Below are 57,671 nucleotides of genomic sequence, written 5' to 3' on the forward strand. Positions count from 1 at the left end.
GCTGGTGCTCGACTTTCACGTCGGGGTAGTCGGCGGCGATGCGCTGCACCGTGCTGCGCCACAGCCGCGAGGTTTCCAGCACGTTCGCCTTGTCGACCGAGGTGACATGGCGGCGGCGGTCGCGCGCCTGATCGAACGCACGGCGCACCACGCGCTCGATCTCGGCCACGGTGTACCTGCACTCGTCGGTGGCGGCGTCGGCGCTGCGCGTCTTCGCGCCGAAATAGGCGCCGCCGGTGAGCTCGCGCACGAACAGCACGTCGACGTGCTTCAGCTTGTCGTTCTTCAGCGGCGACAGGTTGGCCAGCGCCGGATGCACCTGCAGCGGGCGCAGGTTCGCGTACACGCCGAGCGCGGCGCGCAGCGCCAGCAGGCCCTGTTCGGGCCGCACCGGTGCGTTCGGATCGGACCACTGCGGACCGCCGACGGCACCCAGCAGCACCGCATCGGCGGACTGGCACGCCGCCAGCGCGGCGGCCGGCAGCGGTTCGCCAGTGGCGTCGATCGCGATGCCGCCGATCAGCTGCTGCTCGAACGCGAACACGTGCTCATAGCGCGCGGCCACGGTTTTCAACACGGCCACCGCGGCGGCGGTGACCTCGGGGCCGACGCCATCGCCGGGCAGGGTAACGATGCGAGCTTTCATGCGTTTACTCCGTTTGATCGAAGCCGGTCTTGTTGAAGAGTGCGGCCATGGATGGCCGCTTCTTGACGTTCGCGTTCACGGACGAACGCATCAATTTGATCGCTGTGCTGCAGCAGGTAGCCGAGCTGGTCGACGCCGTGCAGCAGGCAGTGCCGCGCGAACGGTTCCAGCCGGAACGGGATGCGGCCGCCGTCGGGCAGTTCGATGAACTGGCCGCGCACGTCGATCGCCAGCTCGATGCCGGGGTGCCTGAGCAGCCAGCGGTGCTCCCGCTCGTCGATGACGATGGCGAGCAGGCCGTTCTTCAGCGCGTTGCCGCGGAAGATGTCCGCGATCTCGCTGCACAGCACCGCCTGGATGCCGTAATCCAGCAAGGCCCACGGCGCGTGCTCGCGCGAGGAGCCGCAGCCGAAGTTGTTTCCGGCGACGAGGATCGCGCAGCCGCGCGCTTCCGGCCGGTTCAGCGGGAAGACGGGGTTGTCGCTGCCGTCGGGCTGGTAGCGCCAGTCGTGGAAACACAGCCTGCCCAGCCCGTCGCGGGTGGTGGTGGTGAGGAATCGCGCCGGGATGATGCGGTCGGTGTCGATGTTCTCGTCGGCCAGCACGGCGGTGCGCGAGTGGAGGCGGGTGATGGGGTGCATCAATGAAATTCCTCGCTTCTTGCGTTGGCCTCCTCTCCCCTGTGGGGAGAGGATTGATGTGAGGGGCGGGTGCCCGCAGGGAAGTGCAACGAAGCGCCTTGCTCCTCCCCCTGCGTGCAGGGGGAGGTCGGGAGGGGGTAAAGCTCTGGAGCTGGAGGCAAGAGCGACCCCACCCCGGCCCTCCCCTGCCAGCAGGGGAGGGAGGCCAGCGAATCGGTCGGCGTTCATGCCGCCACCTCCGCCAGGTACTCGCGTGGATCGGCGATGCGCCCGGCGATCGCCGACGCGGCGGCGGTCGCCGGGCTGGCCAGCACGGTGCGCGCGCCCTTGCCCTGGCGGCCCTCGAAGTTGCGGTTGGAGGTGGAGACGACGAGCTGGCCCGGCTGCGCCAGGTCGCCGTTCATTGCGATGCACATCGAGCAGCCGGGCACGCGCCACTCGGCGCCGGCGGCAAGGAACACCCGGTGCAGGCCTTCGCGCTCGGCGTCGCGGCGCACCGCCTCGGAGCCGGGCACCACCAGCATGCGCACGCCGTCGGCGACGCGTCGGCCGCGCAGCACGCGCGCCACTTCGCGCAGGTCGGACAGGCGCGAGTTGGTGCAGCTGCCGATGAACACCACGTCGACCGGTGTGCCCTGCATCGGCTGGCCGGGGCGGCTCTGCATGTAGTCGAGCGCGCGGCGTTCCTGCGCGTTCGTCGCCGCTGGCACCGGCGCGTCCATGGCGATCGCCATGCCCGGATGGGTACCGTAGGTGACGGTAGGTTTCACCGCGGCGGCGTCGATGCGTACCTCGCGGTCGTAGCGCGCGCCGTCGTCGCTCTTCAGCGTGCGCCAGTTCGCCACCGCCGCGTCCCACGCCGTGCCCTGCGGTGCGCGCATGCGGCCTTCCAGCCAGGCGAACGTGGTCTCGTCCGGCGCGATCATGCCGGCGCGCGCGCCGGCCTCGATCGACATGTTGCAGACGGTCATGCGCTGGTCCATCGACAACGCCTCGATCGCCGCGCCGCGGTACTCCAGCACGTGGCCGGTACCGCCATCGACGCCGATCGTGCCGATGATGTGCAGGATCAGGTCCTTCGCGCCCACGCCCGGCGGCAGCTGGCCGTCCACGTGGATCGCCATGGTCCTCGGCTTGCGCTGCAGCAGGCATTGCGTGGCCATCACGTGGCCGACCTCGGTGGTGCCGATGCCGAACGCCAGGGCGCCGAACGCGCCGTGGGTGGAGGTGTGGCTGTCGCCGCAGACGATGGTCATGCCCGGCTGCGTCGCGCCCAGCTCCGGGCCGATCACGTGCACGATGCCGCGCTCGGCGCTGTTCCAGCCGTGCAGCTCGACGCCGAACTCGCGGCAGTTGCTTTCCAGCTGCGCCACCTGCGCCTGCGCCTCGGCGTTCGCGTACGGACGGCTGCCGTCGGCGTTGGCCGGCAGGGTCGGGGTGGAATGATCCAGCGTGGCCAGCATGCGGTCGGGCCGGCGCAGGCTCAGTCCACGCTCGCGCAGTTCGCTGAACGCCTGCGGCGAGGTGACTTCGTGCACCAGGTGCAGGTCGACGTAGAGCACCGCGGGCGTGTCGATGGTTTCGGCGACGACGACGTGGGCGTCCCAGATTTTCTCGAACAGGGTCCGCGCACTCATGCGGATGCCTCCATGGGGGCAGGCTGTTGATGAGGAGTCCGGCCATGGATGGCCGGTTCTTGATCTTCGCGGTCAGGGACGACCGCATTGACAACACTCAGCCAGCCGTGGCGATCCTCGGTACGGCCATCGAACAATCCGAAGAACGCCTGCCGCAGCTGCTGCGTGACCGGGCCGGGCGCGCCCTTGCCGACCGCCTTGCGGTCGACCGAACGCACCGGGGTGATCTCGGCGGCGGTGCCGGTCATGAACACTTCGTCGGCCGAGTACAGCGCCTCGCGCGGCAGCTCGCGCTCCTCCACCGCGATGCCGAGGCCGGCGGCCAGCGCGAGCACGCTGTCGCGGGTGATCCCGGCCAGGATGCCGGCGCTGGACGGCGGCGTGAGCAGCCGGCCGTTCTTCACCAGGAACAGGTTCTCGCCGGCGCCTTCGCTGAGCAGGCCGCCGTGGCCCAGCGCGATGCCCTCGTCGTAGCCGTTGCGGCGCGCCTCCAGCCCGATCAGCTGGCTGGACAGATAGTTGCCGCCGGCCTTGGCCCAGCTCGGGATGGTGTTCGGCGCGGGACGGTGCCACGACGACACGCAGATGTCGGCGCCGCGCTCGGCCGCCTCGCCCAGGTACGCGCCCCAGGCCATCGCCATGATCGCCACCTCGACCGGCGCCCCGTCCTTCGCCAGCACGCCCAGGCCGCCGGCACCGCGGAACACGATCGGCCGCACATAGGCCGACGGCATCGCGTTGGCGCGGATCAGCTCCAGGCAGGCGGCGTTGATCTCGTCCTCGCTGTAGCCGACCTCGATCTCGTACACGCGCGCCGACTCGAACAGGCGGCGGGTGTGGTCGGCGAGGCGGAAGTAGGCCGGGCCGCGCGGCGTGGCGTACACGCGCTCGCCCTCGAACACGGACGAGCCGTAATGCAGCGCGTGCGTGCTGACGTGGACGCTGGCCTCGGCCCACGGCTTGATGCGGCCGTTGTGCCACAGGAATGGGGTGTTCATGCGGTGATCTCCTTGTGCGGGCGTCCCTGCGCGCGAGGATCGGCAAGCGGCCTTCCCTGACCGCGCTCTTCAATGGACGGGGCTTGCTCGTGCGGCGGGTGCTGCGCGATCCGGTTGACGATGACCAGCGCGGCCAGCGCGGCGGCCTCGACGATGTCGGTGCTGCTGCCGTGGCCGCGCCAGTCGCGCGCGGCGTGGCGCGCGCTCAGCTGGGCGTGGCCCAGGGCGTCGGCGCCTTCGCCGAGCGCATCGATCTGGAAGCGGGTGAGCGCCAGCGGCGTGCCGGTGGCGCGCTCGATCGCGCGCAGCACCGCGTCGACCGGGCCGTCGCCGATCGCCGCCTCGCCGACCTCGCGACCGTCGTCGTGGGCCAGCCTCACCGAGGCCGAGGCGCTGCCGCCCAGATGCGAGCTGGCGTGCAACTGCAGCAGTTGCCACGGGCCGCTGGCGTGCGGGTCGCGGCCCAGCGCCAGCGCTTCCAGGTCCTCGTCGTGTAACTCGCGGCCGTGGTCGGCCAGCGTCTTGAAGCGGGCGAAGATCTCGTCCAGCGCGGCGTCGTCCGGCGCGTGGCCCAGCGCCTGCAGGCGCTGGCGCAGCGCGGCGCGGCCGGAGTGCTTGCCCATCACCAGGCGGGTTTCGGCGATGCCGACGTCCTGCGGCCGCATGATCTCGTAGGTGCCGCGGTGTTTCAGCATGCCGTGCTGGTGGATGCCCGACTCGTGGGCGAACGCGTTGGCGCCCACGATCGCCTTGTTGCGCGGTACCGCCTGGCCGGACAGCTCGGTCAGCAGGCGCGAGGTGGGGTACAGCTGGCGGGTGTCGATGCGGGTGTCCACGCCGAAGTGCGGCGCGCGCACCTTCAGCGCCATCACCACCTCCTCCAGCGCGGCGTTGCCGGCGCGCTCGCCGATGCCGTTGATGGTGCATTCCACCTGGCGCGCGCCGGCGCTGACCGCGGCCAGGCTGTTCGCCACCGCCATGCCGAGGTCGTCGTGGCAGTGGCTGGAGAAGATCACCCGCTCCGCGCCCACGACGTGGCGGCGCAGGTATTCGAACAGTTCGGCGATCTCGGTCGGCGTGGTGTAGCCCACCGTGTCCGGCGCGTTGAGCGTGCTGGCACCGGCGGCGACCGCGGCGCTGAACACTTCGGCGAGGAATTCGGGCTCGGTACGCAAGGCATCCTCGGCGGAGAACTCCACCTCGTGGCACAGCCCGCGGGCGCGTTCGATCGCGCGCACCGCGGTGTCCAGCACCTGCGCCCTGCTCATGCCCAGCTTGTGCTCGCGATGCAGCGGGCTGGTCGACAGGAACAGGTGGATGCGCGAATGGCGGGCCGTCGCTAGCGCGCGGGCGGCGCTGTCGATGTCGCCGTCCTGGCAGCGTGCCAGCGCGCACACCGTGGTGCTTTTCAGCGCCCCGGCGATTTCCGCGACTGCAGCAAAATCGTCCGGCGAGGCCTGCGGGAAGCCCGCTTCGAGCACGTCCACGCCGAGCGCCTCGAGCTGCTGCGCCATGCGCAGCTTGGCGTGCCGGTCCATCGAGAAGCCGGGCGCCTGCTCGCCGTCGCGCAGGCTGGTGTCGAAGATGCGCACGCGCCCGGCGACTACGTCGTCGTCGCTGGCGGGGGTGTCGTGCTGGCCGGGGTTTTTCATCATGGCTCCGCTGTGGGCGGCGCCGAAGGCACAAAAAAACCCCGCATCCGTTACCGGGTGCGGGGTTCTTCGGGTGTTTTCAGGTTTTCTTATCTACCTGGACACATGCCCTCAGCCCGCACCTCCGTTGGTAATAAGGAGTACGAGTACGAGGGTAATAAGGAGCGTGCCGCCGAGCTGCAGCAGGCCGTCGACCGTCGCGAGACGGTTCATTTCGGCGATGCGGCAATGGTTGCTGCGCTGCGACATGTGACCGACCTTAGGGCACTTCGTGCGGCGGCGTCAACAGTTTCGTTTGAAATCGTCGATCGGCCTGCTTTGGACGTCCAGATGTCCAGACGTTCTTGCCGGGCGAGACGCGGAATATTTCACGAGAGCAGCAGCCGGCTCCGCAGGGCGATCTCGCTGGCCGCCAGCGGTTCGGCGCTGGCGCCGCGTGCCAGCATCGCGGCCAGCGCGGGGGGCACGGCGAGCGGGTGGTCGAGCAGTGGCGCCACCACGTTCTCGAACTTGGCCGGATGCGCGGTGGCGACCACCGCCCATGGCGCCGTGTCGCCCTCCGCGCGCAGGCGGTCGAGCAGGTGCATTGCGGTGGCGGTGTGCGGACAGAACAGCTCGCCGTGCTCGCGGGCGTGAGCGGCGATGGTGTGGCGGATGGTGGCGTCGTCCACGCTGTGCGCTTGCAGCAGCTGGCGCAACGCGGATTCATTCGGGAAGGTCCAGCGCAGCCGCTCGAAGTTGCTGGGCGCGCCGACGTCCATTGCGTTGGCGAGAGTGGCGATGGCTTCGCGCGGGCGATAGTCGGCGCCGGCGAAGAACTCGGGCAGGGTGGCGTTCGCGTTGCAGGCCAGCCGCACCTCGCCGACCGGCAGGCCCAGTTCGCGCACCCACAGGCAGGCCAGCGCGTTGCCGAGATTGCCGGTGGGCACGATGAAGTTGAGCGGCGTGCCGTGTGCGCGCCACCAGCCCAGCGCGGCGTGCGCGTAGTAGCTCATCTGCGGCAGCAGGCGGCCGAGGCTGATGCTGTTGGCCGAGGACAGCGGCACATCCGCCTGCAGTGCCGCGTCGTTGAGCGCGGCCTTGACCATGCGCTGGCAGTCGTCGAAGCGGCCGGCCACGCACAGCGCGGTCACGTTGTCGCCGAAGCAGCCGAGCTGGTGTGCCTGGCGCGGCGAGACCAGTCCGTCCGGATACAGGATCACCACGCGCACGTTCGGCTGGCGGTGGAACGCGGCGGCCACCGCGGCGCCGGTGTCGCCGGAGGTGGCGACCAGGATGGTCAGCGGCCGCGCATCGCGGCGCGGCAGCCGGCGCAGGCAGGCGGCGAGGAAGCGCGCGCCGATGTCCTTGAAGGCCGAGGTGGGACCGTGGAACAGCTCCAGCATCGCCGCGTGCGGATGCGCCGGCAGGGCGCGCAGCGGCGTGTCGAAGCTGAGCGCCTCGGCGCAGATCGCGGGCAGTGCGTCGGCCAGCACGTCGCCGGCGAAGAACGGCGCCAGCAAGGTGGCCGCAGTGTCGGCCAGCCTGCCGCGCGGATCGAACGCGGCCGGGTCGAGTCGCGGCAGGGCTTCGGGCACGTACAGGCCGCCGTCCGGCGCCAGCCCGGCGGCGATCGCCTGGCCGAGCGGCACGGTTTCCGTGCTGCTGCGCGTGCTGTGATAACGCAGTGGTTCACGCATGGTCGCCACCTCTGCGGGAGCGCACCCTGTGCGCGAGCTCTGCCTGGCGTGCGGCAAAGGCATCGCGCACGACCGATGGAAGGCCCTTGTGGACAGGGTGCGCTCCTGCAGGGCGTGCGTTCATGGCAAGGCCTCGTCGAGCGAGGCGATCAAGGCGGCGGCGGGTCCGTCGATCGGCGACACCCAGGCGTCGCTGTCCAGCCCGCCCTCGGCGAACGCGGCGCGCATCGCCATGCTGGCCGCCTCGGCGTCGGCGCGGTGGTCGTACCAGCCGAACACGCTGGGGCCGGCGCCGGAGATGCTGGCGCCGAGCGCGCGGTGGTCGAGCGCGGCCTGCTTCACGCGGGCAAAGTTCGGGATCAGTGGCGCGCGGCGCGGTTCCACCAGCACGTCCTTCAGGCCTTCGCGCACCAGCGAAGCATCGCCGCGCCAGCAGCCGGCCAGCACCAGGGCGAGGTTCGCGCTCTGCGCCACGAACTCGCCCAGCGCGTAGTGGCCGGCCAGCGCCGCGCGCGCCGTGCGTGTCTCCAGCACCACGTGCGGATGCACCAGCGCGCAGTGCCACGCCTCCGGCACCTCGATGCGCAGCAGGCGTTCGTGGGTGGCCAGCACCAGGCCGCCGAGCAGCATCGAGCCGAGGTTGTCGCCGTGGCGGCTGCCACTGGCCACCGCTTCGCCGTCCAGCGCGAAGCCGTACAGCGCCTCGCGCGGCAGCGGCCTGGGCAGCAGTGCGTTGGCGGCGATCAGCGCGGCCACGCACGAGGCCGCCGAACCGCCCATGCCCGAGCCCAGCGCGATGCCCTTGTGCAGGGTCAGCTCGAACCCGTGGCGCAAGCCGAGCGCCTTGCGCAGCGAAAGCAGCGCGGTGCCGGCGGTGTTCGCGCGCGGGTCGGTGGGCAGGTCGGTGACGCAGCCGCGGATGGCGGCAATGCGCACCACCGGCTCGTCGATGCGGCGCACTTCGGCGCGGTCGCCGGCGCCGGCCACGCTGTGGCCGAGCAGGTCGAAGCCGACGCCGACGTTGCCGACGCTGGCCGGCGCGAACGCGCAGGCGACTTGTGGATGTTTGGCAGTGCGCGGTGCGGCCATGACGGGTTCCAGCAGGGAGGAGTTCATGCGCGCGCCTCCAGCGATTCGGCGATGCGCAGCAGGTCGGTGAACACGCCGGCGGCGGTCACCTCCGGGCCGGCGCCGGGGCCTTGCACGATCAGCGGATTATCGCAGTAGCGGCGGGTGCTGAACTGCACGATGTTGTCGGTGAGGCGGGTGTGCGCGAACGCGTGGGACGCGGGCAGCACCAGCAGCCGTACGCTGGCGCGGCCGTGCCGGTCCAGCTGCGCCACGTGGCGCAGCACGCCGCCTTCGGCACGCGCCTCGGCCAGTTTCGCCGCCATCGGCGCATCGAGTTCGTCGAGCCGCCGCATGCAGTCGTCCAGCGGCAACGCGGCCAGTGCGGGCGGCACCAGGCTTTGCAGGTCGACGTCTTCCAGCGACAGGGCCTGGCCGGCCTCGCGCGCCAGGATCACCAGCTTGCGCGCCACGTCGAGCCCGGACAGGTCGTCGCGCGGGTCGGGCTCGGTATAGCCCAGCGCATGCGCCTCGCGCACCAGCGCGGAGAACGGCTGGCGGCCGTCGTGGCGGTTGCACAGCCAGGCCAGCGTGCCGGAGAACATGCCGTCGACCGCGAGCAGATCGTCGCCGGTGTCGAGCAGGTCGCGCAGCGTCTGCACCACCGGCAGGCCGGCGCACACGGTGGCCTCGTAGCGGAAGCGCGCGCCGCCGGCGCAGGCGGTGCGGATCGCCTGCCAGCGCGACAGCGGGCCGCTGCCGGCCAGCTTGTTCGGGGTCACCACGTGCAGGCCGGCGGCCAGCCAGCGCGGGTAGCGTGCGGCCACCTCGTCGTTCGCGCTGCAGTCGATCAGCAGCGCATGCCGGCCATCGCTGCCGCGCACGTGCCCGGCGAACGTGTCCAGGTCGTTCGGCCGCCAGATCTGCGCGCCGCCGTGGCGACTGTTGAGTTCGGCGTCGTCGCAGTCCAGCCACATGCGCTTGCTGGCCACCACGCCGCAGAGCTTCAGTTCCAGCGCGCTGTCGCGCAGCAGCCGCGGCTGCGCGGCACGCAGCTGTTCGAGCAAGGCACTGCCGACCCGGCCGGGGCCGATCACGCCGACGGCCAGCACGCGCTGCCGCCGCCTGCCCGCCGCGGCGAAACCGGATGCGGGCGGCAGCTCGGCAAGTGGGGACGCACAGATGTTCACGATGACCTCCTGGTGAGGCCCGTGCTCGCTGGCGGATCGGCGTGTGCTTGGGGAGTGCACCGGCCCGCCTCGGTCGAGGGCGGGGCCGTTGCGTGGTGAAGAACCTAGTCGCGCACGGACACCCACCCCGACCGAGTGGTAATGGTGGTCGTGGTGGTGGTGGCGGGGCGGTTGACGCCGCCGGCCGGCAACGGCACACGCCCGGCGAAGACCGGGACGAGGTGCGTGCGTGCTGGCATGGAAAGCGGCGACATGGGCTCGACCTTAAGGCGGATGTTGCACCGCGGTCAACAGATGCATCTGCAACTTTCAAGCGGCGGGCGCAGGTCGCCGCACCTGCGGCAGGTTGTCGCGGCACGCCGGTTGGCGCCGGCCGGTGCCGGTCGACCGGCCTACAATCCGCCGGATGAACAGGTTCGTTTCACTGCGCCGGCGGCTGTGCAGACAGGCGCCGCGTGCGGCTTTTGCGTTGCTTGCGCTCGGCATGGGCCATGCGCCGATGGCCGCCACGCCGCCGCAGGCCGGCGCCGCCCCGGCGATACCCGACACCATGCAGCAACGCGTGGCCGCATGCACCAGCTGCCACGGTGCGCATGGCGAGGGTTCGCCGGACAGCGTGGCGATCCCGCGCCTGGCGGGCAAGCCGGTCGGCTACCTGCTCCAGCAGCTCGAATACTTCCAGACCGGCCAGCGCCGGCACGCGCCGATGGAATACGTGGTGCGCCAGCTGAGCCCGGCGTACCTGCGCGACATCGCCGGCTACTTCGCGAAGCAGGACGTGCCGTACCGGAAACTGCCGGTGCCGGCGGTGTCCACGGACACCCTGCGGCGCGGCGAGCAACTGGTGCTGCGCGGCGACTCCACCCGCGGCGTACCGTCGTGCGTCAGCTGCCACGGCGCCAGACTCACCGGCGTGGAGCCGATGATGCCAGGCCTGATGGGCTTGTCGTACGACTATCTCGACACCCAGCTGGTGTCGTGGCGCACGCGCCAGCGTGCGGCCGAAGGGCCGTACTGCATGGGCGTAGTCGCCAATCGCATGCGCGAATCGGACATCACCGCCGTGTCGGCGTGGCTGGCCAGCCACGAGCCGCCGGCCGACATGCATCCGGCACCGGCCAGCGCGCAGACCGAACCGTTGCCGGGCTGGTGCGTGATGGGCAAGAGCGGAGCGGATCGATGACATGGCGGCGACATGGCTGGTGGGTGCCGGCATTGCTGGTGGTGGCGGTGCTGGGCTGGTGGTACCTCGGCCATGGCCAGCCGGTCGCCTCGCCCGCGCAGCGCGAGGCGGATGCCGCCGCGCTGCGCGACCCGGCGCTGATCACGCGCGGCGAATACCTGGCCACGGCCGGCGATTGCGCTGCCTGCCACACCGCGCGCGACGGCCAGCGCTACGCCGGCGGCCGCTCGCTGGGCACGCCGTTCGGCGACGTGCCGGCGCCGAACATCACGCCCGATCCGGACACCGGCATCGGCCAGTGGAGCTTCGACGATTTCTGGCGCGCGCTGCACGAAGGCAAGGGCCGCCGGGGCGAACTGCTGTACCCGGTGTTCTCCTACACCTCGTTCACCAAGGTGAGCCGCGACGATGCGCTGGCGATCTTCGCCTACCTGAAGTCGCTGCCGCCGGTGCAGCGGCCCGACACGGCGCTGGGGCTGGAGTTTCCCTACAACGTGCGCAGCAGCCTGATCGCGTGGCGCGCGCTGTACTTCAAGCCGGGCGAGTACCGGCCCGACCCGGCAAAGTCCGAACAGTGGAACCGCGGCGCCTACCTGGTGCAGGGCCTGGGCCACTGCAACGAATGCCACAGCACGCGCGACTCGCTGGGCGGCATCGAGCAGGATCGCCACCTCACCGGCGGCCAGATCCCGCAGCTGGACTGGTACGCGCCGGACCTCAGCACGCAGGCCGGCGGCGGCCTCGACGGCTGGCGCGCGCAGGACATCGTCGACCTGCTGAAGACCGGCCAGTCGGCCAAGGGCACCGCGTTCGGGCCAATGGCCGACGTGGTGCGCCTGAGCACCCAGCACCTGCGCGACGCCGACCTGCAGGCGGTGGCCGTCTATCTGCAATCGCTGCCGCCGCGCGCGCCGGCGGCAGCGATTCCGTTCGTGCAGGCGGCCAGCCACGCGCAGGGCGGCAAGCTCTACGCGCAGCACTGCGCCGACTGCCACGGCAAGGACGGCCGTGGCGTGGCTGGCATCTACCCGCCGCTGGACGGCAATACCTCGGTGACCGAACCGACCGGCATCAACGCGACCCGCAGCGTGCTGCTCGGCGGCTTCGCCCCGACCACCGCCGGCAACCCGAAGCCGTACTCGATGCCGCCGTTCGCGCAGCAGCTGAACGACGCCGACGTCGCCGCGTTGGTCGGCTACATCCGCCAGTCGTGGTCGAACCAGGCCGCTGCGGTGCAACCGGCCGACGTCGGCACCTACCGCAACACGCCGGTCGACTGAGCAGCCGGCGTTTCGGCGTCGTCGGCGTTACTCCCTCCCTGCTCGCAGGGGAGGGCCGGGGCGGGGTCCGCTCTTGCGCTTTCTTCCGCCCCGGCGGGACGCCGTGGCCCTGCCGTGACCGGTGCGAGCGCGCCGGCAGCGCGCTCTTGCCGCCGGCTGCGGCGCACTGCGGCATCCGTACGCAGGCGCCGGCGGGCGCGATTTGACGTGGGTCATGGCAAGCGTGGCGCCGCGCCCGCACGCTGCGGGGGATATCCATCCACCGCTTGCTCACCACGGCTTCCGGGTATGATCCAGCTCAGCTACAGCACCTTCGGCCTCACCAATCTGCCGTTTCTGGAGGCGATCGACGCGGTGGCCCGGGCCGGCTACGCCGGGGTCGAGCTGTCCTTCCACCGCGACCAGTTCAATCCCTTCAACCTCGGCGAGGCCGACCTCGACGCCGTGCGCGCGCGGCTGGACGCGGCACGCATCGTGCCGGCCTGCGTGGCCACCGCCTCGCACTTCTTCACCCCGTCGCGGCCGCACGAACCGTCGCTGCTGACGCTGGACGCGGCCGGGCGCAAGCGCCGCATCGACCTGGTCAAGCGCGGCATCCGCGTGGCGCGCCGGCTGGGCGTGAAGCTGGTCACCTTCGGCAGCGGTTTCCTGCGCGAGGAGCACGTGCGCCAGCCGGCGGTCGATCCGGGCGAGCTGCTGGCCGACAGCATCCGCGAATGCCTGCGCGAGATCCGCGACGACGAGGACATCACGCTGCTGATCGAGCCCGAGCCGGGCATGTACATCGAGACCCTGGCGCAGGGGCTGGCACTGATCCGCGCGGTCGGCTCGCCACGCTTCGCGCTGCACATCGACATCTGCCACGCCTACTGCTCGGAACCGGACTACATCGGCGCGCTGGCGCAGGCGGCGCCGTTCGCCCGCTACCTGCACATCTCCGATGCGCGCGAGGGCCGCAACCTCAGGATCGTGCGGGACGATGCGGTGGCGGGCTTCGACCTGGATGCCGCCAGCACGCTGGTTTATTTTCCCGACACAGCGGACTACCTGCTGCTGGATCGCCGCCATCCGCTGTACTTCGGCGAGCATACGCCCGACCCGGCGCGGCGCCGGCGCATCGACGCCCTGCTGGCGCAGGCCGGCATCGACCGGCCGGCGGGCACGGTCGACTACGGCAGCCTGTACGCCGGCGCCTCGCCGCTGGACGACGAGATCTTCACCTACCTGATCTCGGTGCCGGGGCTGAGCTTCGACGTGCTCGAACGGGCCTGGCCAATCGTCGCCCATCTGCGCGGCGTTCGCGGCCCGGCGCTGTTCGAGCGGATGGTCGCCAACACGCGCACCGGCATCGTGCATTTCCACGAGATTCCCGGCGAAGGCACGCTGGACCTGGCGGCCAGTTTCCGTGCGCTGAACGCGCACGGCTTCGACGGCTTCGGCTCGGTCGAGCTCTACCACCACGTCGAGGGCTGGCAGCAGGCCCTCGACGACAGCTACCGCCACCTGGCCGCGATCGCGCAGCCGGCATGAGCGCACCCGGCCGTTCCACCGAGCAATCACCATGATCGACTTCGAGGCACTGGGCTGGTCGAGCGATACCGTCGGCGAACTGGACCACCGCCGGCTGAAGGCGCCCAGCGTCAAGCTGCGCGGCGTCCATGCGGGAGCTGCGGGCGACATCGTCTACACCGTCGACCTGCGCCTGCGCCGGCCGAACGCCGACGCCTGCCTGTCGAGCACCGAACTGCATTCGATCGAGCATTTCCTGCTCGAAGGCTACGGGCGCCTGTTGCCGCGGCATTTCGTCGGCATCGGCGTGATGGGTTGCCAGACCGGCTTCTATCTCACCCTGCTCGGCGAAGGCCGGCGTGCCGTCATCGAGGACGCGCTCGAAACCATCCTGAAAGGCGTGCTCGCGGCCGACGCCGTGCCGTATGCGCGCGTCGACCAGTGCGGCCACTGGCGCCACCACGACCTGGCCCGCGCCCAGGCCGTCGCGCGCGAGGTGCTGGCGCAGCGCTCGGCGTGGCGGGACGTGGCATGAGCACCGCGCCGGGCACGCACTGGCAGGTCAGCGCCACGCGCCGGATCGAGTACGACCTGCTCAACGTGGCCGACGTGTTCGACCCGCGCAGCGACGCGCTGCTGTCGATGGGGCGCGTGCAGGACGGGCGCCGTTTCGTGGTGGTCGACGCCTGCGTGCACGCGCATCACGGCGCACGCATCTGCGCCTACTTCGCGCAGCACCGGGTCGATGCCCGCATCATCACTCTGCCGGGCGGCGAGGGCGGCAAGACGCTGGAGGCCTGGCTCTCGGTGCTGCGCGAGCTGGACGGCTTTCCGATCCATCGCCGCGACGAGCCGGTCATCGCCATCGGCGGCGGCGTGCTGACCGACGTGGTCGGCTACGCGGCGGCCAGCTACCGCCGCAGCGTGCCTCACATCAAGGTGCCGACCACGCTGATGGGTTACGTCGACGCCGCGGTGGGAATCAAGACCGGGATCAATTTCAACGGCCACAAGAACCGCCTGGGCAACTTCGAGCCGCCGCGCCGGGTGCTGCTGGATCGCAGCCTGCTGCGCACCTTGCCGCCGCGCCACCTGCGCAACGGCCTGTGCGAGATCGTCAAGCTGGCCGTGATCAGGGACGCCGCGCTGTTCCGCCTGCTGGAGCAACACGGCGCGGCCTCGCTGGCGACGGCGTTCCAGGACGCGCGCGGCGGCGACATCCTCGACCGCGCGATCGGCGGCATGCTCGAAGAGCTGGCGCCGAACCTGCACGAGGAAGAGCTGGCGCGCAAGGTCGACTTCGGCCACACCTTCAGCTACGGCCTGGAAACCCGCCACGGGGACGACCTGCTGCACGGCGAGGCGGTGCTGCTGGACATCCTGGTGTCGACCGCGATCGCGCGGCGGCGAGGCCTGCTCGGCGCGGCCGCGGCCGAACGGATCTTCGCCGTGGTCGACCATCTCGGCCTCGCCCCCGACCTCGCCCTGCTCGACGCCGAACTCATGTGGCAATCGCTGCTCGATCGCGTCGAACACCGCAACGGTCTGCAGCGCGTGCCACTGCCCGCGGCGGTCGGCGAATGCACGTTCGTCAACGACATCGCGCGCGCGGAAATCGAAGCTTCCATCCAGACGTTGCATGACCGGACCACGACAGACCATGACCGAATCGCCGAACGTTGATGCCGCGGAAATCGCCCACTTCAACCGCATCGCGCAGCTGTGGTGGGACCCGCACGGCAAGATGGGCCAGCTGCACGCGATCAACGAGCTGCGCCTGCGCTTCATCACCGACCGCATCGGCGTGAGCGCGCCGCGCGTCGTCGACGTGGGCTGCGGCGGCGGCATCCTGGCCGAGGCGCTGGCCCGGAGCGGCGCACAGGTGACCGGCATCGACCTGTCGCGATTGTCGCTGGACATCGCCCGCCAGCATGCCGAGCGCGGCGGGCTGGCCATCGATTACCGCGAGCTCGATGCGGAAACGCTCGCGCGCGAGGAAGCCGGCCGCTTCGACGCGGTCACCTGCATGGAGATGCTCGAGCACGTGCCGCAGCCGGCGCAGGTTATCGCCGCCTGCGCCGCCCTGCTCAAGCCGGGCGGCGTGGCGTTCTTCTCCACCATCAACCGCACGTTCAAGGCGTTCGCCTTCGCCATCGTGGCCGGCGAGTACATCCTCGGCCTGCTGCCACGCGGCACCCACCACTACCGCAAGCTGATCCGGCCGGCGGAGATGCGCGCGTGGGCCGGCGCGGCGGGGCTCGAGTTCAAGGCGGTGGACAGCCTGATGTACAACCCGCTGACGCGCCGCTTCCGCGTTGCGCCGGACCGCGCCGACATCAACTACATGGCCTGCTTCGCCAGGAAGGGCTGACTTCCATGCGACGTTTCCTCGCCTTGTCGCGTTCCGTCCACGGCGTGCTCGACATCGCCATGCCCGGCTTCGTCGCGCTGCTGTGGCTGGGGCATTTCCCGTCGTGGCGGGTACTGGCGCTGTGCCTGGCGACCGCGCTGGCCGGCTATACGGCCATCTACGCGCTGAACGACCTGATCGGGGTGAAGGACGATCAGGAAAAGGTCGCTGGCGGGATCACCCCCGGCTACGCGGTGGAGGCGTCCGCCATGCGCTACCCGCTGGCGCAGAACCTGATCAGCATGAAGGGCGCGCTGGCGTGGTTCGGCTGCTGGTTCGCGCTGGCCGTGCTCGGCACCTGGCTGCTGAACCCGAAGATCCTGCTGATCGTGTTCGCCGCGGCGGCGCTGGAGGTGCTCTACGTCAAGCTGCTGAAGGTCACCTGGTGGCGCACCGTGGTCAGCGGCCTGGTCAAGTCGGCCGGCCCGGTCGCCGCCGTGTTCGCGGTGATCCCCGCGCCGCCGTGGTCGGGGCTGCTGGGGATGCTGGTCTGGCTGATGCTGTGGGAAATCGGCGGGCAGAACATCCCGGCCGACTGGAACGACATCGAGGAAGACCGCCGTATCGGCGCGCGCACCATTCCGCTGGTATTCGGCCTGCGCACCGCCAGCGTGCTGGTGGCGATCAGCCTGGGCCTGACCGTGCTGGCCAGCGCGCTGCTGCCGCGCCTGTCGCCGCTGGCGGGCGGCTGGCCGTTCCAGCTCGCCATCCTCGCCGCCGGCGCCGGCTTGCTGCTGCCGCCGGCGATCGGGCTCGCGCGCACGCTGGACGGCCGCCAGGCCGCGCGCCTGTTCGACCGCGCCAGCCTGTATCCGCTGGCGCTGCTGACGATCGTCACGGTGTTCGTGCTGATCCGTTGAGGCGCCGCTGGCGCTGCGGCGGGTTCAGGGCGAGGGCTGTGGTCGAGCAAGGAGCTATTTGGATACTTTTTGAATGAAACTGTCCGTTTCGTGGGCGCATTTGCTCCTGCGTCGTATGAGTTGATTTCCGGCGCCAACAGGCAGCAGGTGCCACGAACATTGTCCTCGAACGCGAAAGAGGATGCGGATAGCGAGGTCAAGCTCCCCCTGATCAGATCAAGAATCTATCCATCCAGACCGATGGTGAGGTAGGGACTGTCTCCTGGGACTATTACGCAGAGATTGGTCATGGCCGAATTATCTGGTCGACTGTACTTACCAATGACGGATGGAAGATCGCATCCGTGACTTACTCGATAAACGTGCCCGCCGAAGCCAAAAAAGCGGCCAGCAGATGAACTGAAAGAACTCGTGCGTGATCCGCTTTGGGTCGAAAGCGGAGACACAAAATCATCTGGAAGTGTATGCGTGAAGGCTGAGGTTGCTAAAGCATGCTCACAGCTTCATGCGCCGACCGATGAGCATCCCAATCAACGCGCCGGCCGCGCAAAAGGCAAATGCAAAGTCACCCAGGCCCCACGCAGGTGCTACCTTCAGCGAGAACTGGGAAGTGAGCAACCAAGGCAGAAAAAATACCAGCGCTCCGGAGACCAGTAGGCCGACGTATGCACCCGCCCTAAGCACTCGCGGTCTCAGAGTCGACGCCCTTCCTGGTGTAGCTTCGTAAGCCATAAGCCCCCCGCGAGCGGTTGGAAACCATAAGGGCGGATCTTACGCCCGTCGTGCGAGACTGGTTACCCCAAGTCCGCTCCCGGCCAGAAGCGGACATACACAGCTTGCCTGGAGGCTAGTGACCGATAAAGGCCATGACAATGCCCGCAACTACAAGCAGGGCTGCCGCTCTAGAATAGAAATGGCTGCGACGATCATAACCAGTCGACTTCGTCGCGGCCGGAATGTCCTCGACCTTATTGAGAAACAAATGAGTGTTTAGGAGTAGAGATACTCCTGCGAGAAGTCCACCAGAAGATATAAGCGATCCCGATGCCGAACGATGAACCATCGCAATCATGAGCCCCATTCCAGTCGCAAGCATCACAGTCAAAATCAGCATCCGTTTGGCTCTAATGCTCATGTGCCACCCCGTCGAATGTGACTGAAGACCCTGCCGCCGGATCGATCATAACCAAGTCCGCCTTCGGCCAAAAGCAGACATTGACCTACAAAACTTGGATCGGAGTGCGCTTTCTAAACCGCTGCGCACACAAAAAAGCGCACTCTGAACCCAGTTCCGATCCTTGACCGACGATGCGTACCTAAATTAGTTCCACACCGCGCCATATGCCTCTGGATCCAGAAGAGGGTCTGAAGGGTCGAAGGACGCCCAAGGGATAGGATGTGTCGCCAGCTGACGTTCAATCGCTTTTACGTGTTTACAGTCTTGGCGAAATTCAATTCGAACTTTGCGCGTCAAAAAGTTGATTGAGTAGCTGTTACCGTCGCCAATGGATCCATCGGAGCATCTGGATAGTGTTCTGTGATCATGACCCGACAGCAACCATTGCCCGTCAATTAGCTTAAATCTGTACACATCCGAGTCCGGCATCGATGCGCTTCCGGAGGTCGTCTGCCAATGGAAGGAATCGCTTGAATCTGCTTCGAAATCTTCCACACCCCATCCATATCGCATGGCGCCTGCATCGACATGGAATGGCCGGGACTCCTTCACGGAGAGCGTCTCGCCATGTTTCTCAGCAATAAAAAGAAAGCCGGACTCGGATAGAGCAGACGACGTGTAGAACATTCCAAATGTCCGGCCCATGTCTACGACTCTGGACAAGCTTGATCCCCTGCAGCCCTTCACACCGTGATTGCCCGGGGAGATTGCACAGATGTATCCCTCTGGCAGTCTGCTCAGCGTTTTTCCCATATATGCCGACAAAGTTGGGTAAACGCCCGCTGGAAGAGCTGGATCGGCGTTCGCGCCGGGCTCCACCGATACCAGAGCGCAAACTAACAGTAGTGCGATCTTCTTGCTCATTGAGCGCCGACTTTCCCTAACCCTCGGGAAAAAATGGAAAGAGCGATGTCCGCTTCGGGTCGAAAGCGGGCGTTGCCATTCCTCACTTATGTCACCTCTCAGCGCGACAGGTCGATCGCGTAGGTCGCCGTGCCGTCGCCGTGGTCTTTCAGTTGGCGGATGTTGTCGAGACCGGCCTCGCGCGCCACGGCCTGCTTGCCGCTGGCGCCGGTGAACACCACCGGGCCGCGGGTCTTCAGCGGGGCGAACTGCCATGACGTCGGTTCGAGGTCCTTCGCGCCGATCCGCTGGTGGCTTTCCAGCCACTTCGCCAGGATCTCCCGGGTGCCATCGGGGGCGGCCAGCACGATGTTGCCGCCGTCGAGGCCGGGGAAGTGGCCGCCGCCGCTGGCGCGGTAGTTGTTGGTGACCACGATGAACGGCTGGCCCGGCTCGACCGGTTTGCCCTGGAAGGTCAGCGTGGTGATGCGCTGGCCGGCCGGCTTCGAGACGTCGATGACGTAGTGGATGCCACCCTGGATCTGGTCGAAGTTGTAGCCGGTGTAGCGGCTGTTGATCAGCGCCTGTTCGCCGGCCTTCGCCGGGTCGATCCGGTTGAAGCGTTCGGCGGATTTTTCCAGCCAGGCCTTCAGGCCGGCGCCGTCGGTTTTCACTGCGGCCAGCGTGTTCGGGTAGAAGTACAGGTCGGCGGCGCTGCGCAGGGTGAGCGGGCCGGGCGCGACGTCGGTGTAGTCGTCGGGGCCGCCGAAGCCGGTGCGGAACGCGGCGGCGGCGGACAGCACCGGCACGCCGGCCAGTTCGGGGTGCGAGCGCGGCAGTTCGCTGCGCACGTAGTCGGCCTGGGCCGCGTTGACCGGCGCCAGCGCGGTCATGTTGCCCTCGTCGGCGAAGTGGCTGCTCAGGCGCAGCGTGCTTTCGCCGATCGGCGTGTTGACGTGGGCGATCGCCGCCTCGTGCGCCAGCTGCACCAATGGCGCGATAGCCGGGTCGGCCGGCACGCAGTCGTTCTTCTGCTTGCAAATGCGCCGCACCTCGCTGTGGCTTTCCGCGTGGTCAACCACCCAGCGACCGTCCTTGCGGTCCAGTACCAGCCGGATCACGCCCAGGTCCTTGCCGAAGAAGTCCGCCATCACCGCGGGCACGCCGCGCACCAGGCCGCGCTGGGCGTCGACCTCCTTCAGGCCGGCGTAGCGCGGGCCGGGGAACTCGGCGTGCGAGTGGCCGAGCAGCAGCGCGTCGATGCCGGGCACGCCGGCCAGGTACCAGCCGGCGTTCTCCATGTCCGGGGTGTACGGCGCGGTATTCAGGCCGCCGTGCAGGATCGCCACGATCAGGTCGGGATGCTGCGCCTCGAGTTCCGGCAGGTACTTCTGCGCGGCCTCGACCACGCCGCTGACGGTGACCTTGCCTTCCAGGTTCTGCTTGTCCCAGGCCATGATCGGCGGCGGGGTGAAGCCGATGATGCCGACCTTCAGCGGCACGCTGAGCTTGCTGCCGTCGGCCGTGTACGCCTCGATCCGCCTGGTCACCACCGTCCACGGCTGGAAGATCGGCTTGCCGTCGCGCGCGCTGTAGACGTTCGCCAGCACCAGCGGGAAGTGCGGGCCGGCGCAGCGCTCGCTGTGGCCGCCGTCCACGTTCATCGGGGTGCCGGTGACCTGCGACAGGAAGCGCAGGCCGTAGTTGAACTCGTGGTTGCCGGCGGTGCCGCCGTCGTAGCCCATCGCGTCCATCGCCTGGTAGACGGCCAGCTCCTGCGCGCAGGTCACCGGTTTCACCAGTGCCTGGTAGTCGGCCAGCACGCTGCCCTGGATGGTGTCGCCGCTGTCGAACAGGAAGGTGTTGGGGAACTCGGCGCGGGCGCGGCGGATCAGCGTGGCGGTGCGCTCGTAGCCGAGCGAGGGGTCCGGCTTCAGCTTGTAGTAGTCGTAGCTGAGCACGTTCGCGTGCACGTCGGTGGTTTCCAGGATCGCCACGCTCGCGCGCGCGCCGTCGGGCGTCTTGCCGGCGGCCCAGGGCAGGCTGGAGCAGGCGGCGAGCAGGGCGGCGCCGAGGGCGAGCAGCAGCGGGGCGGCGAACGGGGTCAGGCGAAGCGACATGGCGGTTCCGTGGGACGTGCGGGTTGGGGGCTTGAGAAGGAAACCACTTCCTGTGGCTGTCTTCTGTCGCGAGTCCGGTACCGCCCGGACTCGCTCACATGAACCAGTCACTGGCGTGACTGCTTCATGTCCGGCCATTCGTGGCCGGTCTGAGAGGTTGAAAAAGCCACAACCTCTCAGATCGCGAAAGCTAGCAGATCGGGGTGACCGGATGCTTGCTCGTCGCCGCCGGGGGCGGCCTTCGCCCCATCCGCCACGCCAAGCCCAACGCCAGTGGAACGGCCTGCCCGCGGCGCCGTTTCGTTGCCGCGGCAAGACCGTAAGATGGCATTCCGGTGACACCGGTCCTACGGGGGGACTTTCCAGCCATGCGTCGAATGTCGTTGCGCCCCACGCGGGCAGGTACGGTGGTGCTGTGCGCGCTGGCTTTCTTCGCCGGTTGTGTCGCGCTCACCGCCTGGCAGGAACCACAGCCGCTGCAGCGCGGCTTCATCGCCGGGCTGATGCTGTGCACGTCCGGCATGCTGCTGTTCGCGTTCGGCCGGTTCGCCACGGCGCTGCTGGTCGGCGGCGGGCTGTTCCTGCTGCTGAAGTCGGTGGCGGTGCTGAAGCTGCGCTACCTCGACTCGCAGCTGATGCCGTCGGACTTCATCTACTACGTGCGCAGCAGCCTGCTCGATACGCTGCGCCATTATCCGCACCTGTACACGGTGGGGATCGGCCTGGGCGTGCTGCTGCCGCCGCTGCTGTATCTGGTGTGGTGCTGGGACTGGCGCGTGCTGGAGCGGCCGCGGTCGCGGCGCGTCGCCGGCGTTCGCCTCGGCGGCGTCGCGTCGTGCGCGCTGGCGCTGTGGCTGTGCATGCTGCCCAGCGGGCCGTTCGCGCGGGTGCACTCGCGCAACGCGTGGCAGAAGATGTCCGACGACGCGCAGCTGACCAACTTCTTCGTCAACCTGCACGACGCCGACGTGGAACTGCCGGCGATGGCCGACGATGCGGTGGCCGAGCAGGACTGGGGCGCCACCGCGCAGGGTGCGCCCGGCAGCATGTCGCCGTATCCGGACATCGTCCAGGTGCTGGAGGAAAGCACCTTCGACCCGTCGATCTACGACGCCTGCAACGTGCCGGCGTGCCGGGTCGCGATGTTCCGCCCCGACGCGCGCACCCGCGCGCACGGCATGCTGCGCGTGCATACCTTCGGCGGCGGGACCTGGGTCAGCGAGTTCGCCGCGCTGACCGGCATGCCGCAGGACATCTTCGGTCCCGGCGGCATGTACGCGCCGTACGTGCTGGCGCCGAACGTGCGCGACGCGCTGGCGCTGCAGCTGCGCCGGCTCGGCTACCTCACCATCGGCGTCTACCCGACCAGCGCCGACTTCATCAACGGCCGCAACGCCTACCAGGCCTACGGCTTCGACCACCTGTACGGCGCCGACGAGCTGGGCCTGGAGGAATGGGAAGAGAGCGATGCGCAGATGTTCGCGGCGGCCGGGCGCCTCTACGACAAGCTGAAGAAACCGGGGCAGCCGGTGTTCCTGATGATCCTGACGCTGAACCAGCACGGCCCGCACGACCACCAGCCGATGGCGACGCTGCCGCGTCCGTACCGCAACCTGCTGCGCGGGCTGCCGGCGAATGCAGCGCTGAACTTCGATACCTACCTCGCACGCCTGCACGCCTCCGACCTGGCCATGCGCGCGCTGGAGCGCGCCTTCCTCGACCGCCCGCAGCCGACCGTGCTGCTGCACTTCGGCGACCACCAGCCTTCCTTCAACGGCCTGATCCGCAACCTGCCGCGGCGGCTGCCGGTCGACCTGCAGCCGTACCGCGACTACCTCACCTATTACATGCTGAAGAGCAACTTCGCCGGGCCGCCGCTGCCGCAGTACCCGCTGCTCGACATCGCGTTCCTGCCCAGCATGGTGCTCGAGGCCGCCGGCGTGCCGACCGACGCGTACTTCGCCGCGTCGACCGAGCTGCGCGAGCGCTGCGACGGCCGCTACGACGACTGCGCGGTGCCCGGCCTGCTGGCGTCCTACCACGCCTGGACGATCGGCCGGCTGCACGTCTACCAGTGAAGGGGCGGCGACGCGCCCCTGTCACGGGCGACCGGCAGCGGCAGTTTGCGTCGCGGTCGGGCAGCGGGGCAGGCCGTCGCGGCGGCCATGGACTGCGTGCCGCGGGCGTCGGACAACGCTGGCAGGCGTCTTGCTTGCGATCCGGCATGAGCAAGCGCAAGCCAAAATCCGGTGAAACGTCCGACCCGGTCCTGGAACGGCGGATGGCCGAGAGCAGCCTGTCGGACGGCACCCGGAGCTTCCTGCGCCAGCTCCACGCGGCCGAGCGGCAGATCAACGAGGTGTTCGAGCAGGCGCACCGGGACGGTGGGGCGCAGGCGCAACTGGGCGAGGCGTATCGCAGGATGTACGGCGCCGCTGGCGCGTCGGCCCCGGTTATGCCGGTGCCACGGAAAGTTCGCATGCCATGATTAGGATCGCGGGCGATTCGCGTGGCTGTTCACGCGACGCCCCATGAAGAAGATCCGCATGCCCCGTTCCCTGTCCCGCCTCCGCCCGGCCCTGCTGGGCAGCTGCCTGTCCCTGCTCGGCGCCTGCGCCAGCCAGCCGTGGTCCGCGCCGTCGGCGTCGACGGCCGCGATCGCGGTGCCGGCGATCCAGCGGCCGCAGGGCGAGACCGCGTCGTGGTGGTTCCGCAGCGGCGCGGCGCAGGCCGCGCTGGCTTCCGCGCAGGCGCACGCCGACGGCCAGCGCGCGAAGAACGTGATCGTGTTCCTCGGCGACGGCATGAGCATCCCCACCATCGCCGCCGCGCACGTGCTGGCCGGCGAGCGCGCCGGCACGGATGGCGAGAGCTACCGGCTGAGCTTCGAGAAGTTTCCGTTCAGCGCGCTGAGCCGCACCTACGAAACCGACCAGCAGACGCCCGACTCGGCCGGCACCATGACCGCGATCATGACCGGGGTGAAGACCCGTGCCGGCTACATTGGCGTGTCGCAGCTACCGAAGCGGCAGGACTGTGCCGGCAGCCGCGGCCAGGAACTGGTCACCGCGCTGGAGCTGGCGGCCTCGGCCGGCATGGCCACCGGCGCGGTCACCACCACGCGGATCACCCACGCCACCCCGGCGGCCACCTACGGCCACCTGCCCGAGCGCAACTGGGAGGTGGACGCCGACCTGAGCGAGGCGGCGAAGGCCGCCGGCTGCAAGGATTTCGCCGCGCAGCTGATCGACTTCCCGGTCGCCGGCGGCCTCACCGTGGCGATGGGCGGCGGCCGCACCGAATTCATGCCGGCCGGCGCGGACGATCCGGAGTATCCGACCAGCGTGGGCCAGCGCCTCGACGGCCGCGACCTGATCGGCGAATGGACGTCGAGGCATCCGGACGGCAAGTATGTGTGGAACGCGGCGCAGCTGAAGGCATTGGATCTTGCGCGCACGTCGCGCCTGCTCGGCCTGTTCGAGCCCTCGCACATGAACTACGAGCACGAGCGCCCTCACGACAAGGCCGGCGAACCCAGCCTGGCCGAGATGACGGCCAGCGCGATCGAAGTGCTGAAGCGCAACCCGAACGGCTTCTTCCTGATGGTCGAGGGCGGCCGCATCGACCATGCGCTGCACGCCGGCAACGCCTACCGCGCGCTGGACGAGACGATCGCCTTCGCCGACGCGGTGCAGGCTGCGCTGCAGCACACCGACCCGGTCGAGACGCTGATCGTGGTCACCGCCGACCACAGCCACACCATGACCTTTGCCGGCTACCCGCGCCGCGGCAACCCGATCCTGGGCAAGGTCGTGGGCCACACCGACAGCTTCGACGACGAAAGCGCGCCGGGCATGGCGCGCGACGCCACCGGCCTGCCGTACACCACGCTCGGCTTCGCCAACGGCCCGGGCAACACCGGCGCCAGCGAACGGCAGCCGGAGGGCAGCAAGCGCTACCCGCACAACCCGCGCGAGTACGACGCGATCAGCAAGGGCCGCCCCGACCTGCGCAAGGTCGACACCACCGACCCCGACTACATGCAGGAAGCGACCGTGCCGCTGAAGGCCGAGACGCACGGCGGCGAGGACGTGGCGATCTTCGCCACCGGTCCCGGCGCCGCCGCGTTCCACGGCGAGCTGGAGCAGAACGTGATCTTCCACGTGATGGTGCAGCACGCGCCGCGGCTGCGCGCCGAGCTGTGCCGGCTCGGCAGCTGCAACGCCGACGGCGTGCCGGTGGACCGGCCGGACTGGCAGCAGTGGCGGAAGCTCGGCGCCGGCGCGGCCGCCACGCCGCTGTAAAGACCGTTACACATGCGGCCGGCAGAGTCGGCGCCTCGCCCGCGTCGCCGGGCCGGCACCACGCCGATCCACCGGAGCCGCACGCATGCCGCAACCTTCGCTGCCGAAACGCCTATGCTTGGCCGTCCTCCTGATCGGATTCGCCGGCATGTCCAACGCCACGGGAACCGAGGCGCCGCTGGCCGCCAGGGTGCTGGTGATCGGCCACCGCGGCGCCAGCGCGCTGCGGCCGGAGCACACGCTGGCTTCCTACGGCAAGGCGATCGCCGACGGCGCCGACTTCATCGAGCCCGATCTGGTGATGACGCGGGACGGCGTGCCGGTGGCACGCCATGAAAACGAGATCGGCGGCACCACCGATGTCGCCCGGCATCCGGAATTCGCCGCGCGCAAGACCACAAAGACCATCGACGGCCAGCCGGTCACCGGCTGGTTCACCGAGGACTTCACCCTCGCCGAACTGAAGACGCTGCGCGCGCGCGAACGCCTGCCGGAGTTGCGCGGCACCGCGTATGACGGCCAGTTCCAGATCCCCACGCTGGACGAGATCATCGACTTCGTCGCCGCCGAGTCGGCCACGCAGGGGCGGGTGGTCGGCATCATTCCCGAGATCAAGCACGGCACGTATTTCCAGAAGGCCGGCCTGCCGATGGAGGATCGCGTGCTGGCGATCCTCGCCGCGCACGCGTACACGCGCACGGCACCGGTGGAGATCCAGTCGTTCGAGATCGCCAACCTCAAATACCTGCGCGGCAAGCTCGGCCGCGACCACCGCAACATCCGCCTGCTGCAGCTGATCGACGACGCCGACCAGCAACCGTACGACGTGGCCGCGGCCGGCGGCCGGCTGACCTACGGCGGGATGACGACGCCGGCCGGCCTGCGCGAGATCGCCGGCTACGCCGACGCGATCGGCCCGAACATCCGCGCGATCATCCCGCTGGCCGGCGACGGCACGCTCGGCCGGCCGACCCCGCTGGTGCACGACGCGCATGCGGCGAAGCTGGAGCTGCACCCCTACACATTCCGCCCGGAGAACCAGTTCCAGGCGAAGAACTTCCGGCAAGGCAGCGACCCGAAGACGTTCAACGAGGCCGGCTCGATCGCCGAGATCCGCGCCTATCTCGACGCCGGCATCGACGCGTTCTTCACCGATGATCCGGCGATCGGACGCAAGGCGCTGGACCGGCGCTGAGCGCGACGTCGCCGCCATCGCGTCGACCGCATGGACGTCCATCCGGAAGATGACATGCGGCTGTAAGGCCACCTACACAAAGCACCGCCATGCTGGTGCGCACGGTCGCTGGGGGCGGCCGTACTCCTCTTCCACACATTAGATGTCGTAGCTTCCCGTGACGCGGGAGGCTGCGCTAAGGATGCACGCGCATGTCCGTCGACAAGATCTCCTTCCGCAGGACCGCTCTGGCCGTGACGCTGTTCGCCGTGCTGCATGGCACGGCGCTGGCTGCGCCGGCCGACAACGACGCGCCGGCAACGCCGGCGCCCACCGCCGACACGGCCCGCACGCTGGAGTCGGTGTCGGTGATCGGGCAGGGCGAGACCCGCCAGGTGCAGCGCATCACCGTGCAGGACGTGAAGCTGCTGCCGCCGGGCTCCAGCCCGCTGAAGCTGCTGGCGAAGCTGCCGGGCGTGCATTTCGAGTCGGCCGATGCGTTCGGCAACTATGAGTGGTCCACCCGCATCAGCCTGCGCGGCTTCAACCAGACCCGGCTCGGCTTCACGCTGGACGGCATCCCGCTGGGCGACATGAGCTACGGCAACAACAACGGCCTGCACATCAGCCGCGCGCTGATCGCCGAGAACCTCGGCGGCGCCGAGCTGGCCGCCGGCATCGGCGCGCTGGGCACCGCCTCCACCGGCAACCTCGGCGGCACCGTGCAGTTCTACTCGACCGACCCGGCGAGCAACTACGGCGTGACGCTGGCGCAGAGCGTGGGCAGCGACAGCGCGCTGCGCACCTATGCGCGGCTGGACACCGGCGACCACCAGGGCTTCGCCATGTACCTCTCCGGTGCCTATGCCGACAGCGACAAGTGGAAGGGCGACGGCGCGCAGAAGCAGCAGCAGTTCAACGGCAAGGCAGTGTACGACTTCGGCGACAACCACCTGGCCGCGCTGCTGAACACTTCCAGCCGCAACGAGACCGACTACCAGGACCTGTCGCTGGACATGCAGCGGCGGCTGGGCTGGAACTGGGACAACTACGCGCCGGACTGGACGCGCGCGGTGAACGCGGCGAAGGGCATCTACAGCGGTGGCGTCAACAACCCGGACGACGCGTACTACGCCGGCCGCGGCCTGCGTGACGACAGCCTGGCCGGCCTGTTCGGCGACTTCGGCCTGGCCGAGGGCGTGCGCCTGAAGACCACTGGCTACTACCACAGCAACCGCGGCCAGGGTCACTGGTTCACGCCGTACCAGGCCTCGTTCCCGGGCACGCCGCAGGAGACGCCGATCTCGATCCGCACCACCGAGTACGGCATCGACCGCTGGGGCACGATCGCCTCGCTGGGCTGGGACCTCGGCAACCACCACCTCGAAGGTGGCTTCTGGTACGAGAACAGCCACCACACGGTGCAGCGCAACTTCTATTTCATCGCCGGCCCGGTGGACGACCAGTACTTCCTGCACAACCCGGACATCCGCAAGTTCTACCAGCGCTACGAGACCGAGACGCACCAGCTGTACCTGCAGGACAGCATCACCCTGCTCGACGGCAGGCTGCACGTCGACGTGGGCGTCAAGAGCCCGCAGACGCGCACCCGCACGCACGCCGTGGTGGGCAGCTACGCCAACGGCGAGCTGACCGCGGACAAGTCGCTGCTGCCGCAGCTCGGCGCCAGCTACAAGCTGGGTGGGCAGGATGAACTGTTCGCCTCCTATGCGCAGAACATCGCCGCGTTCCAGGCCGGCGTGAGCGGGCCGTTCGCCACCACCCAGGCCGCGTTCGACGTGGTCAGCGGCAAGCTCAGGCCGGAGCAGTCGCGCACCGTCGAGGCCGGCTGGCGCCATGCCGAGGAGCTGTTCGAAGGCTCGCTGGCGCTGTACGACGTGAAGTTCGACCACCGCCTGTTGGCGATCCAGCAGTGCTCGTCCGGCATCCAGGGTTGCCCGTCTGCCTATGCGAACGTCGGTTCGGTGACCAGCCGCGGCGCCGAGCTGACCTTCATCCTGAAGCCGGCCAGCGACCTGCGCTGGTACAACGCGCTGTCGTACAACCGTTCGCGCTACGACAGCGACTACCTCAACGGCACCACCGTGGTGGCGACCCGGGGCAAGACCGTGGTCGACAGCCCGAAGCAGCTGTTCTCCTCGGAGATCGCCTGGACGCCGGGCGCGTGGGACCTGCGCCTGTCCGCCAACTACACCGGCAAGCGCTACTACACCTACGTCAACGACGCCGCGGTGCCGTCGTACTGGCTGTTCAACGCCGCCGCCGCGTACGACTTCGGCAAGCTCGGCGTGGCCGAGGACCTGAAGCTGGCGCTCAACGTCACCAACCTCGCCGGCAAGCACTACTACGGCACGATCGGCTCCAACGGCTTCACCGCGACCGATCCGACCGGCGAGTTCGCCACCCTGCAGGTGGGTGCGCCGCGCGCGGCGATGCTGACCGCCACCGTGCGCTTCTGAGCGCCCGCCGGTGATGCACCGGGCGCCGCCATCCACCGCGATGGCGGCGCCCGGCTATGATCGGCCGGGTATCGTCCACGGTGCCCTGCATGGTCGCGCTGGTTTCCCGCCCTCCGCTGTCCGCCGGCGTGCGCCGGCTCGGCTTCGCCACCGCAGTCGCGGCGGCCGCGGCCATCGCCGGCGCGCTGCTGGCGGCAGGTCATGCCGGCCATGGCTGGCTGTGGCTGCACTGGCTCGCCAAGCCGCTGGCCACCGCGCTGATCTTCGTGCTGGCGTGGCGCGCGCGGCCGGCGGTGTCGCCGCGCTACCGGCGCCGGGTGCTGGCCGGCATCGCCGCCTCGCTGCTCGGCGACGTGTTGCTGATGCTGCCCGGCGACCTGTTCGTGCCGGGGCTGCTGGCCTTCCTGCTCGCGCATGCCTGCTTCATCGCGGCCTTCCTTGGCGACAGCCGCTTCGCCGCGCCGGCGTGGCCGCTCGCGGCCTGCCTCGCCTACGGAGCGGCGAATCTCGTACTGCTGTGGGGCGCCATCGGCGCGCCGTTGCGCGTGCCGGTGCTGGTCTACGTGGCGGTGCTGGCCACCATGGGTGGGCAAGCGTGGGCGCGGGCACGAACGAGGCAAGGCGACGCCGCGGCCCGGTTGGCCGCGCGCGGCGCGCTGGTATTCATGCTCAGCGACAGCGTGCTGGCGTGGGACCGCTTCCGCGGCCCGTTGCCGTGGGCCAGCCTGTGGGTGCTGGCGGCGTATTATCTGGCCATGTGGTGGATCGCCCGTTCGGTGCAGGGCGTCACCGCCGAAAACGAGGCGGCATGAACACGCAGGAACTCATCATCACCTGGGCCACGCCGGTGTTCTTTCTGTTGATCGGCATCGAGCTGCTGGTGGCCAGGCTGCGCGGGCGCGACGCCTACGCCAGCAACGACGCGATCAACAGCATCGGCCTCGGCGTGATCTCGCAGCTGGTGGCGGTGTTCAGCAAGCTGCTGACCATCGGCATCTATGCCTGGTGCGCCGAGCATCTGGCGCTGCTCAGGCTGCCGGCGGACAACCTGCTGGTGTGGGCCGGCGCCTTGCTGGGCTACGACTTCTGCTACTACTGGCTGCACCGCAAGGGCCACGAGACGAACCTCCTGTGGGCGGCCCACGTGGTGCACCACCAGAGCGAGCGCTACAACCTCTCCACCGCGCTGCGCCAGACCGGCAGCGGCGCGCTGCTGGGCTGGATCTTCTACCTGCCGCTGGCGATCCTCGGCGTGCCGGTCGAGGTATTCGTGGTGGTGGCGCTGATCGACCTGCTGTACCAGTTCTGGGTGCACACCGAGCAGGTCGGCCGGCTCGGCTGGTTTGACCGCGTGTTCTGCTCGCCGTCCAACCATCGTGCGCACCACGCGGTGAACGAGCGCTACCTCGACCGCAACTACGGCGGCATCCTGATCGTATGGGATCGCCTGTTCGGCAGCTTCGTCGAGGAGGACGCCGCCGATCCGCCGGTGTACGGCACCCGCTCGCCGCTGCGCAGCTGGAATCCGCTATGGGCCAACGCCGAGGTGTACTGGCATGCCGCGGTGGATGCGTGGCATGCGCGTCGCTGGCGCGACAAGCTGCTGGTGTGGCTGAAGCCGCCGGGCTGGCGCCCGGCCGACGTGGCGGCGCGTTTTCCGAAGCCGGAATTCGTGATGCCGAGCGAACGCTTCGACCCGCCGCTGCCGCGGCCGCTGAAGCTCTACGTGCTGGCGCAGTTCGCGCTGCTGCTGGGCATGACCACCCAGTTCCTCGGCATGGCCGGCAGCGCGAACCTCCCGACGCTGCTCGCCTATGCCGTGTATCTGGTGGCCGGCCTGTGGCTGCTCGGCGGCTTGATGGAAGGGCGCCGCTGGGCCTGGTGGCTGGAAGTCGTGCGCGTGCTGGCGACGGCGCTGGCGCCGTTCGCCACGGGACGGTGGTTCGGGCTCGCGCACCTGGACAGCCGCATCGCCCTGGCGCTGGCCGCGGTATTCGGATTGAGCGCGCTGGCGCTGGCCCGGGCCCGGGCGGGAAGCATCCCGCCGCCCGAGCCGGCCATGCAGCGCTAGCCGCAGGCTGGGGCGAGCGCAGCGAACCCCGACGATACCGCCGCCCTGTCGGGGTTCGCTGCGCTTATCCCAGCCTACCCGTCTGTGGCGCAAGGCATGGGGGCAAAGTCTGGCGCATTCGCTATGATCGCCGCTTGCTTACTCAGGGGCGGGCGATGGGATTCTTCGGCAAGCTGGTGCGCCACAAGACGGTCGAGCAGTTGCAGGCGGAGGCCGGCACGCGTGGTGATTTCCGCCGCGTGCTGGGCTTGTGGCAGCTCACCGCGATCGGCATCGGCGGCATCATCGGCGTCGGCATCTTCGTGCTGGCCGGCCAGCAGGCGGCGGCGAATGCCGGCCCGGCGGTGGCGCTCAGCTTCCTGATCGCCGGCATCGGCAGCGCCTGCGCGGCGCTGTGCTACGCCGAGTTCGCCGGGCTGATCCCGGTCACCGGCAGCGCCTACACCTACGGCTACGCCGTGCTCGGCGAGTTCGCCGCCTGGGTCATCGGCTGGGACCTGCTGCTGGAATACGCGTTGGTGGTGGCGGTGGTGGCGATCGGCTGGTCCGGCTACGTGCAGGTGCTGCTGAACTCCGCCGGCGTGCACCTGCCGGAGTGGGCGCAGCAGAGCATGAGCGCGCAGACCATGCAGTACTACCTGCAGCAGGTCTTCGGCGCGCACGGCGCCGGCACGATCGCCGCGCCCAGCGACGGCCACCGCTTCAACGTGATCGCCGCCGCGGTGTCGCTGGCGGTGGCGGTGCTGCTGACCGTGCGCACCGAGTGGGGCGCGCGCTTCAACACCGCCGTGGTGGCGATCAAGGTGATCGGCGTGCTGCTGGTGGTGCTGGTCGGCGTGTTCTACATCGACACGGCGAACTGGCACCCGTTCGTGCCGCCGCGGGTGGTCGACACCGCCACCGGCATCGGCCACTTCGGCTGGCAGGGCGTGCTGACCGGCGCCAGCGTGGTGTTCTTCGCGGTGTTCGGCTACGACACGCTGACCACCGCGGCGGAGGAGTCGAAGAACCCGCAGCGCGACCTGCCGCGCGCGGTGCTGCTGTCGCTGGCGATCGCGATGGTGCTGTACATCGCGGTGTCGCTGGTGCTCACCGGCATCGCCCACTACAGCACGCTGGGCGGCGAGGCCTCGGTGTCCGACGCGTTCGAGTCGATCGGCCTGCACTGGCTCAGCGTGACCATCGCGGCGGCGGCGGTGATCGGCGTCACCAGCGTGCTGTTCGCCTTCATGCTGGGCGCGGCGCGGATCTGGTTCGCGCTGGCCCGCGACGGCCTGCTGCCGACCTGGTTCGCGAAAGTGAGTCCTCGCTTCGGCACGCCGGCGCGGCCGACCCTGATTCTCGGCGTGTTCACCGCGCTGGTCGCCGGCCTGCTGCCGATCGGCGAGGTGGCCGAACTGGTCAACATCGGCACGCTCAGCGCCTTCATCATCATCTGCGCCTCGATCATGCTGCTGCGCGTGCGCCGCCCCGACCTGCAGCGCAACTTCAGGACCCCGGCGGTGTGGTTCACCGCGCCGCTCGGCATCGTGTTCTCCGTCGCGCTGATCTACGGCCTGCCGTGGATCACCTACGAGCGCTTCATCGTCTGGATGGCGCTGGGCTGCGTGATCTACTTCGCCTACGGCATCCGCCGCAGCAAGCTGGCGGCGGCCGGAGGCTGAACCTGGCCGGGGTCAGGCGCAGACGACCCGGTCGCGGCCGTCGCGCTTGGCCTGGCGCATGGCCTGGTCGGCGCGGGCCAGTAGGGTTTCGATGGCTTCGTCGGCGTGGCCGCATGCGGCCACGCCGATGCTCACGGTCAACGGGCCGTCCGGGCGCCGGATCTCGTGCATCGACTGGCGCAGCTGCTCGGCGCGTGCGCCGGCCTGCTGCAGGTCGAGGCCGGGCAGCAGCATCGCGAACTCCTCGCCGCCGATGCGGCCGATCAGGTCGCCCTGGCGCATCTGCCGGCGCATCGCCGTGGCCAGCGCGATCAGCGCCGCATCCCCCGCGGCGTGGCCGTGGTCGTCGTTGAGCGGCTTGAAGTGGTCGGCGTCCAGGTAAAGCACGCACGCCGGCTGCTGCCGGCGATGGATGTCGCCCAGCGCGAGTTGCGCCAGCTCCAGGAAGCGGTTGCGCACCAGCAGGCCGGTGAGGCCGTCGGTATTGGCCTGCTCGCGCAGCTGGCGTTCCAGCCGGAACTGCTCGAACAGGGTACGCGCCATGAACGCGCGCAGCACCGTCGACAGCGCGATCGCGATCGCCATGTAGACCAGGTACTGGAAGACCTGCGCGCTGTCGGCGCTGCCGAACAGCAGCATCGGCAGCGGCCCCAGCGCGCACAGCAGCATGGCGGCGACGAAATCCCAGCGGCCCAGCCAGACCACCGACGACGCCACCGGCAGCAGCAGCCCGGGCAACACCACGGACTGCCGGTGCATGTCGTCCATGCCGTTGAGGTTGATGCCGATCTCCAGCAGCAGGACGCACAGCAGGGTCAGCGCGCTGAGCAGGCGCGGCTGCCGCACGTGCCGGGTCGACGCGGCCACCAGCAGCAGCGGCGCCAGCGGCGCGAGGCGCAGCCACAGCGGCAACGACGAGTGGCGCACCAGGGTGCTGGCGGTGACCGCCACCAGATAGGCCAGCGCACCCACCAGCATCAGGGCGTGGATCATCGGCCCCATCTGCTGCGCCAGATAATGGCTGTACTCGCGGCGTTGCTCCGTGTCGTCGGCTTGCCGGAGATGCTTGAACAAGGCGTGCATGCGGGTTCTTTCGGGTGGAGAGCCGGGAGGCTCGACCCAAGCCGAGCAAGATGGATGCCAGATCCGGGCCATCGGCTGGAACGGGTTCATGCGCGAGCCATGCTCGTGACCTTCGGCAGGGGTGAAGTCCGGCATGGCCGGTCTAGCATCGGCGCTTCGGTTGCCTGCCGCGGCAACTCCTGCGGCATGGATTCCCGGGCCTGCCCGGGCGGCCCTCGCCGCGGATCAGTCCGCCCCGCAGGCTTCCCCTTGCCCACCCGGAGAACGCATTGAAAGCCACCCGCCTCGCCACCGCCCTCGCCGCCGCCGCTTTCGGCCTGGCCAGTTTCGCCGCGCTTGCCGATGTCCCGGCGCCGCAGGATGTGCCGTACCAGGGCACCTTGAAGATCAAGGTGGACGCCACCGACGTGGCCCACCGCATCTTCCGCGTGCACCAGGTGATTCCGGCGCAGGCCGGTCCGCTGACCCTGCTGTATCCGCAGTGGCTGCCGGGCAACCATGCGCCGAACGGCACGATCGACAAGATGGCCGGACTGGTGGTGAAGGCGAACGGCCAGGTGCTGCCGTGGACGCGCGACCCGCTGAACGTCTACGCGTTCCATGTCGACGTGCCGCAGGGCGCCACTGGCGTGGAGGTCGAGTTCCAGTTCCTCTCGTCGCAGGACCAGCGCCAGGGCCGCGTGGTGATGACGCCGGAGATGCTCAACCTGCAGTGGAACTCGGTGACGGTGTATCCGGCCGGCTACTTCGCCCGCCAGATCAACACCGAGGCCAGCGTGAAGCTGCCCGCCGGCTGGCAGGCCGGCACCGCGCTGGAAGTGGCTTCGAAGGACGGCGACACGCTGAACTTCAAGCCGATCAATTACGACGACCTGGTCGATTCGCCGATCTACGCGGGCAAGTACTTCAAGCGCATCGATCTGGATCCGGGCGCCAAGACGCCGGTGCACATGAGCATCGTGGCCGATGACCCGAAGTACCTGGAGATCAAGCCGGAGCAGATCAAGCCGTTCCGGAACCTGGTCCAGCAGATGTACAAGATGTACGGCGCGCACCACTACGACCACTACGACTTCCTCGTCTCGCTCAGCGACAAGATGAGCGGCAATGGCCTGGAGCATCACCGCTCCAGCGAGGACGGCACCTCGGCCGACTTCTTCACCGAGTGGAAGAAGAATGCGCTGGCCCGCGACCTGTTCTCGCACGAGTTCAACCATTCCTGGGACGGCAAGTATCGCCGCGGCGCGGATCTCGCCACGCCGAACTTCAACGTGCCGATGAGCGACACGCTGCTGTGGGTCTACGAAGGGCAGACCCAGTTCTGGGGCCAGGTGATGGCCGCGCGTTCGGGCCTGTGGGACACCGAGCAGGCGCACGACATGTGGGCCTTCACCGCGGCCACCTACGACAGGGGCCGTCCCGGCCTGGCCAGCTTCCGCAATGTGCAGGACACCACCAACGACCCGATCATCGCGCAGCGTCGCCCGTTGCCGTACCGCAATTACCAGGCCAGCGAGGACTATTACTCGGCCGGCCAGATGATCTGGCTCGACGTCGACGGCCAGTTGCGTGCGCTGAGCGGCGGCAAGAAGACCCTCGATGATTTCGGCAAGGCGTTCTTCGGCATGGAGAACGGCAAGTGGGACGTCAACACCTACACCTTCGAGGACGTGGTCAAGACGCTCAACGACATCGCGCCGTACGACTGGGCGAAGTACCTGCGCACGCGCCTCGATGGTCACGGCCCGCTGATCGGCGGCATCGAGTCGCACGGCTGGAGGCTGGTCTACACCGACAAGCCGTCCGAGGCGGTAAAGGCGATCGAGGCGCGCCGGCACATCGCCGACCTCACCTATTCGCTGGGCGTCTCCATCGGCAAGGGCGGCAGCATCGGCGACGTGCTGTGGGACGGCCCCGCGTTCAAGGCCGGCCTGTCGCCGGGCATGACGGTGATCGCCGTCAATGGTCGCGACTATGACGCCGACGCGCTCAAGGAGGCGGTGACCGCCTCGGCGAAGGACAAGAGCCAGCCAGTCGAGCTGCTGGTGAAGAACTTCGACGAGTACAAGACCATCCGCATCGACTACCACGACGGCCTGAAATACCCGCACCTGGTACGCGACACCAGCAAGCCCGACACGCTGACCGCGCTGCTCAAGGCACGCTGAGGCAAGCCTGCAGCGGCCCTCCCGGCACCGTTCGGGAGGGCCGCTCGCGTTTCCGCCGCCGGCGGCGGTCCGTCCACTCCGCGGCGGCAACTCGGCTATACTGCGTACCCCGCGGTGCCGGCCTCCGGCCACAGCTCCGCGCGGCCCTAAATGCGCCCGTAGCTCAGCTGGATAGAGTACTGCCCTCCGAAGGCAGGGGTCGTGGGTTCGAATCCCGCCGGGCGCACCATTTTCGCCACTTCCTCGCCGGAAGTGCATCCTCCGAATCAGTGGATATTCGTCGCGGGCTTCATCAGGGGCATGCGGGATACGCGTGCGCGGCGTGCAAGGCCATGTCGTCCGATCCACCGTAGATGGCCGACAAGCGACAGTTCTTCCGTGATCGCGGAGAATGGGTGGCATCGGGCGGTTTCCACCACGTGCCTCTCGCGTCGAGAATGGAGCCGCCTTGACCATGCCCGTGGCGCAAGCGCCCAGGCGCATCACCCAGCCCAAGAAGCGACGATGACCAAAGAGCAGCTCAAAAAACTCGAAGCCGACCTGTGGCGTTCGGCCGACAGCCTGCGTGCCAACTCTGACCTGAAGGCCAGCGAGTACTCCACGCCGGTGCTCGGGCTGATTTTCCTGAAGTTCGCGGACAACAATTACCGCAAGCACGAGGCGGCGATCCTCGCCGAATACGGCAAGCACAAGGGCAAGCGTGCCGAACGCGAGCTGGCGGCCATCGCCATCGAGCAATGCGGCTTCTACCTGCCCGAGCACGCCCGCTACGACTACCTGCTCAACCTGCCGGACGACCAGGACATCGCCCGGGCGATCAAGCTGGCGATGCAGGCGATCGAGCAGTACAAACCCGAGCTGGCCGGCGTGCTGCCGCAGGACGAATACTTTCGCCTCACCCGCTCCGAGCAGAACCGCGGCATCCCGCGCCAGCTGCTGAAAAACTTCGCCGACATCCCGGCCGACGCCGATGGCGACATGTTCGGCCAGATCTACGAATACTTCCTCGGCGAGTTCGCCATGTCCGAAGGACAGGGTGGCGGCGAGTTCTTCACCCCGCGCTCGGTGGTGCGGCTGATGGTCGGCATCATCCAGCCGCATGGCGGCACCATGTACGACCCCGCCTGCGGCTCCGGCGGCATGTTCGTGCAGTCGGCGCATTTCATCGAGCAGCAGCGTCGCGACACCGCCGAGGGCGGCGCGGATATCTACGTCTACGGTCAGGAGAAGACGCTCGAAACGGTCAAGCTGGCCAAGATGAACCTGGCCGTCAACGGCCTGCGCGGCGAGATCAAGCAGGCCAACACCTACTACGAAGATCCACACGACAGCTTCGGCGCATTCGACTACGTGCTGGCCAATCCGCCGTTCAATGTCGACGACGTCTCGCTGGGCAGCGTGGAGGGCGACCGCCGCTTCAACACCTACGGCATCCCGCGCAACAAGACCAAGGTGAAGAAGGCCGACGAGGGCAAGCAGACCGTGCCCAACGGCAACTACCTGTGGATCAACCTGTTCGCCACCTCGCTCAACGAACGCGGCCGCGCCGCGCTGGTAATGGCCAACTCGGCCAGCGACGCGCGCCATTCCGAGGCGGACATCCGCAAGGCGCTGATCGAGGCCAACCTGATCTACGGCATGCTCACCCTGCCGTCCAACATGTTCTACACCGTCACCCTGCCGGCCACGTTGTGGTTCTTCGACAAGGCCAAGGACGACGACCGCATCCTGTTCATCGATGCGCGCAACGTGTTCACCCAGATCGACCGCGCGCACCGCGAGTTCAGCGACGAGCAGGTACGCAACCTGGCGCTGATCAGCCAGCTGCATCTGGGCGACCGGCACGAGTTCATCGAGGCGGTGGACGACTACTTCGCCGCCGGCTTCGCCGCACTGGCCGAAAGCCATGCGCAGATCGCGCCGCTGGCCGAACAGCTGCTGGCGGTGTTGGATGATGCCGAAGGCCAGCAGGCGGTGGCGGCGATGCAGGCCGAATGGGCCGCGCTGAAGCCGTTGCTGGCGCGTTACGCCAAGTACCGGGCGAAGGCCGAGGCCAGTGCGTCGACCGAAGCCAGCAACCGCGCTCAACTCGGGTTGCGCGAGCACTGCGATCCGTTTTTCGTCGCGCTGCATGCTGACTTGAAGCAGCTCGACAAGCGCGTGCGGGCGCACGAGAAGAAGCTGGCCGATGCTGCCCAGGCCGAAGGTCGGCGCGGAGGCACGGGCCGCGACATCCGCGCACTCAAGGTCGCGTTAGATGCGCTGCACGCGGAAGTGCGCCGTGCCGAGTACTGGTTCGGCCATGTGCGCTGGCTACAGGAGCGTTTTCCGAATGCCGAATACGAAGACGTCACCGGTCTGTGCAAGCTGGCGACGCCGGCCGAGGTGGCCGAGCAGGAATATTCGCTCAACCCCGGGCGCTATGCGGGCGTGGTGATCGAGGAGGATGGAAAGACTGAAGAGGAGTTTGTCGCTGAGCTGCTGGCAATGAACGAAGAGTTTGCAAAGTTGAATGAGGATGCCCGCACGTTGGAAGATCTCATCAGCAGCAACCTAAAATCCATCGTGGATATGGCGTGAGTTCGGTGTTGCGCAAAAATGAGTTCAAGCAACTGATCGAAGTTGGATCAGTCGCACGTGGGAAATCGAGGCATCGACCCCGAAACGACCCGCAGCTTTACGGCGGGGCATACCCTTTTGTCCAGACTGGTGACGTGAAAGCCGCGCCTTTCTATTTGCGCGAGTTCGACCAGACGTACAACGAGAAAGGGCTAGCCCAGAGCAAGCTTTGGCCACCGGGCACATTGTGTATCACGATTGCGGCAAACATCGCTGATACGGCCATTCTGGCTATGCCGGCATGCTTTCCGGACAGCATCATCGGGTTTACAGCCGATCCCAAAGAATCCGACGCGAAGTACGTCAAATACTGCCTGGACACGTACAAGCAGAGAATCCGGGCGATCTCGCAGGGAACGACGCAAGACAATCTCAGCGTCGAGAAATTGCTGAGCTTCCGCTTCCGAATTCCCGACTGCGCTGTGCAGAAAAAGATCGCAGCGGTGCTATCGGCCTACGATGACCTGATCGAGAACAACCGGCGACGGATTGCATTGCTGGAGCGGATGGCCGAACAGCTTTACCGCGAATGGTTCGTCCGCTTCCGCTTTCCCGGCTATCAGCAGGCAAAATTCTTGAAGGGCGTGCCGCTCGGTTGGGAAACGGAGCTTGCATCTCAATTTTTTGGATATATGCGGGGAAAGTCTTATACAAGCGAAGAACTGTCTGATGATCCAAAGCAAGCTCCCTTCATCACCCTGAAGTCGTTCAATCGTGGTGGTGGGTATCGTGCTGATGGACTGAAGCGGTTTTCCGGTCGTCACAAGCCTGAGCAATTGGTTCGTCAAAACGACATTGTCATGGCGGTCACAGATATGACACAGGGCCGTGAAGTGATTGGTCGCGCCGCTCGCGTCCCGGACTTTGGAGTTCATGGAGCCGTGATTTCCATGGATGTCATCAAGCTGGTACCCAAGACGATTTCGGCTTCGTTCCTCTACAGCTATCTGCGCTTGTCTGGCTTTGGTGAATTCATCAAGGAGTTTGCCAACGGCACCAACGTGCTGCATCTCAAGCCCGACTTGGTGACCCGGCAGAGGATTACGATGCCCCCTGAGATTTTGCGCGATCAGTTCAGTGCAATCATCGAACCGATCTTCGAGCAAATCGACACCTTGTCCAAAGCCAATGGTCCCTTGGAAGCTTCGCGAGATTTGATCCTCCCCCGCCTGATCTCCGGCAAACTGCGCGTGGACGAGCTCGATATCCAGTTTCCACCCAGCATGCCGGCGGGCTGACCGCTGGCGCGTAGCGCGCCATGGGGCATCGCGAGTCATCGGCGCTTGCGCCATATCGCTTTCCGATACACTATAAGCCATGACCATCCAGTCGTTCTGCTGCAAGGATACGCAGGCGCTGTTCGAGCGACGCCGGGTGCGGCGCTTTCTGGTGATCGAGGCGGCGGCGCGGCGCAAGCTGGAGCTGTTGAATGCGGCGACCCAACTGGACTATCTGCGGGTGCCGCCCGGCAATCGACTGGAAGCCTTGGCCGGCGATCGCAAGGGTCAGCACAGCATTCGTGTGAATGACCAGTTCCGGCTGTGCTTCGTGTGGACCGCCGACGGCCCGGGCCTGGTCGAGATCGTCGATTATCACTGAGGATTTGCCATGCCCCGCAAACTGCCACCCATCCACCCCGGCGAGATCCTGCGCGAGGAATACATGCTGCCGCTGGAGCTGTCGTCCAACGCGCTGGCCCGCGCCCTCGAAGTCACGCCTGCACGTATCAACGAGATCGTGCGCGAGCGGCGCGGCATCAGCGCCGATACCGCGCTGCGGCTGGCGCGCTATTTCGGCAATGACGCGCAGAGCTGGCTGAACCTGCAGCAGCGCTACGACATCGAGTGCGCGCAGGACAGCATCGGCGGCGCGCTGAGGAAAATCACGCCCTATCAGGCAGCCGCCTAGTTGACGCAAGCGCATTATCGTCAACTGACAGCTGCTGCAAGGAAAGCTTGCCGATGCCCAACCCGATAACGGAAGACCAGATCGAGCAGGCTTTGCTGGACCGGTTGACCGCGTCGTCGGGCTGGTCGGTGCTGAACTGCCACACCGCCGAACGGGATCAGCTGGCCGATGGCTCGGGCCGTGCCGACAAGAGCGAGGTGATCCTGCTCGATCGCTTGCGTGCGGCGGCGCGGCGGCTGAATCCGGAGTTGCCGGGGTCCGTCCTCGATGAGGCGCTGGAGCGGCTGTGCGACCGGCGACCCGCGATGACCGCGGTGATGGCCAACCGCGAGGTCTACGACCTGCTGTGCCACGGTATCGCGGTGGAGTTCGACGATGCGCAGGGGCGCCGCCAGTACGAGCGGCTGCGGGTGATCGACTTCCGCGACACGGCGCGCAACGACTTCCTGGCGGTGTCGCAGCTGTGGATCAAGGGCGAGCGTGGCGGCTACCGCCGGCCGGACGTGCTGCTGTACGTCAACGGCCTGCCGCTGGTATTCATCGAGCTGAAGAATTCCAACGTCGCGCTGAAGAGCGCCTATACCGACAACCTCACCACCTACCGCCACGAGATTCCGCAGCTGTTCCTGTGCAACGCGTTCTGCGTGCTCAGCAACGCGTTGGACACCCGCGTGGGCAGCCTGACCGCCGAGTGGGAGCATTTCTTCACCTGGCTGCGTCCGGATGACGAGAAGGAGAAGATCGACCGCGAGCAGATCCGCGCGGACGGCACCAGCCTGGAGCGGGTGATCGACGGCTTGTTCGTGCCGGCACGGCTGCTGGACTACGTCGAGAACTTCATCCTGTTCCACAAGCAGACGCAGAAGATCATTGCGCAGAACCACCAGTTCATCGGCGTCAACCGTGCGCTGGAGCGGTTCGACCGGCGCGCCGAGCTGGACGGCAAGCTCGGCGTGTTCTGGCACACCCAGGGTTCGGGCAAGAGCTTCTCGATGATCTTCTACGTGCGCAAGATCTTCCGGCGCACGCCCGGCAACTTCACCTTCGTGGTGGTGACCGATCGCGAGGACCTGGACGGGCAGATCTACCGCAACTTCCTCAACACCGAGACGGTCAGCCAGGCCGCGGCGGCGCAGCCGAAGAACAGTGCGGAGATGCGCCAGTTCCTCGGCCAGAACAAGCGGCTGGTGTTCACCCTGATCCAGAAGTTCCGTTATGCCGCCGGCGCGGCGTATCCGCTGCTGTCGGACCGTGCCGACATCGTGGTGATCATCGACGAGGCGCACCGTACCCAGTACGCCAGCCTGGCCGAGAACATGCGCGCCGGCCTGCCCAACGCGAACTACCTGGCGTTTACCGGCACGCCGCTGCTGGGGCGCGAGCGCAAGACCGCGACCTGGTTCGGCGGCTACGTGTCCGAGTACAACTTCCAGCAGTCGATGGACGACGGTGCCACGGTGCCGCTGTTTTACTGCAAGCGCGTGCCCGAGGTGCTGATCCAGAACGAGGATCTGAGCGAGGAGTTCTACGAGATCCTGGAGGACGAGAACCTCGACGAAGCGCAGCAGGCCAAGCTGGAGCAGCGCTTCGCCAGGGAAGTGGAGGTGATCAAGCGCGACGACCGGCTTGAGGCGATTGCGCGCGACATCGTCAGCCACTTTCCGCGTCGCGGCTATCTCGGCAAGGCGATGGTGATCTCGCTCGACAAATTCACCGCCCTGCGCATGCACGACAAGGTGCAGGCGCTGTGGAAGGACGAGGTCAAGGCGCTGGTCGGGCGCATCGCCGGCTCGGCCGACGAGCTGGAAAAGGCGCGGCTGAAGAAGCGGCTGGAATATATGCGCGGCGTGGAAATGGCGGTGATCGTCAGCGAGGAGGCCGGCGAGGAGGAGAAGTTCGCGAAGCAGAAGCTGGACATCAAACTGCATCGATCGCGCATGAGCCGGCTGGACGCGAACGGCCATGACATTGAATACAACTTCAAGGATCCCGGCGATTCGTTGCAGCTCGTGTTCGTCTGCGCGATGTGGCTGACCGGTTTCGACGCGCCCACGGTGTCCACGTTGTACCTGGACAAGCCGATGAAGGATCACACCCTGATGCAGACCATCGCACGCGCGAACCGCGTGACCAGCTGGCTGATCAGCGGCGTGCCCAAGCGCAACGGCGAGATCGTCGATTACTACAACGTGTTCCGCAACATGAAGCGGGCGCTGAGAGACTACGCGCAGGGCGACAGCGACGAGGAGCGGCCGCCGGTCCAGCCCAAGGATGAGCTGTTCGTGTTGCTGGACGAGGCGATTGCCCAGGGCCGGACGTTCTGCGCGGAACGCGGCGTCGAGCTGGACAACGTGCTGGCGCAGGCGAACGTGTTCGAGAAGGTGGGCGAGTTCGGCCGCTTCGCCGACACGCTGCTCGGGAACGACGAATGGCGCAGGTCGTTCAACGTCTACGAGAACAGCATCAGCGCGCTGTACGAGGCGAGCAAGCCGGAGATCCTGGGCCGGCCGGTGACGCGCCAGGTGGCGGTGTTCCAGTATCTTCGCGGGGTGATCGACAGCGCCATCGGCGAGGCCGACATCGATGACGTGGCCCGGCGCGTCGGCGAGTTGCTGGATCAGAGCGTGGTGGTGGATCGCCAGTCGGGAAGCTGGCAGGCCGATCGCGCCAGCCCGGTCTACCAGATCGTGCAGAAGGGCCGGGTCTGGGACCTCAGCCGGATCGACTTCGACAAGTTGCGCGCCGAGTTCACCGCCACTGAATACAAGAACATCGAGATCGCCGACCTGCGCGCCTTCATCGCCCGCAAGCTGGAGCAGATGCTGCAGGCCAATGCCACGCGCGCCGATTTCGCGCAGCGCCTGCAGCAGATCATCGACAGCTACAACGCAGGCGGCTCGTCGAATGAGCAGTATTTCGAGGAGTTGCTGAAATTCACCCGCGACCTGAAGGCCGAGGACGAGCGACATCTTCGCGAGGGGCTTACCGAGGACGAGCTGGAGCTGTACGACCTGCTGCTGCAGGACGGGCTCAGCAAGGACGAAACGCAGAAAGTGAAGCTGGCCGCGCGCCACCTGCTGCACCGCCTTCTGGAGGAAAGCCCGAAGGTGCTGGTGCAGGATTGGTTCAAGGATCGTCAGACCCAGGAGGCGGTGCGCAACGCAGTGGTGACCGTGCTGGATGCCGACTTGCCATCCAGTTACGACCGCGCATTGTTCAAGCAGAAATGCGACCGGGTCTTCGAGGTGATGATGGAATACGCCAGCCGGGGTCAGAAGTGGGCGGCGTAGAACGCTCCATGGACGACAATCGCCCCAGTTGCTGAGCGTCGCTATCACAGGTCGGAATTTCCATGCCCGTTGCCACCTCTTCAGCCGAGAGACCGCTTGCCGCCAGGGTGCTGGTGATCGGCCATCGCGGTGCCAGCGCGCTGCGCCCGGAGCACACGCTGGCTTCGTATGCGAAGGCGATCGCCGACGGCGCCGACTTCGTCGAGCCGGACCTGGCGACGATCCGGCGATCGGGCGCAAGGCGCTGGACGGGCACTGAACCGCGAAGAGGCGCCTTGCAGGCGCCTCTTCGTGCATGCCGGATCGGGCGAGGTCAGCTCTTCTTGATCGCGAAATCCTGCTGCGCCACCGGCTTGCCGTCGAGCGAGATCTCGACCTTGTACCTGCCTTCCGGCCACAGGTCGGGGTTCTGCACCTTGAACGTGGTGATGGCCGGGCCGTCGGTGGCGATCGACTGGCTGATGCTGCTGACCAGCTGGCCCTGGCCTTCCAGGTAGCTCCACTTCGCGTTGAGCGTGGCGCCGCCGCTGCTGCCCTCGGTGGCGACGCTGGCGTAGAGGATCTTGTCGCTGGTGGCGAAGCTGTTGCTGGCGCGGATTACCTGATGGTCGGCGTTCACCGCGCTGCCCAGGGTCAGCTTGGCCACGCTGAGCGGAGCGGGCGCGGTGACCGGCGCGATCGCCGGGGCGACGCTTGCTGCGCGGGCCGCAGCGGCCGAGGCGGCGCCGGCAGGCGGCCGCGTGGCGCTGCCGGCCGGTGCGGAGGCGGCGGCCGCCGGCGCGGTGCTGGCCGATGCCGGTGCCGGCGGCGCCGACTCGTGCTTGCCGCAGCCGCCGAGCCACAGCAGGCTGCCCAGCACGGCGCCGTACAGCGCGAGGGAATGCATGGATGGTGTCATGGGAACTCCGGTGTCGATGACGTGGCAGATGCCGTTCCATGGCCTGGACTCAGGCTGCCGAGGCTAGCGCCGTCGATCTGAAGCGGCGATTACCGGAGGGAACCGCCGGCGCCGGATTTCACGCGGTGCCGACACGCGCCTCGGTCGCTACTGGCGCACCGTGCGCAGATTGCCGGGCGTGGCCGGCGTGCTGCTGCGGAACGGGTTGATGTCCAGCCCGCCGCGGCGGGTGTAGCGCGCATGCACGCTGAGCTGCCGCGGCGCGCAGCGCTGCATCAGGTCGACGAAGATGCGTTCCACGCACTGCTCGTGGAATTCGTTGTGGGTGCGGAACGAGACCAGGTAGCGCAGCAGCCCGGCGTGGTCGATCGGCGCGCCGCGGTAGGCGATCTGCACGCTGCCCCAGTCGGGCTGGCCGGTGACCGGGCAGTTCGAGCGCAGCAGGTGCGAGAGCACGGTCTCCGCCACCGGCGCCGCGGCGGTGTCGGCCTGCAGGAAATCGGCCTGCGGTGGGCCGTAGTGGTCGATCGCGATGTCCTGCGTGTCGAGCAGATGGCCGTCCAGATCGACCACCGGCAGCGCGTCGGTGCGCGCCTCGCGCAACTGTACGCCGACCACCGCGCCGGCCGCCGCGGACAGGTCGCGCATCAGGGTGGCGGCCAGCGTGGCGGCATCGGCGAGGCGCTCCTGCGCGAAGCCGTTCAAGTACAGCTTGAACGACTTCGATTCGATGATGTGCGGCGACGCCGCCGGCACGCGGAACTCGGCCAGCGCCACCTGCGGTTTGCCGCGCGGGTCGAGCCACGACAATTCGTAGGCGTTCCAGATGTCCACGCCGTGGAACGGCAGCGACTCGGCGATGCCGAGCTCGGCGCGCTTGTCCGCGCGCGGGATCGGGAACAGCAGGCGCGGCTCGTAGCGGTCGGCGTAGACGGTGTCCTTGCCGAGCGGGGAATGTTCGGGGGTGCTCATCCTCCAAGTTTACCCCGCCGCCCCTGCTGGAGCCCGCATCGCGGGCGATGCCTTTGGAGCGGGGATTCGGGATTTGGGACCCGCAGAAGCAAGAGCATCACCCGCGAGCGGGCCCCGGCTCTGTCGGTTCGCTATTCCCCATTTCGGCCTTACGCATTGACCATCCGCATTCCCGCTTCGACATAGCGGCTGCCGCTGGCCGCATCCGGCGGGAACACGGCGTCGATCGCTTTCAACTCGGCGGCGCCGAGCCGCACGTCGAGCGCGCCCAGGTTCTCGTCCAGCCGGCTGCGCCGGCGCGTGCCGGGGATCGCCAGCACGTCGTCGCCCTGCGCCAGCACCCAGGCCAGCGCCAGCTGCGCGGGCGAACAGCCCTTGTCGGCGGCGAGCGTCTTCACCTGTTCGACCAGTTGCAGGTTGCGGGTGAAGTTGTCGCCGATGAAGCGCGGGCTGCCGCGGCGGTAGTCGTCGGCGTCGAAATCGTCCGGCGAGCGGATCGCACCGGTGAGGAAGCCGCGGCCCAGCGGCGAATAGGCGACCAGGCTGACGCCGAGCTTGCGGCAGGCGGCGAGCATGCCGTTCGTTTGCGGGTCGCGCGTCCACAGCGAGAACTCGCTTTGCAACGCGGCGATCGGGTGCACCTTGCACGCACGTTCCAGCGTGGCGCCGGAGGCCTCGCTCAGGCCCAGGTAGCGCACCTTGCCGGCGGCAACCAGTTCGGCCATCGCACCGACGGTTTCCTCGATCGGCACGCCCGGGTCGACGCGATGCTGGTAGTACAGGTCGATGGTATCGATGCCGAGCCGCTGCAGGCTGGCATCGCAGGCCGCGCGCACATACTCCGGGCGGCCGTCGACGCCGCGCGCCTGCGGGTTGTCCGGATCGCGCACGATGCCGAACTTGGTGGCGATGAAGGCCTGCTGGCGGCGGCCTCTGATCGCCCTGCCCAGCAGCACCTCGTTGGTGTGTGGGCCGTACATGTCGGCGGTGTCGAGCAGGTTGAGGCCGCGCTCCAGCGCGTGATGGATGGTGGCGATCGATTCGGCGTCGTCGTGCGCGCCGTAGAACGCGCTCATGCCCATGCAGCCAAGGCCGAGGGCGGAGACGCGGGGGCCGTGGCTGCCGAGGGTGCGGGTCTGCATGCGGGTCGCTCCGGTAGATGGGGTGGACGCATGGTGCGCCATGACGATCGCCGGATAAATGCTCAATAATGGCCATGACCATTCAAACTGGGACAACAATCGCAATGGACCGGCTCGAAGCCATGCGGCTGTACACGCGGATCGTCGAGCTGGGCAGTTTCACTGCCGCGGCGGACGACCTGAACCTGCCGCGCGCCACCGTCACCCACGCGATCAAGCGGCTGGAGGCGCGGCTGGGCGCGCAGCTGCTGCAGCGGACCACCCGCCGCGTGCGCGCCACCCGTGACGGCGAGACCTATTACGGCCATTGCCTGCGCCTGCTGGCCGACGTGGACGAGGTCGAGACGGATTTCCGCGAGGCGCGGGTGCAGCCGAAGGGCCGCCTGCGCATCGACCTGCCGGCGTCGCTGGCACGCCTGCTGGTGATCCCGGCGCTGCGCGATTTCTTCGCGCGCTTCCCGCAGATCCAGCTGGACATCGGCACCGGCGACCGCTTCGTCGACCTGGTACGCGAGGGCGTGGATTGCGTGTTGCGCGTCGGCGAGCTGGGCGATTCGGGCATGGTCGGGCGTCGCGTGGCGATGCTGGAGCAGGTGACCGTAGCCAGCGCCGCCTACGTGCGCCGGCATGGCCTGCCCGATGCGCTGGCCGCGCTGCGGGACGGCCACCTGGCAGTGAACTGGGTGTCGCCCACCACGCGCCGCGCGGAGCCCCTGGAATTCATGGTCGGCCGCAAGCTGCGCGAGATCGCGCTGCCGGGCTGCGTCAGCGTCAGCGGCGTGGATGCCTATCTCGGCTGTTGCGAGGCCGGCCTGGGCATCGCGCAGATGCCGCGTTACCGCATCGTCGATGCGCTGAAGAACGGCCGGCTGCGCGAGATCCTGCCGGCGCACCCGCCACCGTCGTTGCCGATGACCATCCTGTACCCGCAGCAGCGGCAGATGCCGGCGCGGCTGCGCGTGTTCGTCGACTGGCTGGTGGAGTTGACGACGGCGTAGGAGCGCGCCCTGTGCGTGATGCTCATCGTCACATGACCGGAAACCATCGCGCACAGGGTGCGCTTCCACGGCAGGTGGCGTGGTCTTACGAGGCGCGCGGCGGGCCGGGGCGCGGTGCGCTGGTGCCGAGCGTGTCGCTGGTCAGCGGGGCACCGGCGGTGAGCAGGGCGCCGCGCTGCTCGGCCAGCGGCAGGCGCAGCATGCAATCCTCGAAGCCGGCCAGTTTCTGGAACACCGGCAGCGCCTGCACTTGCGCCACCAGTGCGGTGGCCAGCGGCCAGCGTTCGGCGTCGATCGTGTAGCGCACGAACGAGGCGGTGCGGAAGAAACTGGCGATGCTGATATCGGCGATCGACAGCGCGCCGAACACGAAGCCGTCATCCGGCAGCTGCCGCTCCAGGTAGTCGAGCGCGGCGGGGATTTCCACCTCGCGGGCATGCTGCACCACCGCCTCATTGGGCGCTTCGCCGAAGACGTGGCGCTTGATCGCCAGCTGGTGGAACAGCCGCCAGATCAACCCGTCGGCCAGCCGCGTGTCGGCGTATTCCTCCAGCCAGCGCGCGCGGGCGCGGTCGGCGATGTCGCGCGGGTAGAGCGAGGGCGAGGGCTGCCGATCCTCCAGGTACTGGCAGATCACCGAGGAGTCGCTGAGCTCCAGTCCGCCGTCGATCAGCACCGGGATGCGGCGCAGCGGGCTGAGCCGGGTGAATTCGTCGTTGCCGACGAACGGCGCGATCGGGTCGACCTCGTATTCCAGCCCCTTCAGCTCCAGGCACACCAGCACCTTGCGCACGTAGGGCGAAATGTAATTGCCGATGACTCTGAGGCGCTGCGACATGACGCGGCTCCGGGAACACGCTTGGCGCAGCGTGCGACGGCCGACGCCTGCGCGTCAAGCGCAGGGGACAGTCGTCCATGCGCTGGCGCATGGGGCCGGATCGGGACCAATGGCATGGGTGCCATTGGTCATGCCCGCGCTAGCATCGGTCATTCGAGGGAGTCCGCGCCAGGGTCGGCAACCGCACAGATCCGCTTCCGCAAGGGGAACGCAGCATGAGTTCGAAAACCGGCAGTTCGCGCGTGCTCGGCGCGCTGGTCATGGGCGCCTTGTCGGCCGGTGTCGCGGCGCAGGCGCGCACGCTGAGCGCCGACGACTACGCGCGGGCGGAGCGCTTCATGAGCTACAACACCGTGCCGCTGGTCGACCACGCGGTGCCGAAGGTCGAATGGCTGGACGACGGTCACTTCTGGTACGTCGACCATGACGCCGCCGGCGATCATTTCGTGCGGATGGACGCGGCCAGTGGCAAGACCGCGCCGCTGTTCGACCAGGCGAAACTGGCCGTGGCGCTGGGCAAGGCCGGCGGCAAGCCGGTCGATGCGGAGAAATTGCCGGTGACCGGCTACGAGGCGAGGCCGGACGGGCGGGTCGATATCGCCGTGCGTGGCAAGCACTACGTGTGCGACCTCGCCGCCGTCGAGGCGAGCTGCGTCGACCGTGCCGCGCTGGCGAAGACCGGCAAGGAGCCGGGCGCGCTGTCGCCGGACAAGCAGAGCGAGGCGTTCATCCGCGACTGGAACCTGTGGCTGCGCGACGTCGCCAGCGGCAAGGAGACCCAGCTCACCACCGATGGGGTGGAGAATTTCGGCTACGCCACCGACAACGCCGGCTGGAAGCACACCGACAACGCGATCGTGGAGTGGTCGCCGGATTCGAAGCGGATCGCCACCTTCCAGCAGGACCAGCGCAAGACCGGCGAGATGTACCTGGTCAGCACCAACCTCGGCCATCCGAAGCTGGAGCAGTGGAAGTACCCGCTGGTCGGCGACAAGGACGTGACGATGATCGAGCGCGTCATCGTCGACGTGGCGGCGAAGAAGGTACTGCGCCTGCAGATGCCGCCGGACCAGCATCGCTCCACCCTGTGCGACGACGTCAGCTGCGGCCCCGACGGCGGCTGGGACGACGTGAAGTGGGCGGCCGACGGCAAGACCCTGGCCTTCGTCTCCACCTCGCGCGACCACAGGCACGAATGGTTCCGCATCGCCGACGCGAACACCGGCAAGGTGCGCACGGTGTTCGAGGAAGTGGTGCCGACGTACTACGAGAGCGGCAACGGCGCGGTCAACTGGCGCTACCTGCCGGAGACCAACGAGGCGATCTGGTTCAGCGAGCGCAACAACTGGGGCAACCTGTATCTGTACGACCTCACCAGCGGCAAGCTCAAGCGCGCGATCACCAAGGGCGAGGGCAACGTCACCGAGCTGCTGAAGGTCGATCCGAAGACGCGCACCGTGTGGTTCCGCGGCGTCGGCCGCACCACGGGCGTGAACCCGTACTACCAGCAGTTCTTCAAGGTCAGCCTGGACGGCGGCAAGCCGGTGCTGCTGACGCCGGAAGCGGCCGACCACACCGTCACGCTGTCGCCGGACGGCAGGGCCTTCGTCGATGCGTATTCCACCCCGACCACGCCGCCGGTCACCGTGCTGCGCAGCGCGGCTGATGGCCGCCAGCTGGCCCGCGTGGCCAGCACGGACATCGCGCGCCTGAAGGCCGCCGGCTGGGTGCCGCCGATCCCGTTCACGGTGAAGGGGCGCGACGGCAAGACCGACCTGTACGGCATGATGTTCAAGCCGACCCACTTCGATCCCTCGAAGAAATACCCGATCATCGACTACATCTACCCGGGCCCGCAGACCGGTTCGGTGCGCGGGCGCAGCTTCTCTGCCGCGCGCGCCGACCACCAGGCGATGGCCGAGCTGGGCTTCATCGTGGTGGCGATCGACGGCATGGGCACGCCGTGGCGCTCCAAGGCGTTCCACGACGCCTACTTCGAGCACGTCGAGGACAACACCCTGCCCGACCAGGTGGCCGGCCTGAAGGAACTCGGCAAGCGCTATCCGTGGATCGACCTCGACCGCGTCGGCATCTGGGGCCACTCCGGCGGCGGCAACGCCACCGCGGCCGCGATGTTCCACTACCCGGACTTCTTCAAGGTCGGCTGGGCCGAAAGCGGCAACCACGACAACCGCAACTACGAGGACGACTGGGCCGAGAAATGGCAGGGCCTGCTGGTCACCGACAAGGACGGCAAGACCAACTACGACGCGCAGGCCAACCAGAGCTTCGCGAAGAACCTGAAGGGCCGCCTGATGCTGGTGCACGGCACGATGGACGACAACGTGCCGCCCTACCAGACCCTGCTGGTAGCTGATGCGCTGATCAAGGCGAACAAGGATTTCGACCTGCTGCTGATTCCAAACGTCCACCACGGCTACGCCGAGGCGACTCCGTACGCCACTCGCCGGCGCTGGGACTACTTCGTGCAGTACCTGGCCGGCAACACGCCGCCGCACGAGTACCAGCTGAAGGCGTGGCCCTGGCGCTGAGTGGTTGTGAGTTATGTGAGATACCGCTGTCTGTGTTCCTCTTCGCTTGCGGGATGGAAGTAGAAGCAACACGTCCGGTTCCTCCCCCTGCGCAGCAGGGGGAGGGCAGGAGGGGGTGACGCTCTTGATCCTGGGCTTGATGAAGAGCGACCCCACCCCGGCCTCCCCTGCGAGCAGGGGAGGGAGCAAGGCGATGCGTTCGGTCTTGCTGGAGGTCAGAGGGTGAGGCTCCGAGGTTCCGGTCAGCGCAGGCTCGTCGGCTTGGCGACGCCCTTGGCGATCGCTTCGTCGAGCAGTTTGCGGATCTGCTGACTGGCTTGGCTGGTGGCCTGTTGCTGGCGCTTGCCCAGTGCTTCCTGTTGCGCGCCAAGCGCTTCCTGCTGCTTGCCCAGTTCGGCCTGCTGCCGGCCCAGTGCCGACTGTTGCTGACTGAGCTTTTCCTGCTGCTGATCGAGTTCCTGCTCGCTGGCTTCCAGCTTGGCGCGGTTCGCCTGCGTTTCCGCGGAGCGTTCATGCTGGCTGGATTGCGCGGCGAGCGTGGCTTGCCGGCTGGCCAGCATGGCGCGCTGGCCGGCGAGCTGCCCCTGCCTGGCGCCCAGCGCGCCCTGCTGCGCGCCCAAGGCTCCCTGCTTGCCGCCGAGCGCACCTTGCTGGCCGCCCAGTTCGCCTTGCTGCCTGGCCAGGGCGTCGACCGGCGCGTAGGCGGCCTTGGCGCGCTGCACGTAGGCCGGGTCGTCGATCAGCCAGGCCTTGTCGCCACGGCGAAACCACAGCGTGGACTTGCCGTCCCGCTGCAGGCGCTTCGCGGCGGCAAGGTCGACGTCGCTGCCGTTGACGATGGCCGCATCGCCGTCGAACAGCGCGAAGCCTTCGCTGGCGTCGGTATGGATGGCGACGTTGGCGTGGTGGACGCGCAGACCACTGATGTCGTGCGGCGGGGCGGGTGGCAGCGGCGGCGGTGGGGGTAGTGTGGCTGGAGGAGCCGGCGGAGGCGGGGTTGGCAAGGCTGGAGGAGCGGGCAGCGGCGGGGTTGGCAAGGCCGGAGGGGTAGATGGGGCTGGCGGCGGTGGCGGCAGCAGGCTTGCCTGCGCGGAAGCCGGCGTGGCGGGGGTGTTGTCCGCGCCGGCCGCCGTCACACGATAGGGCAGCACGCCGACGAGGGCGATCAGTGCGACGAGCAGCCAGCCGCGTGCGCGCGACGACGGCTGGTTCACGGTTTGTTGCAGCATGGTCAGTCGCCTCTTGAGATTGTGGAACGACGGGGAAGCGCCGGCGAGGCCGGCGTGCATCGGTTGCGCCACGCCCAGGCGCAGCAGCAGGCGGCCGTAGTCCTGTGGCGCGGCGTGGTCCTGCCGCAGGACCTGCGCATCGCAGGCCGATTCACGGTTGAGTGCGTATTCGCGCATGGCCCAGCGCACCAGCGGGTGGAAGCAGAACAGGCACTGCGCGAGCGCCGGTACCCACGCCAGCCACAGGTCGCCGCGGCGCAGGTGGGCCAGCTCGTGCGCGATCGCCATCGCCGCTTCGTCGGCGCTGAGCGCGTGGCCGGTCGGCAGCAGCACGGTGGGTCGCCACAGGCCGGTCACCTGCGGCGAGACGATCGCGTTCGAGACGCGCAGCCGTGGACAGCGGTGCAAGCCGAGTTGCCGCGCCTGCCGCGTACACAGCGCTTGCAGTGAGGCATCGCGCAAGGCCTGCGATTCGCGCAGCACGCGGCGTGCCTGCCGCCCTTGCCGCAGCGCGATCAGCGCCTGCAACAGCACGGCGGCCAGCCACCACAGGGCGATGCCGGTGCGCCAGGACGGCGCCGGTGTGGCCGGCGAAGCGATCGACGGCAGCGCGGCGTCGGCGGTCGCCGGCGTGGCGAAGAACGCCACGGGCGGCGTGACCGGCGCGGGGGCTTCCAGCGGTGCGGGCGACAGCAGCGGAAGCTCCAGCGGCGCGTGCCACAGCAGGCCGAGCAGCAGCTGGGCGCCGACCAGCCACCACAACATGCAGCGCATCGCCGCCGACAGGCGCGGCCACAGACGGCCGGCCAGGCAGACGGCGCCGATCAGCAGCGCGGCCTGGATGGACGTCCAGACCAGTCGCGTCAGCAGGGTGTCGGAAAAATGGTTGAGTGCGTCCATCTCACGACTCCTTGCGCCGCGATTGCAGCTGGGTCACCAGCGCCTCGAGCTCGGCCAGTTCGCTGTCGGAAACTTCGGCACGCTCCGACAGCCAGGCCACGAACGGCGACACCGAGCCGCTCAGCGTCTTCTCGACGAAGCTGCCCACGGCGCTGCGCATCACTTCGCCCGGGCCGGTGGCGGTGCTGTAGCGGAACATGCCCTTGAGCTGGCGGCGCTTGAGATAGCCCTTGCCGCGCAGGCGCTCCATCATGGTCAACACGGTGGAGCGGGCGAGCCCGCGCGGCTCGCCGAAGCTCGCGGCCACCTCACCGACCGAGGCGGTGCCGCATTCGTCGATGTGGTGCAGCAGCGCCAGTTCCTGGTCGCCGATGGTGGGCTTGCGCATGATCGTGACGCCTATTGACTACAGGTGTAGTCACGGTACTTCTTGCCTACACTTGTAGTCAATAGGCCGTCGGTCATTGGCCGGACCGCAGAGGCTCGTGGCGACACAAAGAAAACCGGCGCCATCGAGGCGCCGGTTTTCTTGTACTTGCTGTTGCGTGCGGATCGGTCAGAACGTGTAACGCAGCGTCAGCATCGCCGACCAACGCGACACCACGCGGCTGGGGTCGTAGAAGCCGCCGTCATAGACCTGCAGCTGCTGCGGCTGGTAGTTGCCGTTCTTGTCTTTCGGCAGCGTATACACGTACTGGCCCTGCGCGTTCACGCCGGCGTAGCTGGCGAGGTTGCGGGTCGGGTAGATGCCGGTGTTGCGCACCTGGCCCCAGTCCTTGTTGAGCAGGTTGAGGAAGTTGTACACGTCCAGGCGCAATTCGCCCTTGTTGCCCTTGAAGATGCCGGGCAGCTCCTGCGAGAAGCTCATGTCCAGCTCGTTCACCCAGGCGGTGCGGGCGCCGTTGCGGTTGGCAACCTGCCCGCGATGGGCGTTCAGGTACTTCTCGCTGGAGAGGAAGGCCTGGAACTGGTCGATCAGCTGCTGGCTGGTGCCGGCGGCGTAGGCGACCTTCGGGTCGTTGGCCGTTGGGATGTAGGCCGGATCCCAGCCGGAGACGCTGTCGCCGTTGGCGTCGTTGCTGAACACCCAGGTGTACGGCGTGCCGGTGCGACCGCTGTAGAACGCCGACACCTGCGTCTGGTAGTCGCCGAAAAACGCATGCTGCCAGGTCAGCGAGGCCTTCAGCGTCTTGGCCACGTTGTAATTGGAGGTGGCCTCGACGTTGGAGTTCGGGTTCAGCCGGGCGACGCGCTGGTAGCCGTTGTAGGCGATCGTGTCGGTGCCCGGGTCGACGTCGGTGGCGTGGTTGAAGGTCAGGCTGAGGTTGCCGAACCAGTTCGCCGAGAAGGGCTTGTTCAGTGCCAGGGTGAGGCTGTCCGACTTGCCCTTGTGGGTATTGGTGAGCAGGGTCGACTGCGTGCTGAAGGCGCGGTTCCGGTTGGCCAGCGCGTCTTTCGAGACCGGCGCCTCGCCCGGCGTCTTCCAGAACTGCTCGCGGCCGTCCGGCAGCACGCCGGTGGGTGCGCCGAAGTTCAGCGCCTGGTAGAGGATGCCGTCGCGTACCTGGATGTGCTGGTACTCGGCCGACGCGGTCAGCCCCCACCACGGCAACTCGCGGTCCAGCGCCAGGCTGGCCTTCCATACAGTCGGCAGGCGGAAGTCCCTGGCGATCGTATCGATCGAGCCGGCGCCACCGCCGGCCGGGATGTTCTGGTTGAACGGATCCGGACTGAACGCCGCCTGCGATGGATCGAACGTGTTGTAGGAGAGCAGGGTGATGCCGTTGTTCTGGTATGGGTTGGTCATCCACACCGTGGGCGGCGAGGTCTGGAACAGGCCGACGCCGCCGCGCAGCTGGGTCTTGTAGCTGCTGTCGAACAGGTAGTTGAACGACAGCCGCGGCTCGACCACGCGGTTGCGCGAGCCCACCGTGTAGTTGTTCGGGTAGCCGAAAGCCTGTTCGAACGCGGCGTTGTAGACCGGCGGCGCACTGGAATGCGGGATGTCCACGCGCACGCCGTATTGCACCGACAGCTGCTCGTTGACTTGCCAGGTGTCCTGCAGGAATGGGCTGTACTGGCTGTACGTCCACTTGCCGGCGATGTCGTTGAGCGTGTAGCCGGGCGCCGGGTGAAACAGGATGTACGAGTTGTAGTTGCCGGCGGCGAAGTTGTCGATGCCCCAGAAGTTGTACTGGCCGAATTCGGTCTGCCCGAACAGGTTGTTGATCTTGTTGCTCTGGTAATCGATGCCGCCCTTGATCGCGTGGTCGCCGGCGTAATAGGTGCCGGCCAGGAACACGCTGAACTTCTTGGTATCGATGTGGTTGTAGTGGCGGAAGCGCTCCTCGCCCAGGTTCACCGACGGGCCCTTGCCGGTCGGCGAGAGGTTCACGTTCACCGCTGGCTGCTGCCAGGGCGCAGCGGTGTCCTGGACGAACTTCTGGAAGCCGACCTTGGCTTCGGTGGAGAAGCTGTCGGACCAGTCGTCGAACAGATGGGCGACGTAGTTGTTGGTGGTGATCGTCTTGGTATAGGTGTAGCTGGTCAGGCCCACGCTGCTCGGGCTGTTGCCGCCCACCGCGGGCAGCAGTTCCTTGGTGCGCTGGAAGGTGAAGCTGGCGCGGTGATTGTTGGTGATGTTCCAGTCGATCTTGCCGAGGTAGCGCTTGTCGTCGTAGGTCAGCCCGGTCGGGCCACCGAACGTGCCCGGGGTCAGGCCCAACTGCTTGGCCGCATCGATGATCTTCTGCAGGTCGCCCGGGGAAACCTTGTTGCTGGTGGACGGCCCGTTGCCCAGCGAGTCGTCCAGGCCGTTCGCCGAGTCGGCGCCGATGCCGGTGGTTTTCTCGTGCTCGGCCGAGATGAAGAAGAACAGCTTGTCCTTGATGATCGGGCCGCCGACGTTGAAGCCGTAGGTGGTGTCCTTCTGGTAGCCCTTGTAGTGGTAGCCCGGATTGCCGCTGGGCAACCAGCCGGCGTCGCCGACCAGGTGGTTGGCGTTGCGATAGGCGTAGTACACCGCGCCATGGAACTGGTTGGTGCCGGACTTGGTCACCGCGTTGACGTCGGCGCCGACCACGTCGGAAGACGTGTCGTAGTTGGCGGTGGAGATGTTGTATTCGGCGATCGTCTCGGGCGAGATCGGCGACTTCTGGTAGGGCAGGCCGTTGGCGTTGAGGCCGAACGGATCGCCCTGGGTCACGCCGTCGACGGCGATGTTGTTGTAGCGGTTGTTCATGCCGGAGGCGGAGATCGCGCCGGTGCCCTGATCGGTCACGGTGACGCGCGGGTCCAGGCGCACCACGTCGTCGATCGAGCGGTTGCCCTGCGGGGTCGCCTGCAGCTGGCGCTGCGAGATGTTGGTCGACAGCCCCTTGTTGTCCGAGGAAAAGGTCTGCGCCAGGGTCGAGGCGCTCACGGTGACCGCGCCGAGGTTGCGCGCCTGCTGCTCGCCGGCGCCCATGCTCAGGTTGATCGACGAGGGCTGGCCCAGCTGCAGGAACACGTTGTTCTGCTCCACGGCGGCCATGCCGGTCTTGGTCGCGGAGATCTCGAAAGGACCGCCCACGCGCAGCCCTTGCGCCGCATAGCGGCCATCGACGTCGGTGGTCACTTCCTTGGTAGTGCCGGTCGGCTGGTGCACGATCGTCACCGTGGCGCCCGCCACGGGCTGGCCATGGGCGTCCAGCACGCGGCCGCTGACGCCGGATGTGGTGATGTTCTGGGCAGCGATCGGCGCCATGGCCAACAATGAGGCGATCGCGAACGGCAGCACTCTGACGTGGATGGGAGTAGTCATCGGTGATCCTTGAGTTTGGACGGCGGGGAGAATCGCCGTGCCCGGTCGCCATGCACCGGGCCTGGCGGCATCGGATCGTCGATGGTTTTCCCCGGTTCTGACGAGCGCAGCTGCAGGGCTTGCTGCCTGCCGGCTGCGGATCGGCGCGTCATTCTAATCCCGCCCTGTGACAAACCTGCACAGTCCGGGCGAGGGAAATGGCCTTCACTGCTATCGCAAGAATCTGCGGGCCGGCTCAGAACGCCATGTCGAACGCCACCTCGCCCTGCACGCCGACCTGGTAGGCCGAGACGCGGCGCTCGAAGAAGTTGGCCAGTTCCTGCACGTCCTGCAGGTCCATGAAGTCGAACGGGTTCTTCGCGCCGTATTTCTTCGGCAGGTCGAGCTGGACGAAACGCTGGTCGGCGCAGTACTCCAGGTACTGGCGCATGTCCTTCACCGACATGCCGGCCACGCCGCCGGACAGCACGTCCTCGGCGAACCGGGTCTCGCAGGCGATGGCATCCTCCATCATCTCCTCGACCTGCGCGCGCATGGCGTCGTCGAACAGTTCCGGTTCCTGCGCGCGCACGGTGCGCACCACCTCGAACGCGAACGCCATGTGCCCGCTCTCGTCGCGGAACACCCAGTTGGTGCCGGCGGCGAGGCCGTGCAGCAAGCCGCGAGAGCGCAGGTAGTACACGTAG

Annotated in this window: 44 protein-coding genes, 1 tRNA gene and 1 pseudogene (2 of these 46 cut by a window edge); 25 read left to right on the top strand and 21 right to left on the bottom strand. The window is 68.0% G+C overall.

All coding sequences use genetic code 11. The annotated features are described in order from the left end of the window. The 9 genes from leuB to RHOOR92_RS0112885 form a co-directional block, all read right to left on the bottom strand. Positions 1-646 carry the 5' portion of a 3-isopropylmalate dehydrogenase gene (leuB, locus tag RHOOR92_RS0112845; RefSeq protein WP_027490418.1) on the bottom strand. Its footprint begins 452 nt before the window's first position, so the window shows 646 of its 1,098 coding nt (coding positions 1-646); the start codon lies at positions 644-646; the stop codon falls past the left edge of the window. Beyond that, positions 643-1,287: a 3-isopropylmalate dehydratase small subunit gene (leuD, locus tag RHOOR92_RS18825; RefSeq protein ID WP_051281220.1), complete on the bottom strand. Its 645-nt coding sequence runs from the start codon at positions 1,285-1,287 to the stop codon at positions 643-645. Before leuD ends, leuB begins: the two co-directional genes overlap by 4 nt. A gap of 224 nt (positions 1,288-1,511) precedes the next feature. Next, positions 1,512-2,924, bottom strand: a complete 1,413-nt coding sequence (leuC, locus tag RHOOR92_RS0112855) for a 3-isopropylmalate dehydratase large subunit (RefSeq protein ID WP_027490419.1) — start codon at positions 2,922-2,924, stop codon at positions 1,512-1,514. Beyond that, positions 2,921-3,922, bottom strand: coding sequence for a branched-chain amino acid transaminase (locus RHOOR92_RS0112860; protein ID WP_027490420.1), 1,002 nt, complete (start codon positions 3,920-3,922; stop codon positions 2,921-2,923). Before RHOOR92_RS0112860 ends, leuC begins: the two co-directional genes overlap by 4 nt. After that, on the bottom strand, positions 3,919-5,574 hold the full coding sequence (locus RHOOR92_RS0112865) for a 2-isopropylmalate synthase (protein ID WP_037115430.1): 1,656 nt from the start codon (positions 5,572-5,574) through the stop codon (positions 3,919-3,921). Before RHOOR92_RS0112865 ends, RHOOR92_RS0112860 begins: the two co-directional genes overlap by 4 nt. A 111-nt stretch (positions 5,575-5,685) precedes the next feature. Further along, on the bottom strand, positions 5,686-5,823 hold the full coding sequence (locus tag RHOOR92_RS19700; RefSeq protein ID WP_015448976.1) for a hypothetical protein: 138 nt from the start codon (positions 5,821-5,823) through the stop codon (positions 5,686-5,688). A 119-nt stretch (positions 5,824-5,942) separates the two neighbouring features. Next, positions 5,943-7,253, bottom strand: coding sequence for a threonine synthase (gene thrC / locus RHOOR92_RS0112875; protein WP_027490422.1), 1,311 nt, complete (start codon positions 7,251-7,253; stop codon positions 5,943-5,945). A gap of 120 nt (positions 7,254-7,373) precedes the next feature. Then, positions 7,374-8,369: a homoserine kinase gene (locus RHOOR92_RS0112880; RefSeq protein WP_007513608.1), complete on the bottom strand. Its 996-nt coding sequence runs from the start codon at positions 8,367-8,369 to the stop codon at positions 7,374-7,376. Next, complete coding sequence (locus RHOOR92_RS0112885; RefSeq protein WP_027490423.1) at positions 8,366-9,511, bottom strand: homoserine dehydrogenase; 1,146 nt, start codon at positions 9,509-9,511, stop codon at positions 8,366-8,368. The genes RHOOR92_RS0112880 and RHOOR92_RS0112885 overlap by 4 nt, the downstream gene beginning before the upstream one ends. Before the next feature lie 406 nt (positions 9,512-9,917). Here RHOOR92_RS0112885 and RHOOR92_RS0112890 point away from each other — a divergent pair, with 406 nt between their 5' ends. From RHOOR92_RS0112890 to RHOOR92_RS0112920, 7 genes are all read left to right on the top strand, one after another. Continuing rightward, positions 9,918-10,694, top strand: a complete 777-nt coding sequence (locus tag RHOOR92_RS0112890) for a c-type cytochrome (protein ID WP_027490424.1) — start codon at positions 9,918-9,920, stop codon at positions 10,692-10,694. Continuing rightward, complete coding sequence (locus tag RHOOR92_RS0112895) at positions 10,691-11,974, top strand: cytochrome c (protein ID WP_027490425.1); 1,284 nt, start codon at positions 10,691-10,693, stop codon at positions 11,972-11,974. Before RHOOR92_RS0112890 ends, RHOOR92_RS0112895 begins: the two co-directional genes overlap by 4 nt. Positions 11,975-12,262: 288 nt before the next feature. Beyond that, complete coding sequence (locus RHOOR92_RS0112900) at positions 12,263-13,504, top strand: sugar phosphate isomerase/epimerase family protein (protein ID WP_027490426.1); 1,242 nt, start codon at positions 12,263-12,265, stop codon at positions 13,502-13,504. Positions 13,505-13,535: 31 nt separating this feature from the next. Next, a complete protein-coding gene (locus RHOOR92_RS0112905) occupies positions 13,536-14,018 on the top strand; it encodes an S-ribosylhomocysteine lyase (RefSeq protein WP_015448968.1) in 483 nt (160 codons plus the stop codon). Next, complete coding sequence (locus tag RHOOR92_RS0112910) at positions 14,015-15,166, top strand: sedoheptulose 7-phosphate cyclase (protein WP_027484138.1); 1,152 nt, start codon at positions 14,015-14,017, stop codon at positions 15,164-15,166. The genes RHOOR92_RS0112905 and RHOOR92_RS0112910 overlap by 4 nt, the downstream gene beginning before the upstream one ends. Next, positions 15,144-15,854 carry a bifunctional 2-polyprenyl-6-hydroxyphenol methylase/3-demethylubiquinol 3-O-methyltransferase UbiG gene (ubiG, locus tag RHOOR92_RS0112915; protein WP_015448966.1) on the top strand — a complete coding sequence of 237 codons (711 nt, stop codon included), beginning with the start codon at positions 15,144-15,146 and terminating at the stop codon, positions 15,852-15,854. The genes RHOOR92_RS0112910 and ubiG overlap by 23 nt, the downstream gene beginning before the upstream one ends. Before the next feature lie 5 nt (positions 15,855-15,859). Next, positions 15,860-16,753, top strand: coding sequence for a UbiA family prenyltransferase (locus RHOOR92_RS0112920; RefSeq protein ID WP_027490427.1), 894 nt, complete (start codon positions 15,860-15,862; stop codon positions 16,751-16,753). An 847-nt stretch (positions 16,754-17,600) separates the two neighbouring features. On the opposite strand, the gene RHOOR92_RS19705 is transcribed toward RHOOR92_RS0112920, so the two are convergent. From RHOOR92_RS19705 to RHOOR92_RS0112925, 3 genes are all read right to left on the bottom strand, one after another. Then, the gene (locus RHOOR92_RS19705; protein ID WP_155950250.1) at positions 17,601-17,888 is read right to left on the bottom strand and encodes a hypothetical protein; all 288 of its coding nucleotides are present in this window, start codon (positions 17,886-17,888) and stop codon (positions 17,601-17,603) included. Positions 17,889-18,074: 186 nt separating this feature from the next. Then, positions 18,075-18,794 (bottom strand): hypothetical protein, encoded by a 720-nt coding sequence (locus RHOOR92_RS19710; RefSeq protein ID WP_155950251.1) that lies wholly within the window; start codon positions 18,792-18,794, stop codon positions 18,075-18,077. Between the two features lie 98 nt (positions 18,795-18,892). Continuing rightward, on the bottom strand, positions 18,893-20,893 hold the full coding sequence (locus RHOOR92_RS0112925; RefSeq protein WP_027490428.1) for a bifunctional 2',3'-cyclic-nucleotide 2'-phosphodiesterase/3'-nucleotidase: 2,001 nt from the start codon (positions 20,891-20,893) through the stop codon (positions 18,893-18,895). A 368-nt stretch (positions 20,894-21,261) separates the two neighbouring features. Here RHOOR92_RS0112925 and RHOOR92_RS0112930 point away from each other — a divergent pair, with 368 nt between their 5' ends. The 8 genes from RHOOR92_RS0112930 (at position 21,262) to RHOOR92_RS0112965 (ending at position 32,586) form a co-directional block, all read left to right on the top strand. Continuing rightward, positions 21,262-22,971, top strand: a complete 1,710-nt coding sequence (locus tag RHOOR92_RS0112930; protein ID WP_051281222.1) for a sulfatase-like hydrolase/transferase — start codon at positions 21,262-21,264, stop codon at positions 22,969-22,971. A 146-nt stretch (positions 22,972-23,117) separates the two neighbouring features. Further along, on the top strand, positions 23,118-23,381 hold the full coding sequence (locus RHOOR92_RS0112935) for a hypothetical protein (RefSeq protein WP_015448959.1): 264 nt from the start codon (positions 23,118-23,120) through the stop codon (positions 23,379-23,381). A 58-nt stretch (positions 23,382-23,439) separates the two neighbouring features. Next, complete coding sequence (locus RHOOR92_RS0112940; RefSeq protein WP_081660249.1) at positions 23,440-25,197, top strand: alkaline phosphatase; 1,758 nt, start codon at positions 23,440-23,442, stop codon at positions 25,195-25,197. 85 nt (positions 25,198-25,282) lie between these two features. Further along, on the top strand, positions 25,283-26,392 hold the full coding sequence (locus RHOOR92_RS0112945; protein ID WP_027490431.1) for a glycerophosphodiester phosphodiesterase: 1,110 nt from the start codon (positions 25,283-25,285) through the stop codon (positions 26,390-26,392). A gap of 191 nt (positions 26,393-26,583) precedes the next feature. Beyond that, positions 26,584-28,851: a TonB-dependent receptor gene (locus RHOOR92_RS0112950; RefSeq protein WP_027490432.1), complete on the top strand. Its 2,268-nt coding sequence runs from the start codon at positions 26,584-26,586 to the stop codon at positions 28,849-28,851. Positions 28,852-28,907: 56 nt separating this feature from the next. Continuing rightward, positions 28,908-29,663: a lysoplasmalogenase gene (locus RHOOR92_RS0112955; protein WP_027490433.1), complete on the top strand. Its 756-nt coding sequence runs from the start codon at positions 28,908-28,910 to the stop codon at positions 29,661-29,663. Then, entirely contained in the window at positions 29,660-30,922 is a 1,263-nt protein-coding gene (locus RHOOR92_RS18835; RefSeq protein ID WP_037115433.1) for a sterol desaturase family protein, read from the top strand. Before RHOOR92_RS0112955 ends, RHOOR92_RS18835 begins: the two co-directional genes overlap by 4 nt. Positions 30,923-31,077: 155 nt before the next feature. Beyond that, complete coding sequence (locus tag RHOOR92_RS0112965; protein WP_027490434.1) at positions 31,078-32,586, top strand: amino acid permease; 1,509 nt, start codon at positions 31,078-31,080, stop codon at positions 32,584-32,586. 12 nt (positions 32,587-32,598) lie between these two features. Here the strand turns inward: RHOOR92_RS0112965 and RHOOR92_RS0112970 are convergent, their stop codons facing one another. Next, positions 32,599-33,669 carry a GGDEF domain-containing protein gene (locus RHOOR92_RS0112970; protein WP_027490435.1) on the bottom strand — a complete coding sequence of 357 codons (1,071 nt, stop codon included), beginning with the start codon at positions 33,667-33,669 and terminating at the stop codon, positions 32,599-32,601. A 269-nt stretch (positions 33,670-33,938) separates the two neighbouring features. Between RHOOR92_RS0112970 and RHOOR92_RS0112975 the strand changes: the two genes are divergently transcribed. The 8 genes and pseudogenes from RHOOR92_RS0112975 to RHOOR92_RS19370 form a co-directional block, all read left to right on the top strand. Then, on the top strand, positions 33,939-35,837 hold the full coding sequence (locus tag RHOOR92_RS0112975) for a M61 family metallopeptidase (RefSeq protein ID WP_027490436.1): 1,899 nt from the start codon (positions 33,939-33,941) through the stop codon (positions 35,835-35,837). A gap of 152 nt (positions 35,838-35,989) precedes the next feature. Further along, a tRNA-Arg gene (locus RHOOR92_RS0112980) sits at positions 35,990-36,066 on the top strand. A 275-nt stretch (positions 36,067-36,341) separates the two neighbouring features. Next, positions 36,342-38,417 carry a class I SAM-dependent DNA methyltransferase gene (locus RHOOR92_RS0112985; protein WP_027490437.1) on the top strand — a complete coding sequence of 692 codons (2,076 nt, stop codon included), beginning with the start codon at positions 36,342-36,344 and terminating at the stop codon, positions 38,415-38,417. Then, positions 38,414-39,694 carry a restriction endonuclease subunit S gene (locus tag RHOOR92_RS0112990; RefSeq protein WP_027490438.1) on the top strand — a complete coding sequence of 427 codons (1,281 nt, stop codon included), beginning with the start codon at positions 38,414-38,416 and terminating at the stop codon, positions 39,692-39,694. The genes RHOOR92_RS0112985 and RHOOR92_RS0112990 overlap by 4 nt, the downstream gene beginning before the upstream one ends. Positions 39,695-39,773: 79 nt before the next feature. Continuing rightward, positions 39,774-40,055 (top strand): type II toxin-antitoxin system RelE/ParE family toxin, encoded by a 282-nt coding sequence (locus tag RHOOR92_RS0112995; RefSeq protein ID WP_027490439.1) that lies wholly within the window; start codon positions 39,774-39,776, stop codon positions 40,053-40,055. 9 nt (positions 40,056-40,064) lie between these two features. Next, entirely contained in the window at positions 40,065-40,364 is a 300-nt protein-coding gene (locus tag RHOOR92_RS0113000; RefSeq protein WP_007512782.1) for a HigA family addiction module antitoxin, read from the top strand. Positions 40,365-40,417: 53 nt separating this feature from the next. Beyond that, positions 40,418-43,654, top strand: a complete 3,237-nt coding sequence (locus tag RHOOR92_RS0113005; protein WP_027490440.1) for a type I restriction endonuclease subunit R — start codon at positions 40,418-40,420, stop codon at positions 43,652-43,654. 62 nt (positions 43,655-43,716) lie between these two features. Beyond that, positions 43,717-43,881 (top strand): annotated as a pseudogene (locus RHOOR92_RS19370) (glycerophosphodiester phosphodiesterase family protein); the annotation flags it as partial. An 86-nt stretch (positions 43,882-43,967) separates the two neighbouring features. On the opposite strand, the gene RHOOR92_RS0113010 reads toward RHOOR92_RS19370, so the two are convergent. From RHOOR92_RS0113010 to RHOOR92_RS0113020, 3 genes are all read right to left on the bottom strand, one after another. Next, the gene (locus tag RHOOR92_RS0113010) at positions 43,968-44,552 is read right to left on the bottom strand and encodes a hypothetical protein (protein ID WP_027490441.1); all 585 of its coding nucleotides are present in this window, start codon (positions 44,550-44,552) and stop codon (positions 43,968-43,970) included. 147 nt (positions 44,553-44,699) lie between these two features. Further along, positions 44,700-45,524: an NADPH-dependent 7-cyano-7-deazaguanine reductase QueF gene (queF, locus tag RHOOR92_RS0113015; RefSeq protein WP_027490442.1), complete on the bottom strand. Its 825-nt coding sequence runs from the start codon at positions 45,522-45,524 to the stop codon at positions 44,700-44,702. A gap of 149 nt (positions 45,525-45,673) precedes the next feature. Continuing rightward, positions 45,674-46,666: an aldo/keto reductase gene (locus RHOOR92_RS0113020; protein ID WP_027490443.1), complete on the bottom strand. Its 993-nt coding sequence runs from the start codon at positions 46,664-46,666 to the stop codon at positions 45,674-45,676. Positions 46,667-46,770: 104 nt separating this feature from the next. Here RHOOR92_RS0113020 and RHOOR92_RS0113025 point away from each other — a divergent pair, with 104 nt between their 5' ends. Beyond that, the gene (locus RHOOR92_RS0113025; protein WP_027490444.1) at positions 46,771-47,664 is read left to right on the top strand and encodes a LysR family transcriptional regulator; all 894 of its coding nucleotides are present in this window, start codon (positions 46,771-46,773) and stop codon (positions 47,662-47,664) included. Positions 47,665-47,749: 85 nt separating this feature from the next. Here RHOOR92_RS0113025 and RHOOR92_RS0113030 read toward each other — a convergent pair whose 3' ends face one another. Next, on the bottom strand, positions 47,750-48,502 hold the full coding sequence (locus RHOOR92_RS0113030) for a glutathione S-transferase family protein (RefSeq protein ID WP_027490445.1): 753 nt from the start codon (positions 48,500-48,502) through the stop codon (positions 47,750-47,752). 215 nt (positions 48,503-48,717) lie between these two features. Here RHOOR92_RS0113030 and RHOOR92_RS0113035 point away from each other — a divergent pair, with 215 nt between their 5' ends. Next, a complete protein-coding gene (locus RHOOR92_RS0113035) occupies positions 48,718-51,054 on the top strand; it encodes a S9 family peptidase (protein ID WP_027490446.1) in 2,337 nt (778 codons plus the stop codon). 242 nt (positions 51,055-51,296) lie between these two features. On the opposite strand, the gene RHOOR92_RS0113045 is transcribed toward RHOOR92_RS0113035, so the two are convergent. The 4 genes from RHOOR92_RS0113045 to RHOOR92_RS0113060 form a co-directional block, all read right to left on the bottom strand. Beyond that, on the bottom strand, positions 51,297-53,183 hold the full coding sequence (locus RHOOR92_RS0113045; protein ID WP_027490447.1) for a M56 family metallopeptidase: 1,887 nt from the start codon (positions 53,181-53,183) through the stop codon (positions 51,297-51,299). 1 nt (position 53,184) lies between these two features. Further along, a complete protein-coding gene (locus RHOOR92_RS0113050) occupies positions 53,185-53,571 on the bottom strand; it encodes a BlaI/MecI/CopY family transcriptional regulator (protein WP_015448942.1) in 387 nt (128 codons plus the stop codon). Between the two features lie 168 nt (positions 53,572-53,739). Then, the gene (locus tag RHOOR92_RS0113055) at positions 53,740-56,985 is read right to left on the bottom strand and encodes a TonB-dependent receptor (RefSeq protein WP_027490448.1); all 3,246 of its coding nucleotides are present in this window, start codon (positions 56,983-56,985) and stop codon (positions 53,740-53,742) included. A gap of 235 nt (positions 56,986-57,220) precedes the next feature. Then, positions 57,221-57,671: the 3' portion of a ribonucleotide-diphosphate reductase subunit beta gene (locus tag RHOOR92_RS0113060; RefSeq protein ID WP_027490449.1), read on the bottom strand. The gene runs 575 nt beyond the window's last position; the window shows 451 of its 1,026 coding nt (coding positions 576-1,026); its start codon lies off the right edge, out of view; it ends in the stop codon at positions 57,221-57,223.

Origin of the sequence: Rhodanobacter sp. OR92 (assembly GCF_000427545.1) — a bacterium.
Taxonomy (GTDB): domain Bacteria; phylum Pseudomonadota; class Gammaproteobacteria; order Xanthomonadales; family Rhodanobacteraceae; genus Rhodanobacter; species Rhodanobacter denitrificans.

Coding starts and splice junctions, on each gene's coding strand:
- RHOOR92_RS0113055 (WP_027490448.1), bottom strand. CDS start 56,985: ATGACTACTCCCATCCACGTCAGAGTGCTGCCGTTCGCGATCGCCTCA.
- RHOOR92_RS0112925 (WP_027490428.1), bottom strand. CDS start 20,893: ATGTCGCTTCGCCTGACCCCGTTCGCCGCCCCGCTGCTGCTCGCCCTC.
- RHOOR92_RS0112860 (WP_027490420.1), bottom strand. CDS start 3,922: ATGAACACCCCATTCCTGTGGCACAACGGCCGCATCAAGCCGTGGGCC.
- RHOOR92_RS0112920 (WP_027490427.1), top strand. CDS start 15,860: ATGCGACGTTTCCTCGCCTTGTCGCGTTCCGTCCACGGCGTGCTCGAC.
- RHOOR92_RS0113050 (WP_015448942.1), bottom strand. CDS start 53,571: ATGCGCAAGCCCACCATCGGCGACCAGGAACTGGCGCTGCTGCACCAC.
- RHOOR92_RS0112890 (WP_027490424.1), top strand. CDS start 9,918: ATGAACAGGTTCGTTTCACTGCGCCGGCGGCTGTGCAGACAGGCGCCG.
- RHOOR92_RS0113005 (WP_027490440.1), top strand. CDS start 40,418: ATGCCCAACCCGATAACGGAAGACCAGATCGAGCAGGCTTTGCTGGAC.
- RHOOR92_RS0112880 (WP_007513608.1), bottom strand. CDS start 8,369: ATGAACTCCTCCCTGCTGGAACCCGTCATGGCCGCACCGCGCACTGCC.
- leuC (WP_027490419.1), bottom strand. CDS start 2,924: ATGAGTGCGCGGACCCTGTTCGAGAAAATCTGGGACGCCCACGTCGTC.
- RHOOR92_RS19705 (WP_155950250.1), bottom strand. CDS start 17,888: ATGAGCATTAGAGCCAAACGGATGCTGATTTTGACTGTGATGCTTGCG.
- RHOOR92_RS0113020 (WP_027490443.1), bottom strand. CDS start 46,666: ATGCAGACCCGCACCCTCGGCAGCCACGGCCCCCGCGTCTCCGCCCTC.
- leuD (WP_051281220.1), bottom strand. CDS start 1,287: ATGCACCCCATCACCCGCCTCCACTCGCGCACCGCCGTGCTGGCCGAC.
- RHOOR92_RS0112900 (WP_027490426.1), top strand. CDS start 12,263: ATGATCCAGCTCAGCTACAGCACCTTCGGCCTCACCAATCTGCCGTTT.
- ubiG (WP_015448966.1), top strand. CDS start 15,144: ATGACCGAATCGCCGAACGTTGATGCCGCGGAAATCGCCCACTTCAAC.
- RHOOR92_RS18835 (WP_037115433.1), top strand. CDS start 29,660: ATGAACACGCAGGAACTCATCATCACCTGGGCCACGCCGGTGTTCTTT.
- RHOOR92_RS0112950 (WP_027490432.1), top strand. CDS start 26,584: ATGTCCGTCGACAAGATCTCCTTCCGCAGGACCGCTCTGGCCGTGACG.
- thrC (WP_027490422.1), bottom strand. CDS start 7,253: ATGCGTGAACCACTGCGTTATCACAGCACGCGCAGCAGCACGGAAACC.
- RHOOR92_RS0113030 (WP_027490445.1), bottom strand. CDS start 48,502: ATGTCGCAGCGCCTCAGAGTCATCGGCAATTACATTTCGCCCTACGTG.
- RHOOR92_RS0113045 (WP_027490447.1), bottom strand. CDS start 53,183: ATGGACGCACTCAACCATTTTTCCGACACCCTGCTGACGCGACTGGTC.
- RHOOR92_RS0112905 (WP_015448968.1), top strand. CDS start 13,536: ATGATCGACTTCGAGGCACTGGGCTGGTCGAGCGATACCGTCGGCGAA.
- RHOOR92_RS0112945 (WP_027490431.1), top strand. CDS start 25,283: ATGCCGCAACCTTCGCTGCCGAAACGCCTATGCTTGGCCGTCCTCCTG.
- RHOOR92_RS0112995 (WP_027490439.1), top strand. CDS start 39,774: ATGACCATCCAGTCGTTCTGCTGCAAGGATACGCAGGCGCTGTTCGAG.
- RHOOR92_RS0113035 (WP_027490446.1), top strand. CDS start 48,718: ATGAGTTCGAAAACCGGCAGTTCGCGCGTGCTCGGCGCGCTGGTCATG.
- RHOOR92_RS0112865 (WP_037115430.1), bottom strand. CDS start 5,574: ATGAAAAACCCCGGCCAGCACGACACCCCCGCCAGCGACGACGACGTA.
- RHOOR92_RS0112895 (WP_027490425.1), top strand. CDS start 10,691: ATGACATGGCGGCGACATGGCTGGTGGGTGCCGGCATTGCTGGTGGTG.
- queF (WP_027490442.1), bottom strand. CDS start 45,524: ATGAGCACCCCCGAACATTCCCCGCTCGGCAAGGACACCGTCTACGCC.
- RHOOR92_RS0113010 (WP_027490441.1), bottom strand. CDS start 44,552: ATGACACCATCCATGCATTCCCTCGCGCTGTACGGCGCCGTGCTGGGC.
- RHOOR92_RS0113000 (WP_007512782.1), top strand. CDS start 40,065: ATGCCCCGCAAACTGCCACCCATCCACCCCGGCGAGATCCTGCGCGAG.
- RHOOR92_RS19700 (WP_015448976.1), bottom strand. CDS start 5,823: ATGTCGCAGCGCAGCAACCATTGCCGCATCGCCGAAATGAACCGTCTC.
- RHOOR92_RS0112965 (WP_027490434.1), top strand. CDS start 31,078: ATGGGATTCTTCGGCAAGCTGGTGCGCCACAAGACGGTCGAGCAGTTG.
- RHOOR92_RS0112970 (WP_027490435.1), bottom strand. CDS start 33,669: ATGCACGCCTTGTTCAAGCATCTCCGGCAAGCCGACGACACGGAGCAA.
- RHOOR92_RS0112940 (WP_081660249.1), top strand. CDS start 23,440: ATGCCCCGTTCCCTGTCCCGCCTCCGCCCGGCCCTGCTGGGCAGCTGC.
- RHOOR92_RS0112985 (WP_027490437.1), top strand. CDS start 36,342: ATGACCAAAGAGCAGCTCAAAAAACTCGAAGCCGACCTGTGGCGTTCG.
- RHOOR92_RS0113025 (WP_027490444.1), top strand. CDS start 46,771: ATGGACCGGCTCGAAGCCATGCGGCTGTACACGCGGATCGTCGAGCTG.
- RHOOR92_RS19710 (WP_155950251.1), bottom strand. CDS start 18,794: ATGAGCAAGAAGATCGCACTACTGTTAGTTTGCGCTCTGGTATCGGTG.
- RHOOR92_RS0112935 (WP_015448959.1), top strand. CDS start 23,118: ATGAGCAAGCGCAAGCCAAAATCCGGTGAAACGTCCGACCCGGTCCTG.
- RHOOR92_RS0112910 (WP_027484138.1), top strand. CDS start 14,015: ATGAGCACCGCGCCGGGCACGCACTGGCAGGTCAGCGCCACGCGCCGG.
- RHOOR92_RS0112930 (WP_051281222.1), top strand. CDS start 21,262: ATGCGTCGAATGTCGTTGCGCCCCACGCGGGCAGGTACGGTGGTGCTG.
- RHOOR92_RS0112955 (WP_027490433.1), top strand. CDS start 28,908: ATGATCGGCCGGGTATCGTCCACGGTGCCCTGCATGGTCGCGCTGGTT.